Source organism: Achromobacter sp. 1011791174, from assembly GCF_059760925.1.
In genome coordinates this window covers 1-57,671 of sequence record NZ_JCBANH010000031.1, presented here as the reverse complement: position 1 = coordinate 57,671, position 57,671 = coordinate 1, and the positions used below count along the sequence as shown (strand labels likewise).

General features: G+C 69.0%; 47 protein-coding genes (1 of these 47 running past the window's edge). 33 read left to right on the top strand and 14 right to left on the bottom strand.

Annotated features, from left to right (window positions below; translation table 11 throughout):
• The 5 genes from AC6LJ5_RS13470 to AC6LJ5_RS13450 form a co-directional block, all read left to right on the top strand.
• Positions 1–160, top strand: partial view of a branched-chain amino acid ABC transporter substrate-binding protein gene (locus AC6LJ5_RS13470; protein WP_103274490.1) — the end only. The gene continues 956 nt to the left of window position 1, outside the view; only the last 160 of its 1,116 coding nucleotides appear in the window; the start codon falls outside the window, past its left edge; its stop codon occupies positions 158–160.
• Positions 161–352: 192 nt separating this feature from the next.
• Positions 353–1,279, top strand: a complete 927-nt coding sequence (gene livH, locus AC6LJ5_RS13465) for a high-affinity branched-chain amino acid ABC transporter permease LivH (RefSeq protein WP_103274489.1) — start codon at positions 353–355, stop codon at positions 1,277–1,279.
• Positions 1,279–2,514 carry a high-affinity branched-chain amino acid ABC transporter permease LivM gene (locus AC6LJ5_RS13460; protein WP_199770862.1) on the top strand — a complete coding sequence of 412 codons (1,236 nt, stop codon included), beginning with the start codon at positions 1,279–1,281 and terminating at the stop codon, positions 2,512–2,514. Before livH ends, AC6LJ5_RS13460 begins: the two co-directional genes overlap by 1 nt.
• Positions 2,511–3,278, top strand: a complete 768-nt coding sequence (gene livG, locus AC6LJ5_RS13455; RefSeq protein ID WP_103274487.1) for a high-affinity branched-chain amino acid ABC transporter ATP-binding protein LivG — start codon at positions 2,511–2,513, stop codon at positions 3,276–3,278. Before AC6LJ5_RS13460 ends, livG begins: the two co-directional genes overlap by 4 nt.
• Entirely contained in the window at positions 3,279–3,980 is a 702-nt protein-coding gene (locus AC6LJ5_RS13450) for an ABC transporter ATP-binding protein (protein WP_103274486.1), read from the top strand.
• Positions 3,981–4,060: 80 nt separating this feature from the next.
• Here the strand turns inward: AC6LJ5_RS13450 and cuyB are convergent, their stop codons facing one another.
• The gene (gene cuyB / locus AC6LJ5_RS13445; protein ID WP_498140723.1) at positions 4,061–4,804 is read right to left on the bottom strand and encodes a cysteate racemase; all 744 of its coding nucleotides are present in this window, start codon (positions 4,802–4,804) and stop codon (positions 4,061–4,063) included.
• A gap of 219 nt (positions 4,805–5,023) precedes the next feature.
• The gene (locus AC6LJ5_RS13440; protein ID WP_103274484.1) at positions 5,024–5,638 is read right to left on the bottom strand and encodes a glutathione S-transferase family protein; all 615 of its coding nucleotides are present in this window, start codon (positions 5,636–5,638) and stop codon (positions 5,024–5,026) included.
• A gap of 187 nt (positions 5,639–5,825) precedes the next feature.
• On the opposite strand from AC6LJ5_RS13440, the gene AC6LJ5_RS13435 reads away from it, so the two are divergent.
• Positions 5,826–6,995 carry a PQQ-dependent sugar dehydrogenase gene (locus AC6LJ5_RS13435; protein WP_103274483.1) on the top strand — a complete coding sequence of 390 codons (1,170 nt, stop codon included), beginning with the start codon at positions 5,826–5,828 and terminating at the stop codon, positions 6,993–6,995.
• Positions 6,996–6,999: 4 nt separating this feature from the next.
• Positions 7,000–7,638 (top strand): glutathione S-transferase family protein, encoded by a 639-nt coding sequence (locus tag AC6LJ5_RS13430; RefSeq protein WP_103274482.1) that lies wholly within the window; start codon positions 7,000–7,002, stop codon positions 7,636–7,638.
• 6 nt (positions 7,639–7,644) lie between these two features.
• On the opposite strand, the gene AC6LJ5_RS13425 is transcribed toward AC6LJ5_RS13430, so the two are convergent.
• From AC6LJ5_RS13425 to rocF, 4 genes are all read right to left on the bottom strand, one after another.
• A complete protein-coding gene (locus AC6LJ5_RS13425) occupies positions 7,645–8,547 on the bottom strand; it encodes a DMT family transporter (RefSeq protein WP_103274481.1) in 903 nt (300 codons plus the stop codon).
• Between the two features lie 99 nt (positions 8,548–8,646).
• Positions 8,647–9,024, bottom strand: a complete 378-nt coding sequence (locus AC6LJ5_RS13420; RefSeq protein ID WP_392409884.1) for a DUF423 domain-containing protein — start codon at positions 9,022–9,024, stop codon at positions 8,647–8,649.
• 148 nt (positions 9,025–9,172) lie between these two features.
• Complete coding sequence (locus AC6LJ5_RS13415; RefSeq protein WP_498140722.1) at positions 9,173–10,234, bottom strand: alcohol dehydrogenase; 1,062 nt, start codon at positions 10,232–10,234, stop codon at positions 9,173–9,175.
• Between the two features lie 49 nt (positions 10,235–10,283).
• Positions 10,284–11,237: an arginase gene (gene rocF / locus AC6LJ5_RS13410; protein ID WP_103274478.1), complete on the bottom strand. Its 954-nt coding sequence runs from the start codon at positions 11,235–11,237 to the stop codon at positions 10,284–10,286.
• 221 nt (positions 11,238–11,458) lie between these two features.
• On the opposite strand from rocF, the gene AC6LJ5_RS13405 reads away from it, so the two are divergent.
• Complete coding sequence (locus AC6LJ5_RS13405; protein WP_103276484.1) at positions 11,459–12,292, top strand: MetQ/NlpA family ABC transporter substrate-binding protein; 834 nt, start codon at positions 11,459–11,461, stop codon at positions 12,290–12,292.
• Between the two features lie 92 nt (positions 12,293–12,384).
• Here AC6LJ5_RS13405 and AC6LJ5_RS13400 read toward each other — a convergent pair whose 3' ends face one another.
• Positions 12,385–13,221, bottom strand: a complete 837-nt coding sequence (locus tag AC6LJ5_RS13400) for a universal stress protein (protein ID WP_392409882.1) — start codon at positions 13,219–13,221, stop codon at positions 12,385–12,387.
• Positions 13,222–13,327: 106 nt separating this feature from the next.
• Positions 13,328–15,442 carry an FUSC family protein gene (locus AC6LJ5_RS13395; protein ID WP_498140721.1) on the bottom strand — a complete coding sequence of 705 codons (2,115 nt, stop codon included), beginning with the start codon at positions 15,440–15,442 and terminating at the stop codon, positions 13,328–13,330.
• A 322-nt stretch (positions 15,443–15,764) separates the two neighbouring features.
• Between AC6LJ5_RS13395 and AC6LJ5_RS13390 the strand changes: the two genes are divergently transcribed.
• Positions 15,765–16,685: an EAL domain-containing protein gene (locus tag AC6LJ5_RS13390; RefSeq protein ID WP_103274475.1), complete on the top strand. Its 921-nt coding sequence runs from the start codon at positions 15,765–15,767 to the stop codon at positions 16,683–16,685.
• Positions 16,686–16,731: 46 nt separating this feature from the next.
• On the opposite strand, the gene AC6LJ5_RS13385 is transcribed toward AC6LJ5_RS13390, so the two are convergent.
• Together AC6LJ5_RS13385 and AC6LJ5_RS13380 are read right to left on the bottom strand one after the other, a co-directional pair.
• Complete coding sequence (locus tag AC6LJ5_RS13385) at positions 16,732–17,445, bottom strand: MgtC/SapB family protein (protein WP_103274474.1); 714 nt, start codon at positions 17,443–17,445, stop codon at positions 16,732–16,734.
• 236 nt (positions 17,446–17,681) lie between these two features.
• On the bottom strand, positions 17,682–18,035 hold the full coding sequence (locus AC6LJ5_RS13380) for a hypothetical protein (protein ID WP_233772439.1): 354 nt from the start codon (positions 18,033–18,035) through the stop codon (positions 17,682–17,684).
• 697 nt (positions 18,036–18,732) lie between these two features.
• Between AC6LJ5_RS13380 and AC6LJ5_RS13375 the strand changes: the two genes are divergently transcribed.
• A complete protein-coding gene (locus AC6LJ5_RS13375) occupies positions 18,733–20,295 on the top strand; it encodes a TerC family protein (protein WP_498140720.1) in 1,563 nt (520 codons plus the stop codon).
• A 7-nt stretch (positions 20,296–20,302) separates the two neighbouring features.
• Here the strand turns inward: AC6LJ5_RS13375 and AC6LJ5_RS13370 are convergent, their stop codons facing one another.
• The gene (locus tag AC6LJ5_RS13370; protein WP_498140724.1) at positions 20,303–21,598 is read right to left on the bottom strand and encodes an ATP-binding protein; all 1,296 of its coding nucleotides are present in this window, start codon (positions 21,596–21,598) and stop codon (positions 20,303–20,305) included.
• A gap of 320 nt (positions 21,599–21,918) precedes the next feature.
• Here AC6LJ5_RS13370 and chrA point away from each other — a divergent pair, with 320 nt between their 5' ends.
• Positions 21,919–23,184, top strand: coding sequence for a chromate efflux transporter (gene chrA / locus AC6LJ5_RS13365; RefSeq protein ID WP_498140719.1), 1,266 nt, complete (start codon positions 21,919–21,921; stop codon positions 23,182–23,184).
• Positions 23,185–23,199: 15 nt separating this feature from the next.
• Here the strand turns inward: chrA and AC6LJ5_RS13360 are convergent, their stop codons facing one another.
• Together AC6LJ5_RS13360 and AC6LJ5_RS13355 are read right to left on the bottom strand one after the other, a co-directional pair.
• Positions 23,200–24,009, bottom strand: coding sequence for an enoyl-CoA hydratase (locus AC6LJ5_RS13360; protein WP_498140718.1), 810 nt, complete (start codon positions 24,007–24,009; stop codon positions 23,200–23,202).
• A 44-nt stretch (positions 24,010–24,053) separates the two neighbouring features.
• Positions 24,054–25,256 (bottom strand): multidrug effflux MFS transporter, encoded by a 1,203-nt coding sequence (locus AC6LJ5_RS13355; RefSeq protein ID WP_498140717.1) that lies wholly within the window; start codon positions 25,254–25,256, stop codon positions 24,054–24,056.
• A gap of 132 nt (positions 25,257–25,388) precedes the next feature.
• On the opposite strand from AC6LJ5_RS13355, the gene AC6LJ5_RS13350 reads away from it, so the two are divergent.
• The gene (locus AC6LJ5_RS13350) at positions 25,389–25,697 is read left to right on the top strand and encodes an Rdx family protein (protein WP_498140716.1); all 309 of its coding nucleotides are present in this window, start codon (positions 25,389–25,391) and stop codon (positions 25,695–25,697) included.
• Between the two features lie 8 nt (positions 25,698–25,705).
• Here AC6LJ5_RS13350 and AC6LJ5_RS13345 read toward each other — a convergent pair whose 3' ends face one another.
• Positions 25,706–26,860 (bottom strand): MFS transporter, encoded by a 1,155-nt coding sequence (locus AC6LJ5_RS13345; protein WP_498140715.1) that lies wholly within the window; start codon positions 26,858–26,860, stop codon positions 25,706–25,708.
• 114 nt (positions 26,861–26,974) lie between these two features.
• Between AC6LJ5_RS13345 and AC6LJ5_RS13340 the strand changes: the two genes are divergently transcribed.
• The 21 genes from AC6LJ5_RS13340 to AC6LJ5_RS13240 all read left to right on the top strand — a co-directional run bounded on the left by AC6LJ5_RS13340 (position 26,975) and on the right by AC6LJ5_RS13240 (position 57,633).
• Positions 26,975–27,463 carry a MarR family winged helix-turn-helix transcriptional regulator gene (locus AC6LJ5_RS13340; RefSeq protein WP_103274468.1) on the top strand — a complete coding sequence of 163 codons (489 nt, stop codon included), beginning with the start codon at positions 26,975–26,977 and terminating at the stop codon, positions 27,461–27,463.
• Between the two features lie 214 nt (positions 27,464–27,677).
• Positions 27,678–28,139, top strand: coding sequence for a type II secretion system major pseudopilin GspG (gene gspG, locus AC6LJ5_RS13335; RefSeq protein ID WP_103274467.1), 462 nt, complete (start codon positions 27,678–27,680; stop codon positions 28,137–28,139).
• 22 nt (positions 28,140–28,161) lie between these two features.
• Complete coding sequence (gene gspK, locus AC6LJ5_RS13330) at positions 28,162–29,079, top strand: type II secretion system minor pseudopilin GspK (protein ID WP_498140714.1); 918 nt, start codon at positions 28,162–28,164, stop codon at positions 29,077–29,079.
• Complete coding sequence (gene gspL, locus AC6LJ5_RS13325) at positions 29,079–30,368, top strand: type II secretion system protein GspL (RefSeq protein WP_498140713.1); 1,290 nt, start codon at positions 29,079–29,081, stop codon at positions 30,366–30,368. The genes gspK and gspL overlap by 1 nt, the downstream gene beginning before the upstream one ends.
• Positions 30,365–30,997 carry a type II secretion system protein M gene (locus tag AC6LJ5_RS13320; RefSeq protein ID WP_392409871.1) on the top strand — a complete coding sequence of 211 codons (633 nt, stop codon included), beginning with the start codon at positions 30,365–30,367 and terminating at the stop codon, positions 30,995–30,997. The genes gspL and AC6LJ5_RS13320 overlap by 4 nt, the downstream gene beginning before the upstream one ends.
• Before the next feature lie 4 nt (positions 30,998–31,001).
• Positions 31,002–33,833 (top strand): type II secretion system secretin GspD, encoded by a 2,832-nt coding sequence (gspD, locus tag AC6LJ5_RS13315; RefSeq protein WP_498140712.1) that lies wholly within the window; start codon positions 31,002–31,004, stop codon positions 33,831–33,833.
• Complete coding sequence (gene gspE, locus AC6LJ5_RS13310) at positions 33,830–35,281, top strand: type II secretion system ATPase GspE (RefSeq protein WP_498140711.1); 1,452 nt, start codon at positions 33,830–33,832, stop codon at positions 35,279–35,281. The genes gspD and gspE overlap by 4 nt, the downstream gene beginning before the upstream one ends.
• A 10-nt stretch (positions 35,282–35,291) precedes the next feature.
• A complete protein-coding gene (gspF, locus tag AC6LJ5_RS13305; RefSeq protein WP_498140710.1) occupies positions 35,292–36,497 on the top strand; it encodes a type II secretion system inner membrane protein GspF in 1,206 nt (401 codons plus the stop codon).
• Between the two features lie 189 nt (positions 36,498–36,686).
• Complete coding sequence (locus AC6LJ5_RS13300) at positions 36,687–37,901, top strand: substrate-binding domain-containing protein (RefSeq protein ID WP_498140709.1); 1,215 nt, start codon at positions 36,687–36,689, stop codon at positions 37,899–37,901.
• Between the two features lie 358 nt (positions 37,902–38,259).
• Positions 38,260–50,535, top strand: a complete 12,276-nt coding sequence (locus AC6LJ5_RS13295) for a filamentous hemagglutinin family protein (RefSeq protein ID WP_498140708.1) — start codon at positions 38,260–38,262, stop codon at positions 50,533–50,535.
• Between the two features lie 188 nt (positions 50,536–50,723).
• Positions 50,724–51,431 carry a TonB C-terminal domain-containing protein gene (locus AC6LJ5_RS13290; protein ID WP_498140707.1) on the top strand — a complete coding sequence of 236 codons (708 nt, stop codon included), beginning with the start codon at positions 50,724–50,726 and terminating at the stop codon, positions 51,429–51,431.
• A 17-nt stretch (positions 51,432–51,448) separates the two neighbouring features.
• Complete coding sequence (locus tag AC6LJ5_RS13285) at positions 51,449–51,964, top strand: RNA polymerase sigma factor (RefSeq protein ID WP_103274459.1); 516 nt, start codon at positions 51,449–51,451, stop codon at positions 51,962–51,964.
• 111 nt (positions 51,965–52,075) lie between these two features.
• On the top strand, positions 52,076–53,062 hold the full coding sequence (locus tag AC6LJ5_RS13280; protein WP_498140706.1) for a FecR family protein: 987 nt from the start codon (positions 52,076–52,078) through the stop codon (positions 53,060–53,062).
• Between the two features lie 152 nt (positions 53,063–53,214).
• Positions 53,215–53,802 carry a transposase gene (locus tag AC6LJ5_RS13275; protein WP_498140705.1) on the top strand — a complete coding sequence of 196 codons (588 nt, stop codon included), beginning with the start codon at positions 53,215–53,217 and terminating at the stop codon, positions 53,800–53,802.
• An 88-nt stretch (positions 53,803–53,890) separates the two neighbouring features.
• Entirely contained in the window at positions 53,891–54,517 is a 627-nt protein-coding gene (locus AC6LJ5_RS13270; protein ID WP_498140704.1) for a transposase, read from the top strand.
• Positions 54,518–54,557: 40 nt separating this feature from the next.
• Positions 54,558–55,136, top strand: coding sequence for an RNA polymerase sigma factor (locus tag AC6LJ5_RS13265; protein ID WP_498140703.1), 579 nt, complete (start codon positions 54,558–54,560; stop codon positions 55,134–55,136).
• A gap of 142 nt (positions 55,137–55,278) precedes the next feature.
• Positions 55,279–55,770 (top strand): GspH/FimT family pseudopilin, encoded by a 492-nt coding sequence (locus AC6LJ5_RS13260; RefSeq protein WP_103274454.1) that lies wholly within the window; start codon positions 55,279–55,281, stop codon positions 55,768–55,770.
• On the top strand, positions 55,757–56,143 hold the full coding sequence (gene gspI / locus AC6LJ5_RS13255; RefSeq protein ID WP_103274453.1) for a type II secretion system minor pseudopilin GspI: 387 nt from the start codon (positions 55,757–55,759) through the stop codon (positions 56,141–56,143). Before AC6LJ5_RS13260 ends, gspI begins: the two co-directional genes overlap by 14 nt.
• 6 nt (positions 56,144–56,149) lie before the next feature.
• A complete protein-coding gene (locus AC6LJ5_RS13250) occupies positions 56,150–56,737 on the top strand; it encodes a PulJ/GspJ family protein (RefSeq protein WP_498140702.1) in 588 nt (195 codons plus the stop codon).
• Between the two features lie 70 nt (positions 56,738–56,807).
• Entirely contained in the window at positions 56,808–57,251 is a 444-nt protein-coding gene (locus AC6LJ5_RS13245; RefSeq protein ID WP_158658428.1) for a type II secretion system protein N, read from the top strand.
• A 232-nt stretch (positions 57,252–57,483) separates the two neighbouring features.
• Entirely contained in the window at positions 57,484–57,633 is a 150-nt protein-coding gene (locus AC6LJ5_RS13240; RefSeq protein WP_158658427.1) for a hypothetical protein, read from the top strand.
• Positions 57,634–57,671: the final 38 nt, after the last annotated feature.

Genomic DNA, 57,671 nt, shown 5'->3' with positions numbered 1-57,671 from the left:
CGCGGTGGGCGAAGATCCCGCCAAGGTGGCCGACTACATGCACAAGACCACCTTCAACACCGGCATCGGCAAGGTCGAGTACGACGCCAAGGGTGATTTGAAGAACTTCGAGTTCGCCGTCTACAAGTGGGACAAGAACGGAAAGAAGACCCAGCTGTAAACTCGCGATCCCGCCGGCGTGGTGCCGGCGTGTAGGGCCTGTCCTTGCCGTCATGCCGTAATCCGCGTAGCGAAGCGCCAAAAGCGCTGTGCGGCCGGCAGGCGCCGATGGCAGGCCCTTATAAAATACGCCCAGGTTTCCGGCTCCGGGTCTCACTACCGGAGCCGGAACTATTTGGAGCACAGAGAAATAATGTCTGACCTCATACCCCAACTTACCCAGCAATTCTTCAACGGATTGTCTCTGGGCGCGATCTACGCGTTGATCGCCATCGGCTACACAATGGTCTACGGCATCATCGGTATGATCAACTTCGCCCACGGCGAAATCTATATGATCGGCGCCTATGTCGGCCTGGTCACCTTGACGTCCATCGGCACCAACAGCGGCTTGCCCGTGCCGTTCATCATCGCCGCCATGCTGCTCGTGGCCATCGTGGTCACCGGCATCTACGGCTTTTCCGTCGAACGCGTGGCTTACCGGCCGGTGCGCAACAGCCCCAGGCTGGTCGCGCTGATCTCGGCCATCGGCATGTCGATCTTCCTGCAGAACTGGGTCGCGCTGGGCCAGGGCGCCCGCGACATGGCCGTGCCGTCGCTGGTTTCCGGCGCGGTGCAGTTCCACATGGGATCCGACTTCGATGTCACGGTGCCGTATTCGCGCATCATGATCATCGTGGTGACCGTGGTGCTGATGGTGGGCCTGACGCTGTTCATCAAGTACTCACGCATGGGCCGTGCCTCGCGCGCCTGCTCGCAGGACATGCACATGGCCAACCTGCTCGGCATCGACACCAACCGGGTGATCTCCTTCACGTTCGTGATGGGCGCGATCCTGGCGGCGGTGGGCGGCGTACTGATCGCCATCACCATCGGCAAGCTCAATCCCTTCATCGGCTTCCTCGCCGGCATCAAGGCCTTCACGGCGGCGGTGCTGGGCGGCATCGGCAGCATCCCCGGCGCTATGCTGGGCGGCGTGTTGCTGGGCCTGGCCGAGACCTTCGCGGCAGCCTACATCTCGTCGCAGTACAAGGACATCGTGGCGTTCTCGCTGCTGGTCCTGATCCTGCTGTTCCGTCCCACCGGGCTGTTGGGCAAACCTGAGGTGGAAAAAGTCTGATGTCGAACAACAATCTGAAAAACGCCACGATGGCGGCGGTGCTGACCGCCGTCATCGTCACCCCCGTCTTTGGCCTGCAGCTGATCCGCCAGGGCGCGCGCACCACGATGGAGTCCAACTGGTCGCTGGTGGCGCTTGCCGCCGCGGTCGTGTTCGTGTTCCAGCTGTTGCGCCCCTGGCTGGCCAAGCCGTTCCAGAAACTGAAGACGGGCCTGCCGACCCTGCCGTCGTCGCCGGCCAAGAGCAACAAGCTGCTGGTGCTGCTGATCCTGGCGGCCGCCGTGATCTGGCCGTTCTTTGCCGGCCGCAGCTCGGTCGACATCGCCACGCTGGTGCTGATCTACGTGATGCTGGGCCTGGGCCTGAACATCGTGGTGGGTTTCGCCGGGCTGCTGGACCTGGGTTTCGTCGGCTTCTATGCCGTCGGCGCCTATACCTACGCCTTGCTGTACCACTGGGGCGGCTGGAGCTTCTGGGAAGCGCTGCCGTTCTCGGGCGCGATGGCCGCGCTGTTCGGCTTCATCCTGGGCTTTCCGGTGCTGCGCCTGCGCGGCGACTACCTGGCCATCGTGACGCTGGGCTTCGGCGAGATGATCCGCCTGCTGCTGATCAACCTGAACACGCTGACCGGCGGTCCGGACGGCATCTCGGGCATTCCGAAGCCGTCGGTGTTCGGCCTGGAAATGACGCGTCGCGCCAGCACCGAGGGCGGCACCACGTTCCACGACTTCTTCGGCCTGACGTTCCAGAACCAGCACATGGTGATCTATCTGTACATGATGGCCCTGCTGCTGGCGCTGGTTACGCTGTTCGTGTCCACGCGCCTGATCCGCATGCCGGTCGGCCGCGCCTGGGAAGCCCTGCGCGAGGATGAGATCGCCTGCCGTTCGCTGGGCCTGAACCCCACCCGCATCAAGCTGTCCGCGTTCACGCTGGGCGCGACCTTCGCCGGCTTTGGCGGCGCGTTCTTCGCGGCCCGCCAGGGCATGGTGAATCCGGAGTCCTTCACCTTCATCGAATCGGCGCTGATCCTGGCCATCGTGGTGCTGGGCGGCATGGGTTCGCAGGTGGGCGTGATCCTGGCGGCGGTGCTGCTGACCGTGCTGCCCGAGCTGGCGCGCGAGTTCGCCGAGTACCGCATGCTGATGTTCGGCCTGGTGATGGTGTTGATGATGATGTGGCGTCCGCAGGGGTTGTTGCCCATGAAGCGTCCCCACGTGGAGCTGTCCAAATGAGCGAGGCGTTGCTTAAAGTATCCGGACTGACCATGCGGTTCGGCGGTCTGCTGGCCGTCGACAGCGTGGCCTTCGAAGTCAAATCCGACGAGGTATTCGCCATCATCGGCCCGAACGGGGCCGGCAAGACCACGGTGTTCAACTGCGTGGGCGGTTTTTACGCGCCCACCGCGGGCGAGATCCTGATGGACGGCAAGGCCATCACCGGCCTGCCCAGCCACAAGGTCGCGCGCCACGGGCTGGTGCGCACGTTCCAGAACGTGCGCCTGTTCAAGCAGCTGACCGTGTTGGAAAACCTGCTGGTCGCCCAGCACACCCAGGTCGAGGCGCGCCTGCTGCCGGGCCTGCTCAAGCTCAAGTCCTATCGCCAGTCGGAAGCCGATGCGCTGGCGCGCGCGGCGCAATGGCTGGACTTCATGGGCCTGCGCGAGTTCGCCAACCGCGAGGCCGGCAACCTGGCCTACGGCCACCAGCGCCGCCTGGAGATCGCGCGCTGCATGATCACCAAGCCGCGCCTGCTCATGCTGGACGAGCCGGCCGCCGGCCTGAACCCGCAGGAAAAGCGCGATCTGCAATCGCTCATCGACCAGCTGCGCCGCGAGTTCGGCGTGGCGGTGCTGCTCATCGAGCACGACATGAGCCTGATCATGGGCATCTCCGACCGCATCCTGGTCATGGAGCACGGCAAGCCCATCACTACCGGCACCCCCGAGCAGGTGCGCAACGACGAGCGCGTCATCAAGGCGTACCTGGGGGAGGAATAAATGCTGAAGCTGGAAAACATACACACCTACTACGGCGCCATCCAGGCGCTGAATGGCGTGTCGGTGGATGTCAACAAGGGCGAGATCGTCACCCTGATCGGCGCCAACGGCGCTGGCAAGACCACGCTGCTCATGACCGTCTGCGGCAATCCCAGGGCCAAGGAAGGCAAGATCACGTTCGAGGGCGAGGACATCACCCACAAGGACACGCACCACATCATGCGCAACGGCATCGCCATTTCTCCGGAAGGGCGGCGCGTGTTCAAGGACCTGACGGTCGCCGAGAACCTGATGATGGGCGGCTTCTTCGCCAAGCGCGACGAAATCCACGAGGGCATCGACCACGTCTACGGCCTGTTCCCCCGGCTGAAGGAGCGCGCCAGCCAGCGCGCCGGCCTGATGTCCGGCGGCGAGCAGCAGATGCTGGCCATCGGCCGCGCGCTGATGACCCGTCCGCGCCTGCTGCTGCTGGACGAGCCCACGCTGGGCCTGGCGCCGCTGGTGATCGCGCAGATCTTCGACATCATCCGCGAGATCCGCGAGCAGGGCGTGACGGTGTTCCTGGTCGAGCAGAACGCCAACAAGGCGCTGCAGGTGGCCGACCGTGGCTATGTGCTGGAGAACGGCCGCGTGGTGCTGCAGGACACGGGCGCCAATCTGCTGGTCAATGACGAGGTCCGCAAAGCCTACTTGGGCGGCTGACCAATTTCCCCCGCGAAGGGAGTGGGCGCACCGCGAGGTGCGCTTTTTTTTATCCGGGATGCGGGGGAAGGGAGGGCGGCTCAGGCCGCGATGCGGGCGTGCGGCGCGTCGGCCATGTAGCGGTCGATGGCGGCGCGCGCCAGCGCATCGATCGAATCGGTGAGCGTGATGCCCAGGCCGGGACGCAGTGCGTGCGGCACGGCCAGCGGCAGCTCGGTGCAGCCCAGGACCACGGCGTCGGCGCCGCGCGCCTTCAGGCGCGCGATGCACTCGGCAGCCGGCGAGTAGGCCTGTTCGAGCTGATTGCCTTTCACGGCGCGGATCGAGCCCATGCAATAGCGCTCGACCTCGTCCTCGTCGGGCACCAGGCATTCATAGCCCTGTGCCTCGAGATGGCGCTGGTACAGGCCCAGCTTGAGCGTGGCCGCGGTGCCCATCAGCCCGATGCGGCCCTTGGGCAGGCCGAGCCGGCGCAGGTCGTCGATGACCGCCTCGATGATGTGCAGCACCGGCAGCCGGGTGGCGGCCGTGATCTGGTCATACCAGAGGTGCGCGGTATTGCACGGGATGGCGATCAACTGCGCGCCCGCGCGTTCCAGGAAGCGCACGCCTTCGACCATGTAGGGCAGGGGATTCTCGCCGCCGGCCATGTAGGCGCTGGAGCGGTCGGGGATGCGGGGATCGTTGCGCAGCAGTGTGGGAATGTGCTGCTGGTCGACATCGGCGGGCGTGAGCGCCGCCAGGCGCAAGGCGAAAGCGGCGCCGGCCATGGGGCCCATGCCGCCCAATACACCCAGGTAACAACCCTGGGAAAAGCTATTCACTTTAAGACTCCGAAGCGGTGCTGCGCCGGGCTCGGAAAGCGGCCCGGCCTCTGGCATGCCGCGATGTTCCGCGAACCGGCAGGGCAAGGGCATCGCTGCCCGCACCTGACCGCTCGCTGAACGAGGGCGCCGCATGCCGCGGCGCCCAGGCGGCGCCAAGCCGCCATCATACGCCTGCCCGGCGCGGGCCCGCTGGCGGGCCTGCGTCGCGCGGCGGGCTTACTCCAGGCCTTCGGCCTTGCGAGCGGCCTTCACGCCGCTGTTTTCCTGCATGCGCTTGAAGAACGCGGCCAGATTGTCCAGGCCGGTCAGGTCGACCTGCTTGCCATGCGCCCAGGTCAGCACCACGTAGAGATAGGCATCGGCCACGCTGGGGTCGGCGCCCACCAGGTAGGACTTGCCGGCCAGCTGGGCATCGAGCTGCGCGAACAGCTTGGAGAGCAGCTTGGACGCGTTGGCGGCCAGTTCCTTCTGCGCGCCTTCCTCGGACAGGAAGCGCATCGGCGCGAAGACCAGCGAGAAGGTCTTGTGCAGGTCGGAGTTGATGAAGCCCAGCCAGCGGCGCACTTCGGCGCGGGAGCGCGCGCTGCCATCGCCCATCAGCTTGCTTTGCGGGGCCTGTTCGGCCAGGTATTCGAGGATGGCGACGTTCTGCGTCAGGGTCCAGTCGCCGTCGGCCAGCGCGGGAACCGCGCCCAGCGGATTGATCTTCAGGAATTCCGGACCCTTGAGCTCGTCGCGGCTGAGCTTGTGCGTTTCATAGGGCTTGCCCAGCCATTCCAGCACGATGTGGGAAGCGAGCGAGCATGCGCCAGGCATGTAGTACAGTTTCATTTGAAGGCGTCTCCTGTGGGGCAGGGCGGGAGGCGACCCGTCCTTGCCGCATATGGTACGCCACTCATGTGGCGACGATGCGTGATAGCCCCACGATATATACCGCCGCGTCCGCCGCCTCGCGCCGGGATCGTCCGACGGACGCCGCGCCATTCGCCATGCGCCCATGCCGTAGCCGGAGATGACCATGCCGCCTCGTGCCGCCGCAACGCTGTCCGTCTTCCTTTCCGGCGCCGTGCTTGCGGCCTGCGCCTGGTCCGCAACCGCGCGCGCCGAGCCGGTGTCGGCCGGCACCGGGATCCCGCCCGCCGCGCCGACCCAGGTCACGCCCGTGGCGGGCGGCCTGGAACATCCCTGGGCCATGGCCTTTCTGCCCGATGGCGGCATCCTCATCACCGAACGCCCCGGCAATCTGCGGCTGCTGCGCATTCCCGGCGGCCTGTCCGCGCCCTTGAAAGGCGTACCCAAGGTGGCCGCGCAGGGGCAGGGCGGCCTGCTCGACGTGGCCTTGTCGCCGGATTTCGCCAAGGACCGCCTGGTCTACCTGTCCTATGCCGAGGCCGGCGACGGCCGCGCCGGCACAGCCGTGGGGCGCGGCCGTCTGGCCGATGACGGGGCCCGCCTGGAGGATTTCCGCGTCCTGTTCCGGCAGGAGCCCAAGCTGTCCGAGGGGCTGCATTTCGGTTCCCGCCTGGTGCTGGACGGCAAAGGGCATCTTTACATCGCGCTGGGCGAGAACAACCAGCGCTCCACCGCGCAAGACCTGGGCAAGCTGCAGGGCAAGGTGGTGCGCATCCGGGCCGACGGCTCGGTGCCGCCGGACAATCCCTTTGTGGGCAAGGCCGGCGCGCGCCCCGAGATCTGGTCCTATGGCCACCGCAATCCGCAGGGCATGGCGTTGAACCCCTGGTCCGGCGAGCTGTGGGAAAGCGAGCATGGGCCGCGCGGCGGCGACGAGGTCAATCTGATCAAGCCGGGGCTGAACTACGGCTGGCCCCTGGCGACCTACGGCATCGACTATTCCGGCCAGCCCATCCCCGAGGCGCGTGGCCAGACGCTGCCGGGCATGGAGTCGCCGCTGTATTGGTGGCCGAAGTCGCCCGCCATCAGCGGCATGGCGTTCTACGACGCGCCCAGGTTTCCGGCCTGGCGTCATTCGCTCTTCATCGGCGCGCTGGCCGAACGCAACCTGATCCGGCTGACGTTGGACGGCGACAAGGTGGTGGCGCAGGAACGCCTGCTGGGCGAGCGCGGCAAGCGGATCCGGGACGTGCGGGTCGGACCGGACGGCCATGTGTATGTATTGACGGACGAATCGCCGGGCGAGCTGCTGCGCATCGCGCCGGCGGGGGGATGAAGCCATGAAGACCTACGAACTGATCGGATCGGCCGGCTGCGGTTCCGCCATCGTCGAGATGGCGCTGGCGCTGGCCAATGTGCCGTACACGCTGGAAGACGTGCCTTACCTGAAGCCGGGGCCGCAGCGCGACCGCCTGCTGCGCCTGAATCCGCTGGGCCAGGTGCCGACGCTGGTGACGCCGGACGGTGAGGTCATGACAGAAAGCGCGGCCATGATCCTGCATCTGCACGACGTGGCGCCGCAGGCCGGCCTGGCGCCGTTGCCCGACCAGCCCGAGCGCGCGCGCTTCCTGAACCTGCTGATCCGGTTGGTCGCGGCCATCTATCCTACCTTCACCTATGGCGACAATCCGCCGCAATGGACCACGGAAGGCGCGCCCGCCGACCTGCTGCGCGAGCGCGTGCACACGCGCCGCGCCGAACTGTGGCAGGAGCTGGAGCGGCAGGCCGGCGCGCCGCACATGCTGGGCGAGCGGTTTTCGGCGCTGGACCTGTACGTGGCCGTGATGACGCGCTGGCGTCCGGGGCCGGCCTGGTTTGAATCGGTCTGCCCGGCCTTGACGGCGGTGGCGCGCGAGGCGGGACGCAATCCGGCCGTGGCTCGCGCGCTGCGTCGCAACTTCCCTCCGCCAACCGAATAGCGCGCCTCAGCGCTTGCCGCGGCGCGGCTTCGAGCGAGCCTCGCGCAAGGCGATATAGATGCCGCTGCCGGCGATGAAGGCGGCGCCCAGATAGGCCAGCGCGTCGGGCGCCTCGCGCCAGAACACCCAGCCCAGCACGGTGGCCCAGATCAGGCCGGTGTAGTCGAACGGCGCCACCACGGAGGCCGGGGCGATGCGGAACGCCTGCGTGATGAGCGTCAGCCCCAGCGTGCTGAACAGCGCCACGCCAGCGAAATAGGGCAGGTCGCCGATGGCCGGCGCCTGCCAGACCCAGGGCAGGGTGAGGATGCTGCACAGGAACTGGCCGGCCACGATGTAGAAGGTGGTGGTGAGCATGCCTTCGCTGGGGCTGATGCCGCGCGCCGTGGTCATCATGACCGCGTACAGCATCGCAGTGGTCAGCGGCAGCAGCGTGGCGGCCTGGAATGCATCGGTGCCGGGCCGCACGATGATCAGCACGCCCGCGAAGCCCGCCAGCACCGCCAGCCAGCGGCGGCTGTCGACGCGCTCTTTCAGCACGAACACCGACAACGCCGTCACGAACAGCGGCGCGGCGAAGGCGATCGCCGTCGCCTCGGCCAATGGCAAGGAATTCAGGCCGAGGTAGAAACAACAGGCCGACACCACGTTGATCGCGCCGCGCGCCAGGTGCAGGCGCAGATGCCCGGTGCGCAAGACGCGGCGGCCGCCCAGCCACAGCGCCAGCGCCGTGACCACCGGCAGGGCGATCAGCGCCCGCAGGAACAGGATTTGCAGCGGGTGATAGCTGGCGCCCAGCCACTTGGCGTTGGCATCGCTGAGCGTAAGGAAGAAGATGCCGGCCATCACACAGGCGATGCCGGCGGCGGCGGAAGAGGGACGGGCGGTAGGCAGGGTGGCGGAGGACATGGGCGGGAGCAGCGGATCACGGCGATTCCTGGCGCCGTACGAAGGGAGGGCTTGGATGCAGGGCGCCAGCGCAAGGGCCGGCGCGAGCTGGCCGGGCGTTCAGCCCTGGCTGCGGTAGGCGGCCAGCGCAACCATGGCCCAGGAGGCCAGGAAGGCGACGCCGCCCAGCGGCGTGACCGCGCCCAGCCAGTGCGTGCCGGTCAGCGCGAGCAGATACAGGCTGCCGGAAAAAAGCACGATGCCGGCGAACATCACCAGACCGGCGGCCGACAACAGGGGCGAGCCATAGCGCGCGCCGAGCAGGGCGATCGCGAAAATGCCCAGCGCATGGATCAGATGGTACAGCACGCCCGTCTGCCAGACGGCGAGCAGCTCGGGGCTGACGATGCGCTTGAGCCCGTGCGCGCCGAAGGCGCCCGCGCCCACGGCCACCATGAGGTTCAATGCCGCGAGTATCGTGAGCTGCCGGTCTGTCATTGCTGGTCCTGGGTTCGAAGAGTCGTTTGGGCGGAGCCGCCGGTGCCTATGATATGGCATTCGGCGCCGGCGCTCTGCGCGCCGGCGATCGATCCGGCTTGCACCCCGCCGCCACGTCCGTTCGCCTGGCCGCGGCAGGCGCTGGCGCTCAAGCCGTCGTGAGCACCGCGCGGCCCACCACCTTGCCGGCCCGCAGCGAGGCCAGCACGCTGTCGGCCTGGTCCAACGCGTAGCGGTGCACCGGCATGGGCGGGACCTTGCCTGCGCGCACCAGTTCCATCAGCTCCTTCAATTCGGCCAGGTTGCCGACGTAGCTACCGATGATGGACAGCGCCTTCATGGGAATCAGCGCGATCGGCCACGTCGAGCCGCCGCCGAACAGGCCCACGATGATGAGCTTGCCGCCCTTGGTCAGGAAGTCGAAGGCCAGCGAAGTGGTGGCGGGCGCGCCCACCAGGTCGATGGCGGCCTGCGCCGGCTTGCCGCCGGCGGCCTTGATGATCTGCTGCGCCGCGTCCGGCGCCGCGCCGTCGATGGCCGCCAGCGCGCCTGCCTCCAACGCCGCCTGGCGCTTGGCGGGGTCGATGTCCACCACGATGGCGCCGGCGTCGCCCAGCGCCTTGATGAGCGTCAGGCACATCAGTCCCAGGCCGCCCGCGCCGAAGATCACCACGGGATGCTGGCGGTAGGTCTGCTCGCCGATCTTCTTCAGCGCGGCATAGGTGGTCAGGCCGGAGCAGGCGTAGGGAGCTATCTGCGCCGGGTCCAGGTTGCCGATGTCGATCAGGTAGCGGGAGTGCGGCACGAGCACGTGGTCGGCGTAGCCGCCGGCGCGGTGCACGCCCAGGCAGGCCGGGGCCATGCAGTGGTTCTCCTGGCCCGCCTGGCACGACGGGCAGTTGCCGCAGCCGATCCAGGGATAGACCAGGTAGTTGCCGCCGGGCCGCAGGCCGGTCGCGTCGGGGCCGGCCGACACCATCGCGCCGACGGTTTCGTGGCCCATGGTGAGCGGCAGCGTAACGCCGCGCTCCTTGAGCGACAGCGTGCGCCCCTGACCCAGGTCGTAGCCCCCTTCCCAGAGATGGATGTCGCTGTGGCAGACGCCGGCGGCACGGACCTTGAGCAGCACCTGCGCGCCTTGCGGCACGGGCGTGGGCTGGTCCATTTCCTGCAGCGGGGCGCGGAAATCGACCACGCAATAGCACTTCATGGCATGTCTCCTTTATGGCTTGCTTGTTGTCGACCGGAAGAGGGGAGCGTCAGGCGTCGCGCCGCATCAGCGTGGACTTGCCGAACAGGCTTTCGATCAGGTCCACCGCCAGTTCGGCGGTCTTGTTGCGCACGTCGAAAGCGGGATTCAGTTCGACCACGTCGAGCGAACGCATCAGCCCGGTGTCGGCGATCATCTCCATGCAGAGCTGGGCCTCGCGGTAGGTCGGTCCGCCAGGCACGGTGGTGCCCACGCCGGGCGCGATCTCGGGGTCCAGGAAATCCACATCGAAGCTGACATGCAGGTGCGTGTCCTGGTCCAGGCCCGCGAGCGCGGCCTGCATGGTGGCGCGCATGCCCATTTCGTCCAGGTAGCGCATGTCGAACACTTCCAGCCCGGCCTCGTGCACCAGCCGCTTTTCGCCAGGATCCACGCTGCGTATGCCGATCTGGCGCACCCAGGCGGCCTCGATGTCGGGATGATGGCCGGACAGGCCGGTGATCTCCGCCGGACCGTAGCCGCACAGGCAGGCTACCGGCATGCCATGGATATTGCCGGTGGGGGTAAGCGCATGGGTGTTGAAATCAGCGTGCGCGTCCAGCCACAGCACCCGCAGTTTCTTGCCGGTGTCGCGGCAATGGCGCGCCACCGCGCTGATCGAGCCGATGCCCAGGCAGTGGTCGCCGCCCAGCAGGATGGGCAGCTTGCCCTGGCGCAATTCGGCATGCACCGCGTCGTGGACCGCGCGGTTCCAGGCGGCCACTTCCGCCAGATGGCGGTAGCCGTCGACGGGAGGCTGCCAGGGATTGGCCGGGCCATACAGATTGCCGCGGTCCTCGACCTCGAAGCCCTGGGCCTCGATGACCGGACCCAGGCCGGCGACGCGCAGGGCTTCCGGTCCCATGGAGGCGCCGCGCGCGCCGGCGCCGATGTCGGTGGGCGCTCCGATCAGCGCGATGCCGCGCGGCAGGGAAGGGGTGGTCGGCTTGGCGGTTTTCTGCACGGGGCGGACTCCGGAAAGGAAAGACAGAATCAGGCGGCGGATGGAGCCGCCGCCGGCCCAGCGCCGGCCTGGCCGGCTTGGTGGACACATCTTAGCGCCGTCGCGCCCGCGCCCGCATTGCCATGGCGTGACAGAGGGCATTGCCATGGCGCGGCGGGCGTTTGGGGCACAATGGACCGAAAGCCGGCAGCGCTGGCGTCCATTTTTTCATATTCATGCCCATGATCCGCTTGTTCCCGCCCCTTCTTTCCTTCCTGCGGCCCCGTCTTGCGGCCGCGCTGGCGCTGGCCGCCATGGCTTGCGCGCTTCCTGCCGCGGCCCAGCAGAAGCCGCTGCGCATCGGCGTGGTTCCGGCCCTGGCCAACGAGGCGACCGAGAAAGCCATCGCGCTGGCCGCCCGGCAAGGGCTGGAGGTCAAGCTGGTGGAGTTCAATGACTGGGTGCTGCCCAATATCGCGGTGGCCGATGGCTCGGTGGATGCCAATTTCTTCCAGCACGAGCCGTTCCTGCAGGTGTTCAATGCGCGCCGAGGCGTGAAGCTGGTGCCGATCGCCTATGGCTACTCGACCATCATCGGTCTGTATTCCAAGAAGCTGAAGCGGGGCGAGCCGCTGCCCGAGGGCGCCACCGTCGCGGTGCCGAACGATCCGGTCAACACCGGCCGCGCCTTGCTGCTGCTGCAGTCCATGGGATTGATCGGCCTGAAGCCCGGCGTGGGCAACATGGCGGCGGTGGAAGACGTGACGCTCAATCCCAAGCGCCTGAAATTCGTGCCTGTCGAAGGCGCGCAATCGGCCCGCACCTTCGATGACGTGACGGCTTCGGTCACGTATCCCTCCTTCGCCAGGCAGGCCGGCCTGAGCGAGCAGGACTGCCTGGGTTTCGACAATAACAGCCCCGATTCCGTTCGCCGCTACGCGATCCGCTGGGTCACCACGCCCGAGCGCGCCAACGATCCGAGGCTGCTGAAATTCATCGCCATCTATCAGGAATCTCCCGAGGTCAAGGCCACGTTGCGGCGGCTGTATGGCGACCTGATCGTCTTTCCCTGGTAGCGCGGCGCGGCGGAGCATCCGAGCCCAAACCCACTCGCCGACAGCAAGAAAGCCCCTGCCTGGGCAGGGGCTCGGGCACGGCAGGCAGGCGCTCAGTGCGAGAACATGATCGGCACGGTCATGGTCTTCAGGATCGAGGCGGTCGCGCCGCCCATGGCCCATTCCCTGAGCTTGCTGTGACCGTAGGCGCCCATGACGATCAGGTCGGCGCTGTAGTCGGCCGCCGCGTTGAGGATGGTGCTGCCGACGCCCACGCCCTTGATGTCGCGGCGCACGTGCTCGGGCCGGGGCATGCCCTGGGCCTCGCAGTAGCTGGCCAGGTCGTCGAAGCTGGCCGATCCGGCGCCCCGCGTGGCCGCGCCTTCGTCCATCGTCAACACGACCAGGTGGTCCGCCATGCGCAGCACCGGCGCGGCATCCGCCAGCGCGCGGGCCGATTCACGGCTGCCGTCCCAGCAATACAGCACGCGCTCGCCGATCACCGGGAAATGGCCGCTGGAGGGCACGACCAGGACCGGCCGGCCGGCGGTCAGCAGGGTCTGCTCGACGAATTCGTTCTCGTGGGCAGCCTCGACATCGTCGCGGTTCAGCTGGCTGACGATGATCAGGTCGCTGACGCGTCCGTGCAGCGCCACGCTGGCGCTGGGCGAGGTGTCGTCGCTGCGGACCTGGGCGGGGATGTCCGCCTGCGAGGCCGCCGCCAGGAACGCATTCTGGACGCTGTCGCGGCCTTGTGCCTGCAAGTCCTTCATGACATTCAGCGCCCGGGACATCAGCACGGATTCGCCGTAGTAGTACTGCGGCGGAGCGGAGGTGGCGTAGATGCCGACCAGTTCCGCCTGGTGGCGTTTGGCCAGGCCGATGGCTGCCTGGGTGCGGCGCTTGCAGTCGAAACCCTGGTCCAGATGGACGGAAATGCGGCGGTACATAGAGCCTCCTGAGTGAACTTGCGTTGGCGCTATCGTTGCGCGTTCGCGCCGACCGGCGCTTGATGCACGTCAAGCCGGCCTCAGTTTGCCCCGTCCGGCGCAAGCTCTAGGCCTGTTGGAGCTTGTCGCGCAGCTGCTGGACCTGCCGCGCCTGGCGGGCGATGCGTTCCAGAGGGGGCGGCAGACCGGGTTGCGCCAGACCCACCGCCGACGGCACCGGCATGACCCGGCCGCCGGGTTCCGGTTCGCCGTCGCGCGGGTGCAGCGCCCGCGCCAGGGTTTCGCCGTAGTCGCGCAGCGCGGATGCCGCTTCGTTGTCGGCAGGCAGCCCGGGCTGGATTTCCAGCACGGTGCCGGCGGCGGTCACCCGGCGCATGGCATTGAGCAGGGCTTCCGCCGTGTCGACCTTGCTGTCGCGGTGCAAGGGGTTCTGCTGCAGCCGTTCCAGTGACGCCTGGGCATTGTCGGCCGCCAGGCAGGCCTGCCGGCGCAGCTCGACGATGCGTCGCGGCGACTCCGCCGCCTCGCCGCTCTTTTCCCGAACGAGCGCCAGCACATAGTCGGCATGTCGCTGCAGCGCGCGCGCCAGCGCACCGGCCAGCTCGCGGGGCGCCTTCTCGGGCCACAGCAGAAAGCCGATCAGCAGCGCCAGCACGGCGCCCAGCACGCTGTTGAAGGCGCGCAGCGCGGCCAGTTCCGGTTCGTGCAGGTCCGGCTGCTGGATATGGCTGACCAGCACGAACTGCGAGGTCAGGAAGAACGTGAACAGGGCGTAGTTCACCGTGCGCGCGGCGAACGTGCCGAGCGCGATCGGCAGCACGGCCAGCGCGACGGAAAGCGGCGTGCTCAGCAGCAGGCCCAGCAAAGAGGCGCCGATCGCGCCCGCGACGCTGCCCAGCACGCGTTCCACGGTACGCTGCCAGGTGGCGGCGAAATAGGGTTGCAGGATGAAGACCAGGGTCAGCGACATCCAGTAGCCGTGGTTGACGGCGAAGCTGCGCGACAGGGCGACGGCCAGCGTGGCGCCGATGCCCACGCGCAAGGCATGGCGCAGGGCGTCAGACTCCAGTCGCAGGTTCTGGCGCAGCGTGTTCCAGGCTTGCCGCGCCGGCGCGGCGGCCGAGCTGGATGCCGCGCCGGCCGGCAGCTCGGCGGCGTCGAACAGGGCCTGCCGGACGGACTGGGCGGACTGTTGCAGCCGGTCCAGCACCGGAATGACGCTGGCCAGCTCGGGCGCGTGCGCGAGCGCGGGGCCGCGAAGTTCGCGCAGATCGGCGCCGTAGCGTTCCAGCCGTTCGCGCAGGCGATCCGCCTGGCGCGCGTCGGCGGCATCGGAGGTGCCAGCGATGGCATTGCATACGCTGGCGTAGCGGTGCAAGGCGTGGCACAGGTGGGCGCCGGCATTGCGTCCCAGCCAGCGCGGCGCGTTCGATTCGAGCAGGTCGGCGGCGGCGACCATGGCGATGAAACTGTCCTCGGCCCGGTCGAGCAGGTAATACAGCTGCTGCGCGCGGGTGCGGCGCGAGGGACGCGCGCCTTGCACTTCGCCGATGCGGCTGCGGGCCGCCTCCAGCGCGGCCCGCAGGGCGGCCCGCTGCGACCGGGACACGGCGCTCCATGCCGGCGCGCCAGTCTCGGGGCGCAAGCCGGAATACATGCCGGCCAGCGCGTCGGCAAAATCGGCCAGTCCCCGGTAGCAATGGGCCACGGCCAGCGTGGCGTCCTTCCAGGGGCGGCGGCGCCACACCAGCGCCGTCATCAGAATCGCCCAGGATGCGCCCGCGACGAAGAACAGCGCGTAGCGCAGGCTCTCGACGACTGTGGGCGCGGGCAGCTCGGCCGCCACCACGAAGCCGGCCGACAGCAGCGTGCCGATGATGGCGGCCGCCGGTCCCAGCACGCGCAGCAGGCCGCCCAGGGTGCAGCACAGGAAGGTCAGCGGCAGCAGCAGCCACAGATGGGGCGCGCTCACGCTGGCCAGCAGGCAATACACACCGCCGGCCAGTCCAAGCGCCAGCATGGCGCCCGCGCGTTGTCGCAACGGGCCGCCGGGATCGCCGAAGCAGGCCCAGAATGCCGCGATGGCGCTCCAGCCCAGCCGGGGTTCATCGAGCAGCACGGCCAGGATCACCGGCGCCGCGCTGGTGGCGGCGGCCTGCAGGGCGTCCAGCCAGAGGATGCGGCGCACGGCGGCGCGCCAGGGAGCGGGGGAGGAAGTCAAGCTGCTGCTTCGTTCAGGAAAGGGGCCCGGCGGGCGCGAGGCGCTCACCCTACCATGCCGGGAAGGCCGCCAATGCATCTTCTGTGGCAGGTCATCGCCAATTTCGCGGCAACCTGCAGGTATGGTTACACATCTGTGACATTCGCGCCGCGCGGGCGCAAAATAATCTGGAGAAATCGGCGGAAATCGCCTAAAAAAACGTAAGCGTTACCACGCCGAATCGCCGGCCTGCGCAGTTCTGTGTCGGCGTTCATGTCCAGTGCGTCTCGGACCGCGCCCGGACAGCGCGGCCCAGAATCCGGGACGCTTCAGGAGCGCAGACATGACGCTGAATCAACAGGCAGCCTCCGGTCAGGTTGCGGATGACGTTGAAATTGCGGCCATGGTCGCCGGCAAGGACGGGCTCAGGGTATTGTTGCAGCCTCAGGTGGACCTGCTTACTGGCCGCATCGTATCGGCCGAGGCCCTGGCGCGTTGGCAGCACCCCCGCCTGGGCACGGTCATGCCCGCTGATTTCATTCCCTCGATCAACCGGCAGGGACTGGACAGGAAACTGTTCGAGCGCGTCAGCGTGCGCGTGATCGAGATGCTGCAGACCATGCGGCGCGCGGGGGTGGCCGTTCCCATTGCGATCAACGCGCCGGCCAGCACGCTGTCCGACGCCGGGGCGGTCGAAGCGCTGCTGCTGCGCATCCGCGCCGCCGAGCTGCCCGCCTCGCTGTTGCGGGTGGAGCTGACCGAGGATCAGCCCATCCGCGAGCTGGACGTGTTGCGGGCTTCGTTGCTGAAACTGGAAGAAGCCGGCTGCGAGGTCAGCCTGGATGATTTCGGCACCGGCCATGCCTCGCTCAAGCTGCTGTCGGCCATCCCGCTGTCCGAAGTGAAGATAGACCAGTACTTCGTCACCCGCATGCGGCGCAGCGCCGTGGCGTTCGAAGTGTTGCGCACGGCGGCCGAGCTGGCCACGCGGATGGGCTGGCGCGTCGTGGCCGAAGGCGTGGAGAACGTCGAGGATATCCCCGCGCTGCGCGCGGCGGGCTGCCGCTACGGGCAGGGCTACGCGCTGGGCCGGCCCATGTTGCTGGACGAGCTGATGATCCGGCTGCGCACGCAGTACGACGGAGGCGAACCGCTGGCCGCGTCGGCCGCCTATGCCTCGTCGTGGATCCAGGCCTATGGTGGCGGGGCGGCGAAGTCCGAGGCGGACCGCGTGCAGGCGAGCCAGCCTGTCGCCACACAATAGCGGGCGCCGTCCTGCGCTCCCGGTCAGGAGCGGAACGGCTTCGGCGTCAAACCGTCCGCGCCGCCCAGAACGCCGTGCGCACCGCCGGCGCGCTCGCGATCCGCGCGGCGACACGGTCCAGGTCTTCCTCGTCGACCGCGGCTTCGCTCAGGGCGGCCTCGATCTCGACCTCGTTCTCGCCAAACTGGTCGATCTTCAGTTCCGACAGCGGCAGCTGCTCGGCCTCCAGCACGTCTTCCAGGACGGTCATGGCTGCCTGGCGCTCGTCCACGTGCGCGATCACGTGGATGACGGTGGTGACTTCAGTGGTCTGCGCGTCGACCGGCTGGCGGTTGATATGGCTGACCAGGGGCCGCAGCAAGGTGTTCGCGGCCAGCACGAAGGCCGTGGCGGCCACCGCTTCGAGCAGCAGCGACGCGCCCGCGCAGGCGCCGATGGCGGCCGAGCCCCACAGCGTGGCTGCAGTGTTCAGCCCACGGATGCTGCCGCCTTCGCGCATGATGGCGCCCGCGCCCAGGAAGCCCACGCCCGACACCACGTAGGAAATCACGCGCGCGCCGCCGTCGGCGCCGCCGACGCGAAAGGCCATGTCGACGAAGATGGCCGCGCCCACCGCCACCAGCGCGTTGGTGCGCAGGCCCGCGGTGCGCTGGCGGAACTGGCGCTCGAAGCCGACGATGGAGCCCAGCACGAAGGCGCTGAGCAGGCTGACCAGCGTATTGGCCAGCGTGAGCAATTGGATGTTCTCGAAGTTTTTCATCTTGTTCTCTTGCAGCGTATTGTGAACAGGGCGCGACCCGCCCCTTGCGGTGGCCGCGCCCAGACTTGCCGAGCCCTTCAGACGGGCTGCCAGCTCGATACCAGGGCCAATACCAGCGCCACCAGCCAGATCAGCGCCAGGGCCAGCACCCGGGCGAGCAGCAGGTACTTGTACGGGTCTTTCATGACAGTCTCCTTTCCGTGTCCGCGATTCAGAAAACTACGGAATGGCGTTGCTCAGGCGGGCAGTACCGCGATGGCGGCGCCGGCGTCGTTTTCCCAATGCACGCGGCGCACGTCCGGGCTCTGGCCCAGCCGCAGCGCGACGGCGTTGAGCACGCCACGCAACTGCGGCGGGCAGAGCAGGGTGACGGTGGTGCTGGCGAGCTGATCCGATTCTTCGCGCGAGATGCGCACGTTCAGCACGCGCAGGTCCAGCGCCTGCAGCTCGTAGTACAGCTGCTTGCGCAGCGCGTTCAGCGTGGCGCTGACGCTGACGATGGTGAAGCGATAGGTGGGCGCTGCCGGGCGCACGGCGGCGGGAGCCGCGTCGGCGCGGACGGGGAGCGTGAAAAAGGGCTTGAAGCGCATGGTCGTCTCCTTGCGAGGGGAGGACGATGAGGAAGGTCCACATGCGCGCGCCAATCCGCCAGCGTGGCAAGGCGCATGGCGCCCGGCCGTGAAAAGGCTGGCGGATAGGGGGGAGGCGGTAAGGCCGGGTCCTGGCTGGACGCAGGACCCGTCAGAAGATTCTGCGGATCGGTTGCGTCAAGCGGCGCGAGCAGTCGTGCTATGACTACATCCGTCGTTGTCCACAGTGATCTCAATGGGGTTTGAAGAGCGCCCAGTATAGCCAGGGCCTAGGGTAAACACCAAGACATTATTCATGCCGCCTGCAAAATCATGCCGCACGTCAATCGCGGCGAATGACGGTTCTTGGATTTCAGGTAGTATTCAGTTTCCAGTAAGAATGAGAGCCCGGCGTGACGGGCGGACGCGAGGCCTTTGCAGGACGCCGCGCCGCCTTTTTCGCCAAGCATGAACGACGACCCTCCTCCTAGCAGGGCGCCTCGCTGTCCGGGGCGCCCGAGACCTTCCTCCGACACGGCCCGGCCGGCGCGCCTCGCGCGTCCTGTCAGAACGGCCACGCAGCAGCCTTCCTTCCTCGTCCATCCGGTCCGGGCCGGGCCCCGCGCCCGTCTTGTGCGCGCCCCCGCGTCCGCGCTACGGTTTTCGCCATGCCTTTTCCGGGCCCCTCGCGCCCGCCTGAACCCTATCTGGACCACTGATGATCTTTGACTGGATGTCCGACCCGACCGCCTGGCTTGGCCTGGCGACGCTGGTCATTCTTGAAATCGTGCTGGGCATCGACAACCTGGTGTTCATCGCCATCCTGGCCGACAAGCTGCCGCCGCATCAGCGCAACCGCGCGCGCATGATCGGCCTGACGCTGGCCATGGTCATGCGCCTGGGCCTGCTCGCCAGCATCGCCTGGGTGGTGACGCTGACCCAGCCTCTGTTCACCGTGCTGGGCGCCGAGATCTCAGGTCGCGACCTGATCCTGATACTGGGCGGCCTGTTCCTGCTGTTCAAGGGCACCATGGAACTGCACGAGCGCGTGGAAGGCGGCGCCGGCCACGACGCCGGGCAGAAGACGCAGCATGCCGTGTTCTGGCAGGTGATCCTGCAGATCGTGGTGCTGGACGCCGTATTCTCGCTGGACTCGGTGATCACGGCCGTGGGCATGGTGCAGGACTTGAGCATCATGATGATCGCCGTGGTCGTCGCCATGGCGGTGATGATGCTGGCCAGCCGCCCGCTGATGGGTTTCGTGGCGCGCCATCCCACCGTGGTGATCCTGTGCCTGGGCCTGCTGCTGATGATCGGCTTCAGCCTCGTGGCCGAAGGCCTGGGCTTCCATGTGCCCAAGGGCTATCTGTATGCCGCCATCGGCTTCTCGATCCTAATCGAGCTGTTCAACCAGTTGGCGCGCCGCAATCGCGCCCGAGGGGCGCATGCGCTGAGCCGTCGCCAGCGCACCGCGCAGGCAGTGCTGCGCCTGCTGCGCGCGGGCCGCGCCGGCCAGCCGACGCAGCAGGCCGACGAAGTGGCCGCGCTGGTCGATGGCGCCGGCGACGAGCCGGCCTTCGCGCCCGAGGAAAGCTCGATGATCGAACGCGTGCTGGCGGCCGGCGCGCGCGACGTGCGCTCGATCATGGTGCCGCGTGGCCGCATGGTGTGGCTGGATGTGGCCGACTCGCCGCAGACGGTGGTGCGCAAGTTCGCGTCGGGCCATTCGCGCCTGCCGCTGTGCGCTGGCGACGCGGCCAACGTGCTGGGCGTGCTGCACTTCAAGGACGTGCTGCCGCTGTTGTCCAATCCCGGCCCCATCGATCTGGTGGAACTGGCGCGCGAGCCGCTGTACGTACTGGAGACCACGCCGGTGCTGAAGGTGCTGGACGAGCTGCGCGCCTCGCGCGACCACATGCTGATCGTGGTGGACGAGCATGGCGACTGCGAAGGGCTGGTCACGCCGATGGATGTGTTGACGGCGGTGGGCGGCGAATTGCCCGAGCACCGCGAAGACCCGCGCGAGGCGGTGCCGCTGTCCGACGGCTCCTGGCTGCTCGAGGGCGGCCTGGCGGCCGACGAGGCGGCCCGGCTGCTGGATATGGATGCAGCCTTGGAGAATGCGCCGGACGCAACGCTGGCGGGTTGCCTGCTGCGCGTCGTCGGCCGCATCCCGGACGCCGGTGAAACGATCGCATGGGGCGGATGGACCTTCGAGGTGACGCGCCGCGACGGGCTGCGCATCGATCAGTTGCTGGCGCGCCGCGACGCCGCGCAGTAGGGCGTCTTCAGGCCGGCCAGCGCAGCACGAAGCGGGCGCCGCCCAGGGGACTGTCCTGCACCTCGATGGTGCCGCCGTGATTGGCGGCCACCCGTTGCACGATGGCCAGCCCCAGGCCGGCGCCGCCGGTGCCTCGGTCGCGGCTTTCGTCCAGGCGGATGAACGGTTCGAACACCCGCTCGCGGTCGGCTTGCGGGATGCCGCCGCCGTCGTCGTCGACGGTCAGCTCGAATTCCTCGGCGGCGTTGCGCGTCAGCCCGATTTCCACCCGGGAGTTGGCGTAGCGCACGGCGTTCTGCACCAGGTTCAGCAGCGCGCGGCTCATGTAGCGCGGGTGCAGCCGTACATGCGCCGGACAGCCGGGCCGCATGGCGCACTGCACGGAGCGGGCCCTGGCCTGATGGGCGACCTGGGCCAGGGCTTCGCCCATCCAGTCGGCGGTGTCCACGGTTTCCAGCTTCACGGTGTCTTCAGCGGGACGCTCCAGCCGGGCGTAAACCAGCAGTTCGGCCACCATCGCCTCCAGTTCGGCGATATCCGCGCGCATGTCGTGCAGGACGGCGCTGCGCTTGGGATCGATGCCGCCCTCGCTCAGCATGTCGACCTCGAACGAGAGCCGCGCCAGCGGCGTGCGCAGCTCGTGCGAGACGGCGTTGGTCAGGCTGCGCTGGTTGTCGACCAGCGCGGCGATGCGCTCGGCCATATGGTTGAAGCTCTCGCCGATGTGGCGGATGCCGGAGATGCGCGACAGGCGCACCCGGACATCCAGGTCGCCTTGCGCCATGCGCAGCGTGGCGTTGCGCACCACGTCCAGGTCGCGATGGATGGGCATGGCCCAGAACAGCAGCAGCACGCCGGCCAGGATCAGCACCAGCACGGTCCAGGCCGTCCAGGTCACCATCTTCTCGAGCGAGCGCTGTGAGGGCAAGGTCACTTCCAGCCACTGCGCCGGCTCGCCGGGCATGCGCGAAAGAAAGGTGTTGTAGTCGTCCCGCATGACGATGCCGTACTTGTCCACCATGTCCCGCTCGGCGCGGGTCAGGGCGGCCTGCGCCGGCGTCTTGATCTGCAGGCCCAGGCCATAGTGGGGCTTGATGTGGTCGCGCAGGTAGGCCTCGCGTTCGGCCGGCGGTTGCGGATCCAGTTCGGTGCGCAGGGCGTGCATCTGGCCGCGCAGCGTCTCGTAGACGAGATCGGCGGTGATCGGTTCCAGCAGGTAGCTGAAGCTGCGGCTGACGAACTGCGTCGCCAGGATATAGCCGATGGTTGCGACGATGAGGATGCGCAGCGCCAGCTTGAGCATGGATGCCCTGGCGGCCGCCTGCCTCGGGGCTTGGGCGGTGGTCTGTCGGGCGAGCCGGGATGCGCCGTGGGTGCTCATGATGCTGTTGTCTTGTGCCGGGGCGGGCATGGCGGACATGCCGCCACGGGCCAACGGGCGATCCTAGCCGCCGGCTTGATCACAGATCTGCGGTTTTTGTTCGTAATTTGTGAAGATTCATGCACCTGGACTAGGGCGGGATGGCGGAACTCTCGATTGAATCGGAGCCTCGCCCCGGGCTATAAGCTAAATACCGGGGCGGACAGCTGTGGTTCCGCCCGGTCAGATGAAACACACCCACCATGCCGCAACCGCCGTCGCACGACGAACACGTCGCCAGCCAGTCCGCCGTCTATGAACAGACGGCGGTGGGGCGAGGTTCCTGTATCGAGGTATTCCTGGTGTTCCTGCGGCTGGGCCTGACTTCCTTCGGCGGCCCGGTGGCGCATCTGGGCTACTTCCGCACCGAATTCGTCGACCGCCGCCGCTGGCTGGACGACTACACCTATTCGGATCTGGTCGCGCTGTGCCAGTTCCTGCCGGGACCGGCCAGCAGCCAGGTGGGCATGGCGATAGGCCTGAAGCGCGCGGGCTGGACGGGCATGCTGGCCGCCTGGCTGGCGTTCACGCTGCCCTCGGCCATGGCGCTGATGCTGTTCGCCCTGGGGCTGGCGCATTTCGGCTGGTTGTCGGGTTCCGCCGCGATCCATGGCCTGAAGGTGGCGGCGGTGGCGGTCATCGCGCAAGCGGTGTGGGGCATGGGCCGCACGCTCTGTCCGGACCGGATCCGGGCCGGCATGGCCTGCGTGGCCGCGCTGATCACCCTGGCCTTGCCCTCGGCGCCGGGGCAGCTGGCCGCCATCGCCCTGGGCGCGGTGGTGGGCGCGGCCGTGCTGCAACTGCCGCCTCGCCCCTTGCTCGGACAGCCGTCGCAAAGCGTGCGGCGCGGCGCGGGATGGGTGCTGCTGGGACTGTTCGCGGCCCTGTTGATCAGCTTGCCGGTCCTGGCCGAGTACGCCGCCACGCCCCTGGCCGCGCAACTCGCAGGCTTCTACCGGGCGGGCGCGCTGGTTTTCGGTGGCGGGCATGTGGTGTTGCCCATGCTGGAATCCACGGCGGTGGCCGGCGGCATGGTGTCGCAACCGGATTTCCTGGCGGGCTATGGCGCGGCGCAGGCCATGCCGGGGCCCTTGTTCTCCTTTGCCGCGTTTTTGGGCGTGGCTGCGCAACACCCCGCCGGCGGCTGGATGGGCTGGATCAGCGGTTTCAGCATGCTGGCGATGATCTTCCTGCCGGGCGCCTTGCTGCTGGCCGGCGCGATGCCGTTCTGGGACGGGCTGCGCCGGCGGCCGGGCGTGCGCAACATGCTGGCCGGCGTGAACGCCGCCGTGGTCGGCGTGCTGCTGTCGGCCCTGTACGACCCGGTATGGACGTCCGCCATCCGTGGACCGGCGGACTTCGGGCTGGCCCTGTTGCTGTTCGGCCTGCTGGTGTATGCGCGCTGGTCGCCGGTATGGGTGGTGATGACGGCGGCGGCGGGCGGCTGGGCGCTGGGCTGGCTGGCCTGATCCGCCCGGGGCCGTTCAGGCCAGGCCGCGCCAGCGCGGCGCGCGCTTTTGCAGGAAGGCGTCGATGCCTTCGGCGGCGTCCTCTTCCATCATGTTGCGGGCCATGACGTCGCCAGCGTAGTCGTAGGCGTCGGCCAGCGCCATCTGCCGCTGCTTGTAGAACATGCGCTTGCCATGGCGGATGGCGGCCGGACTCTTGGACAGGATCTCGGCGGCGAGTTCAGCCACGCGCGCATCCAGTTGGTCTGCGGGCACCGCGTCGTTGACCAGACCCCAGTCAGCGGCCGTGGCCGCGTCGATGAATCGTCCGGTGACCAGCATGTCGAAGGCGCGCTTGGCCGATACGTTGCGGCTGAGGGCCACCGCCGGCGTGGCGCAGAACAGACCGACGTTGATGCCCGACACGGCGAAACGGGCGTCATCGGCGCAGATCGCCAGGTCGCAGCTGGCCACCAGCTGGCAGCCGGCGGCGGTGGCGATGCCGCGCACCTTGGCGATGACCGGCACGGGCAGGGCTTGCAGGCCCTGCATCACCGCGCCGCACTTGCGGAACAACTCACGGTAGTAGTCCAGTGACGGCTGGCTCCGCATTTCACGCAGGTCATGCCCGGCGCTGAAGGCGCGGCCGCTGGCTTCCAGCACCACGCAGCGCAGGCTCGCGTCGCCGGCCAGCGCATTGATCTGCGCCTGCAACGCGGCCAGCAGCGCTTCGGACAGCGAGTTGAACTGTCCCGGCCGGTTCAGGCGCAGCGTGACGATGCCCTGACTGTCGGTGCGCAGCAGCAACGGTTCGAGGGCCGGGCTGGCGGAAGATTGCGTGCTCATGTCATCTCCTGTCGTTGTGGCCTCAGGATACCAGCGCGGCAGTCTCAGCCGTGGCGGGACACGGACCGCGCGATCCAGCCGGAAGCGCAGAGCAGCGGTCCGGCCAGCAGCGCGCCGATCAGCGCCATGGCCAGCTGCGGGCTCATGCCCTGGCCCAGCAGCAGCGTCGCGATCAGGGCGGAGCCGCTCATCTGGAACTGGCCGAACACCGCGGCGGCGGTGCCCGCGCGGTCGGGATAGGGTTCCAGCGCCAGGCTCAGGGCGGAGCCCAGCGCCAGCGAGAACCCGACCGTCAGCACCGCCACCGGCAACATGAAGGCCCAGGCGGACAAAGGCAGCCAAAGCCAGGCCGCCAGATGCATGGCCGCCGCCAGCAGCAGTGCAATCAGGCCGGCGCGCAGCATGACCATACGGCCAAAGCGCGCGATGAATCGGGGTGCGAGGAAGAATGCGACGATGTTGAGCACGGCATTGCCGCCGAACCAGGCGCCGAAACCCAGCTCGGAATAGCCCAGGCGCTGGACCAGCACCACGGGCGCGGCCGACACGAAGACCAGGATCATCGCCATGCCGGCCATGCCGAATACGGCGAAATACACGAAGCGGCCGCTCGTCGCGATGGGCAGGTACTGGCGCCAGCCCGCCACGCGGGCGGCGGGTCCGGCGGCTGGCGGCTGGGTCTCGCCGAAGCGCCGCGCCAGCAGCAGCGCGAGCGTCAGCGCGAACAGCGCCATGAAAACGAAGGTGCTGCGCCAGCCGGCCAGCACCGCCAGCGCGCCGCCCAGCATGGGCGCCAGCGCCGGGACCGAACACAGCGCGCCGTTCAGGTAGCTGTAGATGCGCGCGCCTTCGGCCGGGGCGTAGCGATCGCGCACGGCGGCGAAAGCCACCAGCGAAGCGGCGCAGGCGCCGATGCCCTGGATCACGCGCGCGGCATAGAACCACTCCACCGTGCCCGCGCAGGCGCCCAGCGCCGAGCCGGCGACGTAGGCCGCGACCCCGGCCAGCGCCACCGGCCGGCGACCGTGGCGGTCGGCCAGCGGTCCGATCAGCAATTGGCTCAGGCCGACCGCGAAGATGAACAGCGTGACGCTGGTCTGCATGGCGGCCATCGTGACGCCGAAATCCTGCGCCATGCCGGGCAGGGAAGGCAGGTAGATGTCGATGCCCATTGGCGTGAGCGTGACCAGGGCCATCAGCAGGCCGATCAGCCAAGCCTGGCCGCGGGTAGTGGATACAGGGGTCATTGCAGGGTCCAGGCCGCAAAGGGGCTAGGGAAAAACCCTCGATTATCCCTCAAGCCCGGATCGGGCGCTGGCGACATGCCGGGCGGGTTGCGATGCCATCGCCGGCCAGGCGCTCAAGTTAGAATCGCCGGCATGAGCGACATCAACGGCCCCCGCATCGTCATCGTCTATTGCACCCAGTGCCAATGGCTGCTGCGCGCCGCCTGGATGGCTCAGGAGTTGCTGTCCACGTTCTCCACCGATCTGGGCGAGGTCGCGCTACAGCCGGGCACGGGCGGCGTGTTCCAGGTCAGCTGCGACGGAGAACTGCTCTGGGATCGCAAGCGCGACGGCGGCTTTCCGGACGCCAAGACGCTCAAGCAGCGCGTGCGCGACCTGATCGATCCCTCGCGCCCGCTGGGCCACGTGGACGGTCATCGCAAGGGCCCGGCCGAAGACTGAGGGCCGCGTCAGCGCCGGCCCGCCTGCGGCCGGAACCGCAGGGCCATCCCGAACAGGATCGCGCAGATCGCCATCATCACTCCCCATGCCGGGCGCAGGTCCGACACATGCTGCCGGATCAGCCCGGCCGCGTAGGGAAACGTCGCCGCGATCAAATACCCCACGCCCTGCACGAAGGCCGCCAGCCGGCCGGCCTGCGCGGGCGTGGCCGCGTGGTCCATGGTCACGATCAGCGACAACGGAAAGAGGGCGCCGATGCCCAGGCCCGCCAGCACGGAGGCCGGCCAGGCAAAGGCCAGCGGCGCGATGGCCAGGCCCGCCAGGCCGACCAGCAGCGAACCGATCGCCAGATACAGCGCCGGGCGGCGGTCGGGCAGGCGGCCGATCAGCGCGGACACCAGCAGGCCGGCCGCGATTTCCGCGACCGTGACGGCGCCCAGCAGGCTGCCGGCCGCGACCGGCGTCCAGCCCAGCGCGGTGTAGTAGGGCGGCAGCCAGGCCAGCACCAGCGTATAGGCGCCCGTGCCCAGGCCGAAGAAAATGGCCAGCAGCCAGGCGCGGCGCCCGTGCGCGCCGTCGGCGCCTGCGGCATGCGCGACGGCCTCGGCGCGGCCGGCGGCGCGCGCCCAGCAGGCCAGCGCGACCAGGGCGGGCAAGGCCCAGGCCGCCAGCGACAGGGACAGCGACTGTTGGCGCGCCATCAGCGGCGTGGCGACGCTGGCGATGGCCGCGCCGCCCATGATGGCGGTCGAATAGAGCCCCATCACGCCGCTGCTGGCAGCCGCGAGGCGTGCCTTGATGTAGCCCGGCAGCAGGGCCTGCGCGATGGCGATGCCCAGGCCGGCCGCGACGCCGGTGGCCAACAGCGCGCCGGTATGATCCGCCGCCAGCCGGGCGCCGGCGGCGATGGCGATCACGGCCAGCCCCAGCAGCACGCCCAGGCGCTCGCCCAGCAGGCGGCGCAGCGGGGCCGCGCTCAGCGCGCCTATGCCCATGACGAAGACGGGCAGGGCGGTCATCAGGCCCGCCGCGCCGTCGGACATGCCGGTCGCCGCCTGCAAGGCATCCAGCAGGGGCGGCACCGAGGCCAGCACGGGGCGCAGATTCAGGCCCACCAGGATGATGGCGGCCACCTGCCACCGTTGCGCTACGGAAAGATTCACTGCTGCTCCCTGTGATCGGCCCACGTTTGAACGGCCGCGTTGCTAAAATATCTCGACGTCAAGATATTTGGAATTTATCTTGACGTCAAGATAACTGGAGATGCCGTCATGGTTATGGATAGGGCGGGCCGCGCGGTGGCCCAATGGAATCGCGAGCTGCCGGGCCTGGACGTGTCCAGCATGCTGGTGCTGGGCCGCCTCGCCGAATGCGCGCTGGTCATCACTCGCGACCGGATCAACCCCTTGTTCGCGGAATTCGGCCTGCAACCGGGTGAATTCGATGTGCTGGCCACGCTCAGGCGCAGCGGCGCGGCGCAGGGCCTGACCCCGACCGCACTGTACGAGGACATGATGATCTCGTCGGGCAGCATGACCAACCGCATCGACCGCCTGGAAAGCGCGGGCCTGGTGGAGCGCGTGCCCAATCCCGGCGATGGTCGCGCGACGCTGGTGCGGTTGACCCGCGCCGGCTTGAAACTGATCGATCGGGCGGTGGTCGCGCACGTGCGCAACCAGGCCGAGGTCCTGTCGCCGCTGGACGCGACCGAGCAGCGCCAGCTCGCGGACCTGCTGGGCAAGCTGCTGGGCGCCTACGCCGGCTAGTGACGGATCGCGCGCGGGCGTATGCGCGGGACAGCACGCCAGGATCCACCTCGCTGGCGCTTGCGGCGTTCCGGCCGTAGCTTTCAATCCTCCGCACAATGCGTCAAATGCGTGAAATCCGGGCTTGCCAATATCTCCGGACCTGAACGGCGCCCGACTGACCCGGACGCGCGCCGGTTCTCGGGCCCAACGGCAGCCTCGGAGTCCCCGCGCGATGAAAGCAAGCCGGCACCAGACGGATACGCATTGCCCGCCCGGCCATCGGCAGCGTGGTTTCACGCTGATCGAGATCATGGTGGTGATCGTGATCATGGGCATCCTGGCGGCGCTGGTGGTGCCGCGTCTGCTGGACCGCCCTGATCAGGCGCGCGCGGTCGCCGCGCGCCAGGACATCAGCGCGCTGATGCAGGCGCTCAAGCTCTATCGGCTGGACACCGGCAGCTATCCCAGCACCGAGCAAGGATTGCGCGCGCTGGTGGAGCGGCCCGCTACGGGGCCGGGCGCCAACAGCGCCTGGCGCGCCTATCTGGACCGCCTGCCCAACGATCCCTGGGGCCATCCCTATCAGTACCTGAATCCCGGCGCGCACGGCGAAATCGATGTGTTTTCCTACGGCGCCGACGGCAAGCCGGACGGGGAAGCAGGCAATGCCGACATCGGTTCCTGGCAGCTCTGAGCGCCGCGTCCGGCAGCAAGGCATGGCCGTCATCAGCGCCTTGCTGGTGGTGGCGGCGGTGACCATGATCACCGCCTCGCTGCTGCAACGCCAGGACGCCTTCCTGCGCGGGGTGCAGGCCGCGCAGAACCGCGCCCAGGCCCAGGCGCTGCTGCGCGGCGGCCTGAACCTGGCCCTGCGTCTGATCAAGGAGGATGGCGAGCGCAACGCCACCACGCGCGGCGACGCGCCCTGGGCCGCGCCCATCACCGATGCGCGGCTCGCGGCCACGGCCGGCGGCCAGCCGGTGTTCCTGGGCCGCCTGGAAGACGAGCAGGGCAAGCTCAACCTGCGCAATCTGGTCTTCGAGGGCAAGCTGTATCAGGACGGCGTCGAGGAGCTGGCCCGCCTGTGCCAATCGCTGGGGCTGCGGCCGGAGGTCGCGGACGCCCTGGCGCAGCGCATGCTGGCGTCATTGCCGCCGCCGCATAAAGCTGGCGACGGCGCGGCTTCGGCCCGGCCGGGTGAAGCCGGGCGGCCCGGCCTGGCGCCATTTCCGCGCAGCCTGGATGAGCTTGCCGGCGCGCCGGGCGTGGACGCCGGTGTCGTCGCGCGCCTGCGGCCCTATGTCACGGTATTGCCGCGTGTCACCCTGGTCAACGTGAACACCGCCCGGGCCGAAGTGATCGCCGCCCGCGTGCCTGATCTGTCGCTGGAGCAGGCGAAGGCGCTGGTCGCCCAGCGCGATGCCGGCATGTGGTTCGCCACCGAAGGCGATTTCGCCAACCGGTTGAACCTGCCCGGGCAACAGGGCAATCCCGCGCGCGTGGCCGTGCAGAGCAACTGGTTCCGGCTCGCTGGCGCCGCGCGGCTGGGGTCGGCGCTGGTGCCGTTCCAGGCGCTGCTGGCGCGCGGCGCGAAGCCGTGGCCCGAGGTGCTTTGGTCGAGAGAAGGCGCCTGATGCCGGAGATCCGCGTCCTGTTGCCGGCCTTGCGCCTGCTCTCTGCCGACACGCCGCTGCCCTATGCGCTGCGCGAGGGCAAGATCTGGCTGCGATCGGCCACGCCGCGCAGCCTTGCCGAGCTGGCGGGCTTGCACCGGGGGGCGCGCGTGACCGCCTTCGTGCAGCCCGGGGACATGGCGCTGGCCGCCGCGCCCTTGCCGCCGCTGACGCCCGCGCGCCTGAAGGTGGCGGCGGCGGGCGCGGTGGAACTGCTGGCCCTGGGCGACGCCGACGCGCTGCTGGTGGCCCATGGCGCGCGCGCCGCGGACGGGAATGTCTGCCTGGCCTGGATCGCCCGCGAACAGGCGGAACGGGCGCAGGCGCTGATGGAAGGTTGCGGCCTGACGGCAGCGGCTCTTGCGCCGCTGCCGCTATGGCTGCCGCGCACACCCGACGGCTGGACCTTGATGCAGGGAGACGATTGGGTAGCGCTGCGCGCCGGCTCCGATCACGTGGAGATCCATGCGATCGCGCGCGCGGACGTGCCTTCCGGGGATGTTTCCCGCGCGGATACAGGCGCCATGGACTCCGTGGGCGGGCATGCCGCCGGCGCTGACAAGCCGGGCGTGGGCGCGTCGGGAGCCTACATCCCCGGTGTGCAGGCCCTTTTGCGCGCGCTGGAGACCGCCAGACCGGCGCGGATCGTCTGGATCGGCGGGATTCCGCCCTGGTGGCCCCATGACATGCCCGCTGAACAGGGCCGCGAGATCGAGGCTGGCGCCGATGTCGCACCAGGCTGGAATGTAGCGCTGGCCCGCCGCGCGAGCGCCGTGGCCGGATCGTGGCGCGGCGCCATCAAATGGGCCGCCATCGCCGCCACGGTGTGGATCGGCGGCCTGCAGTTGCAGGCCTGGCGCCTTGAACACGGCGTCGCCGAACTGCGCGCGCACGTGCATGACCGTGTGCAACAGGCGTTCCCCGCCCTGGCCCGCGTGACCGATCCCTTGCGCCAGGTCCGCCAGCAGTTGCAAGGCGGTCCCGGGCAATCGGAGTTCGCGTTCCTGTTGGGCGCGGCCACGCAGCATCTGGCCTTCGCCACCGGCGAAGTGGCCGGCTTGCGCTATGCGGACGGCGCGTTGGATGTGGAGATGGCGCCCGGCGCGCGCCGTGACCCGGCGCCGGAAGGGGGCACGCCGGACTGGATCAAGGCGGCGGCCAAGGACGGCGTATCCGTCGAGCCGCAAGCCGGCGGCTGGCGCCTGCGCCGCGCGCCGCCACAGGGCGCGGCACCCGCGAGCCGCTCATGAGCTTCGCGTTCCGGCCCCTGGCGGCGGCGCCGTTCGCGGCAGGGCGCAAGCGCATCGCGGACTGGCGCGCGCGCGCCGGGAATTATTGGCTCGGACTGGCGCCGCGCGAGCGCCGCATGCTGGCCGGCTGCGCCCTGCTGGCGCTGGCCGCGCTGTGCTGGCTGGCGCTGATCGAGCCTGCGCTGGCCAGGGCCGAGCGCGCGCGCGCCGAACTGACGCGCCTGCGCGGTTTGAGCATCGAGCTGGAAACATTGCTGGCCAGCGCGCCTCGCGAGCAAGCCGTGCGCGGCCCGGCGACGGAAGCGTCGCTGCGCCTTGGCCTGGAGCAGACCGGTTTGCAGGCCGACGTGACGGCGCCCGGCCCGGATGGCCGCTGGCGCCTGAGCCTGGAGGACGCGCGGGCCGAACCCTTGCTGCGCTGGCTGCTGACGCAGCCTGGGCGTCTGTCGCTGCGGCCGGACCGGATCGACTTGCGTCGCATCGATGCGCCCGCCGCCGCCGGGTCCAGGCCGGCCGTCACGGTGCTGGAAGTACCGGGCAAGGGCGCCGTGTCGCCAACCGGGATGTCGCTTCTGGATCAGTACCGCGCATCGATCGAGTTGTCCCCCGCCACCCGGAACGAGAGGTAACACAGTGACGCAGTATCGCTTGCCGCAAGCCGCCCGCACGACGGCCCGGCGCAAGGTCGTGAGCATGGCCGTCCTGGCCGCGCTTGCCGGTTGCTCGACGCCGGACGGCGGCCGACGCGCCGACGCGCCGCAGACGGGGCTGGATGGCTTGCCACCGCTGGCCATGACGCTGGCGCCCACCGCGCAGGCCAGGGCGACGCCGGCGCCCGAGGCCGCGCGGGCGCAGCCCTTGCGCACCGCGCAGGCATCGCGCGCCGTGGGCGGCGACAAGCGCGCCGCGCCGCTGTCGGCGCAGGCCGACGCCGGGCAGAAGACCAGCGATACCCCGGCGGCCAACGTCCCGCCGGGCAAACCCGCCGCCGCGCAGGACGGTGTGCTGCTGAACTTCGTCGACGCCGACATTCCCGCCGTGCTGCGCGTGCTGGCCAAGTTCACCGGCAAGCAGTTCCTGGTCGACCCGCGCGTCAAGGGCACGCTGACGCTGGTGTCGCAGGGGCCGGTCGCGCCCGACGCCGCCTACGGCATGCTGCTGGGCGCGCTGCGCATGCAGGGATACGCGGCGGTCGACGTGGCCGGCGGCACCAGGGTGATGCCGGAAGCCGACGCCAAGCTGCAGGGCGGGCCGGTGCAAAGCGCCGACGCGCCGGCGGGCGGCGGCGTGGTCACGCGGACCTTCCGCCTGAGCTACGAGAACGCGACCGCGCTGGTGCCGGTGCTGCGCCCCATGATCGCGCCCAGCAACAGCATCACGGCCTATCCGGCCAACAACACGCTGGTCATCACCGACTACGCCGACAACCTGGACCGCATCGGCCGCATCATCGCCAGCATCGACAATCCCTCGTCGCTGGTCACCGAAGTCGTCAAGGTGCGGCAGGGCATCGCCGTGGACATCGCAGGCATGGCCTCGGAATTGCTGGACGCCCAGCGCAACGAGGATCCGAGCCAGCGCGTCGTCGTGGTGGCCGACCCGCGCGCCAACAGCGTCATCGTGCGCTCTGGCAGCCCCGGCCGCGCCAAGCTGGCGCGCGACCTGATCCGCCAGCTGGACAGCTCGCAGACGGACCCGGACAACCTGCACGTGGTCTACCTGCGCAACGCCCAGGCCACGCATCTGGCCCGCGTGCTGCGCGGCGTCCTGACCGGAGAGAGCGACGGCGGCGGCGCGGGGGGCGAGGCCGCCGCGCGCGCCGCGCTGGGGCCGGGCGGGGCCTTCGGCGGTGGCCTGGGCAACAGCTCGGGCAATGCCAACGGCCAGCAGACGAATACCACTGGCGCCAGCGGCTCCGGCTCTGGCCAGAACAGCGGCACGGGCAGCGCCGCCCGCGGCGGCTACAACGGCCGGGGCACGGACGCGCTCGGACCCGGCGCCACCGGCCGCAAGGGGCAGGACGGCTCCGCATTCTCGGCCAATGGCGTCACGGTGAACGCCGACGCCACCACCAACACGCTGATCATCTCGGCGCCCGAGCCCATGTACCGCAGCCTGCGCAAGGTGATCGACCTGCTGGACCAGCGCCGCGCCCAGGTGCTGGTGGAAAGCCTGATCGTGGAGATCACGGAAAACGACGGCGCGGAGCTGGGCATTCAGTGGCTGGCCGGCGGCGGCCGCGTGTTCGGCGGCGCGAACTTCGGCAAGGACACCTTCACGCCTGGCGGGAAGAATTCCATCCAGGCCTTGCCCAAGGGCGGCCTGAGCATCGGTGTGATCTCGGGCACCATCAACATCCCCGGCGTTGGCGAGGTCGCCAACCTGGGCGTGCTGGCGCGCGCGATGCAGACCAAGGGAGGCAGCAACGTGCTGTCCACGCCGAACCTGCTGACCCTGGACAACGAGCCGGCCTCCATCATGGTGGGCAAGACCGTGCCCTTCGTCAGCGGCCAGTACATCACGCCCGGCAGCACCAACAGCAATCCCTTCCAGACCATCCAGCGCGAGGACATCGGCCTGAAGCTCAACATCCGGCCGCAGATATCCGAGGGCGGCACGGTCAAGCTGGACATCTACCAGGAAGTCAGCAGCATCGACAGGACGGCCGATGTCGCGGCCGGGCTGGTCACCAACAAGCGCGCCATGGACACCAGCGTGCTGTTGGACGACGGCCAGATCATGGTGCTGGGCGGCCTGCTGGAAGACAGCGTCACGAACAGCCGGGACCAGGTGCCGGTGCTGGGCTCCATCCCGGTACTGGGCAGTCTGTTCCGCTATGACACGCGCGGGCGCAGCAAGACCAACCTGATGGTGTTCCTGCGCCCCTACGTGGTTCGCGATTCGGCTGGCGGCATGGGGCTGACCCAGAGCCGCTACAACTACATGCGGCGCGTGCAGAGCCAGGTGCAGCCGGCGGACCATCCGCTGCTGCCCGACATGCGGGCGCCGGTGCTGCCGCCGGCCGGCGTGCCGGTGGCGGGGCAGCCCTATGACTTCCGCGCCGGTTCGCTGGAGCAGACCCTGCGCCGGGAGCCGCCCGCCACGCAGGGCACGACCGAACCGAGGCAACTGGCCGCCGTCAAGAGCCCGGCCGATGAGCGCACCGAGGTGCGCACGCGCCTGCCGGCCGGCCTGACCGTCGCCAGCGATCCCGCCGCGCTCTACGGTCAGCCGGATACCAGCAACACCGTGCTGCAGTTCGCCGACGTGGCCACGGAAGCCGAGGCGACGGCGGTCTCCCGGCGCGTGCAGGTCAGCGGCCTGAAGGCCTACACCCTGTCCGGACCGGGCGGGCAGAGTTACGTGGTGCGCGCCAGCGTGCCGCGCGACCAGCGCTCGGTGGACACCGCGTTGCAGCTGCTGCGCGAGCTGGGCTACCAGCCCGAGATGGTGCTGGGCCTATGAGCGCGCCCGCCGGCGAAGCCACGCCAGGCGCCGGGACGCGCCTGCCCTATGCCTGGGCGCGCGCGCAGCGGGCCTTGCTGCGCCGCGCGGGCGACGGCGACGAGCTGGTCGTCAGCCCGCTGACGCCTTCCTGGGCCATCACCGAAGTGCGCCGCCGCCATGGCCCGGTGCCGCTGCGCCAGACCGCCGACGCCGAACTGGAGTCCCTGCTGACGGCGGCCTACGCCGACGCCGGCGATGCCGCCGCCGTGGTCGGCGCGGCCGAGAACGAGGTCGACCTGGACCGGCTGATGCACGAGATGCCGGAAGTCACGGACCTGCTCGACGCCCAGGACGACGCGCCCGTCATCCGCATGATCAACGCCTTGTTCACCCAGGCCGCGCGCGACGGCGCCAGCGACATCCACATCGAGCCGTTCGAGACGCATTCGGTGGTGCGCTACCGCGTCGACGGCGGCCTGCGCGACGTGGTCAGCCCGCGCAAGGCGCTGCACTCGGCGCTGATCTCGCGCATCAAGATCATGGCCCACCTGGACATCGCCGAAAAGCGCCTGCCGCAGGACGGCCGCATCGCGTTGCGCGTGGGCGGCCGGCCCATCGACATCCGCGTGTCCACCGTGCCGACCGGGCACGGCGAGCGCGCCGTGCTGCGCCTGCTGGACAAGGAGGCAGGGCGCCTCAAGCTTGAACGCCTGGGCATGGCGCCCGGCGTGCTGGCGGAACTGGACCGCCTGGTGCACCAGCCGCACGGCATCGTGCTCGTGACCGGCCCGACCGGCAGCGGCAAGACCACCACGCTGTACGCCGCGCTGGGCCAGATCGACGCCGCCACCAGCAACGTGCTGACCGTCGAGGATCCGGTGGAATACGACCTGCCGGGCATCAGCCAGATCCAGGTCAACGCCAAGATCGACATGAGCTTCGCCGTGGCGCTGCGCGCCATCCTGCGGCAAGACCCCGACGTCATCATGATCGGCGAGATCCGCGACCTGGAGACCGCCCAGATCGCGGTGCAGGCTTCGCTCACCGGCCACCTGGTGCTGGCCACGCTGCATACCAACGACTCGGTCTCGGCGCTGACCCGCCTGACCGACATGGGCGTCGAGCCCTTCCTGCTGGCCTCGTCGCTGCTGGGCGTGCTGGCCCAGCGCCTGGTGCGCCGACTGTGCCCGGATTGCAAGCGGCCCGCGCCCGAGGGTGGCCATTTCCTGCCGGTGGGCTGTCCGGCCTGCAACCACACCGGCTATCGCGGCCGCACCGGCATCCACGAGCTGTACGTCATCGACGACGAGCAGCGCCGCCTGATCCACGAAGGCGCGGGTGAACAGCAGCTGCGCGTGGCCGCGCAACGCTCCGGCATGAAGCTGATGCGCGAGGATGGCGAGCGCTGGGTCCGCGACGGCCAGACCGCGCCCGAAGAAATCATCCGCGTGACGCGGGACGGGTAGGAGAGAGATCATGGCGAATTTCCGTTTCGAGGCCGCCGACGCACATGGCGCCATCCAGCGCGGCACGCTGGTGGCCGACTCGGCGCGCTCAGCGCGCGCCCAGCTGCGCGCGCAGGGCCTGACCGCGCTGGAACTGCGCGAGGCCGCCGCCAGGCGCAGCCAGATCGAGCTGTTCGGCCCCAGGCTGTCCGACAGCGACCTGGCCTGGGCCACCCGCCAGCTCGCCAGCCTGCTGGCCGCCGGCCTGCCGCTGGAAGCCGCGCTGACCGCCACCGTCGAACAGGCCGAGAAGAAGCACATCACCGATACCTTCACCGCAGTGCGCGCCGATGTACGCGGCGGCCAGCGCTTTTCCGATACGCTGTCCGCGCGCCCGCGCGACTTTCCGCCCATCTATCGCGCGCTGATCAAGGCCGGCGAGGACTCCGGCGACCTGGCGCGCATCATGGAACGGCTGGCCGACTATATCGAGGAACGCAACGCGCTGCGCTCCAAGGTGCTGACCGCTTTCATCTATCCGGCCATCGTCGGCTGCGTCTCGATCTGCATCGTCATCTTCCTGCTGGCCTACGTGGTGCCGCAGGTGGTCAGCGCCTTCTCGCAGGCGCGGCAGGAGCTGCCCTTCATCACCCAGGCGATGCTGGCCGCCAGCGAATACGTGCGCCAATGGGGCGCGCTGAACGCGCTGGTCCTGGTCCTGCTGTTCGGCCTGTGGCGCTGGACCCAGCGCGCCGAGGCCGCCCGGCTGGCCTGGCACGCGCGCGTGCTGCGACTGCCGATGATCGGGCGCTTCGCGCTGGGCGTGAACACCGCGCGCTTCGCGTCCACGCTGGCCATCCTCTCAGACGCCGGCGTGCCGCTGCTGCGCGGCCTGGAAGCGGCGCGCCAGACGCTGGGCAACGAATGCCTGCGCCGCGCCGTGCTCGACGCCACCTCGCGCATCGAAGGCGGCTCGGGGCTGGGCGCGGCGCTGCGCCAGCAGAAGGTGTTTCCGCCGCTGCTGTGCCATCTGGTGTCCAGCGGCGAGAAGACCGGCACCCTGTCGCGCATGCTGGACCGGGCGGCGCAGACGCTGTCGTCGGATATCGAGCGGCGGGCGATGGCGATGACGGCCTTGCTTGAGCCGATCATGATCCTGACCATGGGCGCGGTGGTGCTGGTGATCGTGCTGGCGGTGATGCTGCCGATCATGGAGATCAATCAGATGGTGGGGTGAGGGCGGGCTTATCCCCACATTCTTACCCGACTCCACACCTTTTTTCCCGGCCCTGTCACCTCGCTTGCGCATCATGACTTCAACGCGTCAGGCAGGCTTTTCTCTCCGTAGCCGCAGGGTGCGTTCTTGGGTTCATCCGTTCTTTTCTCCACTGGCAGTTCTCTCCGAAACGAGTGCAAGGAGCAAGACATGTTCAACCGCAATTCCCTGGTCGCCGTTCTGTCGGCGGCCGGCCTGATGGCCCTGTCGGGCGCCGCGCTGGCGCAGCAGGTCGTGGTTTCCGGCGGCGCCACGCTGCCCGAGAAGCTGTACAACGACGAAATCACCAACTTCCCCGAAGCGAGCTTCAAGCCTTACAAGGGCGTGGGCAGCGGCGCGGGCAAGACCGCTTTCCTGACGAACAACGCCACCGGCTTCGGCAGCTCGGGTGTGGTGCACTGGATCGGCAGCGATTCCATCCTGACGCAAACGCAGATCAACGACTACCTGACGACCGGCCTGGGCAAGATCGGCAACCCGGTGGGCCACGGTCCGCTGATCCAGATTCCCTCGGTCGCCACCCCGGTGACGGTTTCCTACAAGGGTCCGACGGGCGTCATCACGCTGAACAAGGCCCAGGTCTGCGGCATCTTCTCGGGCAAGTTCACCAAGTGGAGCCAGGTCGGCGTGACCGTCCCCGCCAATCTGAACGACTTCAAGGTCGTGTACCGCAGCGACAGCAGCGGCACCACCGAACTGCTGACCCGCCATCTGCAAGCCGTGTGCGGCGCCGATTCGAACGTGGCCTTCTCGGGCAAGAGCACCTTCGCCCAGGAATTCCCGTCGAACACCCCGCCCGCCACCTTCCTGCCGGCCAACGGCAGCGGCGGCGTGGCGACCGTGATCGGCGGCCAGACTTCCGCCATCACCTACCTCAGCCCCGATCCGGCCTACACCGGCACGCTGAAGCAGGCCAATCTGCGCAACTCGAATGACAATGTCGTCTACAGCCCGACCGCCGACGACGTCAACCTGGCGCTGCAGAACTCGGGTTCCGGCGGCCTGCCGGGCTCGGCTCCCACCGTCACGAATCCGGCCGCGGCTGGCTGGAACGACGTGAACAACGCCGGCAACCCGTTCAACTGGATCCGTGCGTCGGTCAACCCGACCAAGGGTTATCCGATCGCCGGCCCCACCAACCTGGTGCTGAGCCAGTGCTACACCAGCGCCGCTGTCGCCAACGACGTCAAGGACTTCCTGACGAAGCACTACGACGCCGGCAACCTGCTGCCGGGCGATCATCTGCTGGTCGCGCTGAGCCAGGATACGCGCGACGCGATCCTCAACACCTTCGTGACGGGCGATGCCAAGAACCTGAACATCGGCAACACGACGGTTTGCGGCAGCTACGCTGGCCGCGGCTAATGGGGCGAGGGCTCCAGCAGCTGTAGGCAGGTCGAGATAGCAGCAGTGTGGACGGCGCATTCCGCGAGTATCGCGGGGTGCGCCGTCTTTTTTCATGGACCTTGCAGGGGCGTTCCGGGCGAACGCGGCTCCGCAACTTGTTACGGCACTCCACACCTTTTTTCCCGGCGCTGTCATCTGAATTACACATCATGCGAGTAGCTGTAGCGGTCAGCGCGGCGTCAGCATGCGCGCGGCCGGTATGAATGGGACAAGGCAAGGCCGCCCGACGGGCGGCGGCATTTCACACTAGAGATACGGCATGAATCGACGCGTGGGCTTGACGGCAGGGCGAAAGGGAAAAAACCAGGGGCAGGGCGTGGCGAAGTTCCGGCTTGCGCCGGTCGTGCACGCGATGGCGCTGGCCATGACGGCCGGATCGGCGGCGGCGGCGGGACCGGCCTTCAGCCCCGGCTGGTTCGCCGACAAGCGCGCCACCCAGGCGCAGGCGGCGGCCACGGGCCGGCTGCCGGGCGGCGGCATTGCCGGAATACCGAACGCGCAACGAGAGCAACAACGCTCGCAGGAGCAGCTGCAACGGTCGCTGGTCAACCTGAACCGCACAGCCGCCATGATCGCGGCCCAGCAATCTGCCCAGGGCGCCGCGCGCCAGGCCGCGCTCAACGGTGCGTCGGCGGTACCTGACGGAATGGCGGAAGGCGGACTGAAGGTGGACCGCAATCCGCTGACGGCGGGTTGGGAGAACGCCAAGGCGCTGACCGACAAGTCGCAGGCTCAGGTGAATGGCCGGACCGTCGTCACGGTGGAACAGACCGGCGAGCGCGCCATCCTGAACTGGGAGACCTTCAACGTCGGCCGCCAGACTACGGTGGCCTTCAAACAGGAGGCGTCCTGGGCGGTGTTGAATCGGGTGAACGATCCCAAGGCCCGACCCAGCCAGATCCAGGGGCAGATCGACGCGGCTGGCACGGTCATGGTCGTGAATCGGAACGGCATCGTGTTCAGCGGCACCAGCCAGGTCAATACCCGCAACCTGGTCGCCGCCGCGGTGGGCATGAGCGATGCGCAGTTCAGGCAGGGCATCTACAGCGCGAAGGTGGACAGCGGGGTCCAGGAGCGGATGACGCCGGCCTTCGGCAACGATCTGGCCGGCGCCGGCGACGCCGCGACGTTCAGCAAGGCGACGGGCGACGTGCGCGTGGAAGCAGGCGCGCGCATACAGACGGGCAAGCCCGAGTCGGTCACCCAGGGCGGCGGCTACGTGCTGCTCCTGGGGCGGGAGACGCACAATGCCGGTCAGATCACGACGCCGGGCGGCCAGACGCTGCTGGCCGCCGGAGACAGCTTCATCATCCGCAAGGGCCTGGCGTCCGACGCCAACAGCATATCGACGACCCGTGGCAACGAAGTATCCGCGCGCCGCAGGGCCGACAGTGAAGCAGGGCTGGTGGCGAATACGGGATTGATCCAGGCTCCGACCGGAGACGTGACGCTGACGGGCCATGACGTGCGCCAGCTGGGCGTCGCGGTATCCAGCACCACGGTAACGACGCGCGGCACGGTGCATCTGCTCAACTCGGCCAGCGATACCGGCGGCAAGATCGTGCTGGGCCGCGATTCGGCCACGGCAATTCTGCTTGAGGCAGACGGCGGGCGCGCGCTGGATGCCCAGCGCGATGCCTTGCTGCTTCCGGCAAGCGCGGCAGACGGCTATCGCGCGGCGGGACAGGCGTTCGATCATCTTAGCTCCGTGCCGGACCGGCGCGACCAGTCGCGCATCGAGGTGACCAGCGGCGGAACGGTGCAGGTGGAAGGCGGCGCGATGGCCCTGGCGACCGGCGGCCAGATCGCGGTGTCCGCCGCGCGGCGCACCCTGCTGGAAAACGGCGCGGTCCTGGACGTGGCCGGCGCTGTCGGCGTCAAGCTCGCCATGGAGTCGAACAACGTCAAAGTCAATATCCAGGGCAACGAACAGCGCGACGCGCCGGTCAGCCGGGACGGCAAGACACTGAACAACACCGATGTCTGGGTGGACAGGCGCACGCTGATCCAGATCGCCAAGGGCGTCAACGGCTACGAGCGGGAGCGCTGGTATACGCCGGGAGGCCTGCTGGAAGTGGGCGGCTATCTGGGCACCACCGAGCATGGCGTCGGCGAATGGGCGGCGGTGGGCGGCATCGTCACCGTGGCGGGCGGCGAGCTGGTGAGTCGCGCCGGCTCCCAGATCAACATCTCCGGCGGCACGCTGGACGTGCAGAGCGGCTATCTCAGGCAAAGCTGGCTGCGCGGCGAGGACGGCCGGCTGTACGAAATATCGCGTGCGCCGGGAGATCTGCTGTACAAGGGCTTGTACAAGGGCTTCGAGGATGTCCATGCGCGTTGGGGCGACAAGGGCACGCGCTATTTCCACAACCCGCTGATCGGGCCGCGTCAGCGCTACGAAGAAGGCTATACCGCCGGCCGCGACGCTGGTCAGCTGGTCGTATCGACGAAAACCGCCGTTCTCGATGGCGACATCATCGGCGAGGCGTTTCAAGGCGTCTATCAAACGCAGGCCAGACAGAACATCGACGCCGGCGTGCGCCAGCAAACGGGCTACCGGCAATCGCAGTTGGCCCGGTCACTGGCAGGCCAGCTGGTCATCGGCGGATACCAGGCCAAGAGCTTCGAACAGAACGGCAAGGTGCGCTGGGGCTACGATCTGTATGCCACGACGGGAAATATCTCTATCCAGGACGGACAGCCATCCGGCGCGCCGGCAGTCAACCTGGACGATCCCTTGCCAGCGCTTGGAAACGGCCGCATTTCCCTGGACGCCGGCAGGCTGAACGGCATCGGTCTGGGGCAGATCACCGCCGTCGCGTCGGAATCCGTATCGGTGAAAAGCCGCCTGCGCGTGGCGAATGGCGGCCAGATAGAGCTGTATGCGCCTGACGTGTCGATTGCGTCGGACCTGAGCGCGCGTAGCGGTCGCATCGCGGCGGGCAATGTGTACGAAGGCATCGATCGGGATGCCATGATTCCAGCGTTCGCCAACGCGTCGGCCCGCCTGATCGTTGCGCCGGGCGTACTGCTCGACGTCAGCGGCGCGTGGGTCAACGCAAGGCGCGATCCCGCGACAGCCGGCGACCTGGCATATCGCAACGGCGGACAGATCGTATTGCGTGGCACCGAGGACGTGCGGGTCGGGAAAGGCAGCGTGCTGAATGCGGATTCGGGCGCCGCAATCGCCGCATCCGGCAAATTGATCGGCGGCCGGGGCGGCGACGTCAGAGTGGAGTTGGCTCTTTCCCCGGATGGCAGCGCGCCCGCGCCCGGTCGCGTCGGCGTCACGTTCGATGGCACGGCCCATGCCTATGGCGTGACGGGTGGCGGCACCTTCAGGCTGTCCAGCGACAAGGTGCGGATCGGCGGTGCGGGCGCGGCGCAGCCTGGCGTCATCGTATTGTCCGAAAGTCTGTTCGCGCAGGGATTCTCGCGCTATGAGATCAACGGCAATGCCGGCCTGGAGATCGCCGATGGCGCCATGGTCCGCCCCGTCATGCCGGTTTATCGTCCGCGTTCAGTCAACCCTGACGCCGGTGCTTCCAGCGTGGCCGACGCGCTGGAACTGTGGACGCCTCCCGTGTTCCAGGAGGATCCGCTCGCGGGACGCATGTCCCAGCGCCTGGGCGCCAGCCTGTCCCTGAGCGCCTTCGCGCCGTACCAGCCCAAGCCCGAAGGCGGCCTGCGCATCGGCGCGGGCGCGCTGGTCGAGGTGGATCCCGGCCAGGTGATCCAGTTGCAGTCGCGCGGCATGTTGCGCATCAGCGGAACCCTGCGCGCGCCGGGCGGCCGTATCGAGGCGGCGCGAGGGGCGGACCCGGTTGTCGGCATCCAGCTGCAGAAGGGCGGACTGTCAAATTCGATCTGGCTGGACGGGCAGGCGCGGCTGGATGTCGCGGGCATCTCGGCGACCGGGATAGACACGGCGGGACGCCAATACGGTTTGCAGCGGGACGGCGGACGCATCGCGCTGGACGGCGAATTCGTCGTGATCCGCCCCGGGGCGGTGCTGGACGCGTCGGGAACGCGCATGGATGTCGATGTCCCGATGCCGGGCGCGGCGGCCGTTCACACGCGCATCGGAGGCAAGGGCGGAGAAATCGCGCTGTCCGCGACGGCAGGGCTCTATCTCGACGGCGACATGCGGGCCGCGGGCGGCACGCCGGATGCGCCGGGCGGCAAGCTCTCGCTTCGCTTGGAAACGCCACTCTATGACGCAGGTACGCCAGATGAAATGATCCGCCCCAGGGAGCTGGTGGTCGCCCAAGCCGGCGGGGCCAGCCTGCTGCCCGTCGGCGCGCGGCCGGATTCGGTCACGCTGAGCTATGGCCAGGGCCGCATCGGCGTCGATCAGATCCTGGCCGGCGGCTTCGACGAAGTGTCGCTGATGGCGCGGGACCTCGTCACTTTCGATGGCAATGTGGATCTGGGCTTGCGCCGGGCCATCAACCTGTATGAAGGCGCGCTCGGCAATACGCGGGCCGGCGCCACGGTTCGCCTCGCCGCGCCCTACGTGCTGCTGAGCGGACGCACCAGTCTGCTTCCCCCGTCGACTCCGCCTCTGCCGGTATTCGCCTCGTTGGAAGAATGGCGGGCGTCAGGGCAAGGAGACGCCGCGCGGCTCGGCGTTGAAGCAGACCATATCGACATCCGCGATTTCGTCCGCACGGGCATCCAGGGCGCGGTCACGCTCAATGGCGGCATGACACAAACCGTGGACCGCCGTGGCTACGGCCTGGTCGAACTACGCAGCCGGGGCGATCTGCGTTTTCTGTCCTCGACGGCGGCCACCCCGGCTTCGCTGCCATTCGGCGGCTTTCCCTCGGCCGGCGCCATGCTCGCCAGCGGCGACCTGTTGTTGGCGGCGCAGCGCATCTATCCCGCGACGGGTTCCGCCGGCCTCGCGGTGGCCGGCGTCAGGGATGCGAATACCTTTGACCCGGAGCGCGCATTGCGGGTGCAACGCGTGGACGGGTCCCTGTCCGCCGTCACGCCGCTGTCGGCGTTCGGCAGGCTGGCGCTCATGGCGCCGACGGTGGAGCAGGGCGGCGTCCTGTATGCGCCGCTGGGCGCGATACAACTGGGCTCGACCGGCGCCAACATCAATCGCAGCGTGCGGCTGCTGCCGGGCAGCCTGACGTCCGTCAGCGCCAGGGGCGCGACGATACCCTATGGCGGCACGGTCGACGGATTGAGCTACCTGTACAACGGCGCGACCGTCGAGCTTGGCTCGGTAGGGGGCAAGAACGGCATCGGCAACATGGAACACGGCGTGGTGCTTACGGGCCGCTCGTTCAGCGTGGATCCGGGCGCGGTGATCGATGTTTCCGGCGGCGGCACGCTGGCCGGCGCGGCATTCGTCAGCGGACGAGGCGGCTCCACGGATCCCATGTACCACCCGCTGCCCCGGTTCGACCCGCCATCGGGCCAATTCGAACTGCCGACGCTGGACGCCCGCCCGGTCTATGCCATCTTGCCAGGGTTGCCCGACCGGTATGCGCCGCTGGCGCCGAGGGATGCCTCCGCCGGCTACGCGGGATCCCGGCCATTGCCCGGAGAAACCATCACCATCGGCGCGGGCGTGCCCGGTCTGGCGGCGGGCACCTATACGCTGCTCCCCGCGTACTACGCGCTCCTGCCCGGCGCTTTCCGCGTCGAGGTTGGGGCGAATGCGCAGCCGTTCGCGCCTGTCGGCCTGCGCGGCGGATCCTGGACGGTGACGGCGACGCGCGGGCTGGCCGGCACGGGCACCGGCGACGGCTGGCCCCGTCAGGCGCTGATCACGCCGGGCGACGTGTTGCGCCGGCACGCGCAATACAACGAGATGGACTACCAGGCCTACGTCTTGGCGGACGCGACGCGCAAGGGGCTGCCGCGTGCGTGGTCGCCTCAGGATGTCTCTGCGCTCGAACTGCGATTCCTCTCGGACGCGGACAGCGCAGGCGCGACGGCGTTCCGATTCGAAGGCGCGATGCGCGCCAACCGAGGCGCGCAGGGCTATGGCGGCCAGGTAATCGTGCGTGCGGACCAGCCGCTGGAAATCGTGAAGGACGGCGCCACGCCCGGATTCCTGGGCGCCTCGGTCCGAGCGGCCGATATCAACGCCTTGGGCGCCGATCGCATTTCCATCGGAGGCTCGACCGCTCAATCCTCGATCAGCCCGGACCGGTTGAGATTCGACGTGCGCGGCGACGATATTTACCTGCGCAGCGGAGCGCTGCTGCGAGCTCCCGAAGTCCTGCTGATGACATCGGACACCAAATCGATCGTGGTGGAGCGCGGAGCCATCATCAATACGCTGGGCATGGGCGCCGCTCCCTACGACTCGCGCAACGGCTATCGCTACGGCCAATCCGACAGCAGCGTGAATGTGCTGGCGGTGTCCAACGGCTGGCTGGATTTCGCCAATGGCGTCAGCAGTCAGGATGCGGGGATCGAACTGGGCGCGGACTGCGCCGTCGCGGCTTGCGCGGCGCCCGCACGTCTCTATTCGGACGGCACGATCGCCATCGGCACCAGCAACCTGATCGTCCACGATGCGCTGCGCTACGGCACGCGCAATCTGGTGCTGGCGGCGAACAGCCTGAACGTGGGCAACGAGGCGGCGCTGGCCGACGCTGCCGCGCGCGGCGTGCTGCCGCCGGGGTTGCGACTGTCGCAGACCCTGTTGAGCCGCCTGTTGATCGGCGATCGGGAAATGGGCGCGCCGGCGTTGGAGCGCGTCATTTTCTCAATGAAGAACTCGGTCAATTTCTTCGGTTCGGTGAATCTGAGCACGCTGGATCCCACCACCGGAAAATCCAGCCTGCAGCAACTGGTGTTCAATACGCCTGCCATGTATGGACTGGGCGCGGCCGGCGATGTCGCGAGCGTGAGCACCGACACGCTGGTTTGGAACGGCGTGGCGGATGCGCCCGCGGGGGACATCGTTGCCGGCGGGGCCGGCACCGGACTCGGTCGTCTGGATCTGCGCGCCCGCCGCATCATGCTGGGCGATGCCAACGGAACGCCGTTGACGCCGCATCTGAACATGAAACGCCTCGCGCTGGGTTTCTCCCAGGTGACCATGGACGCGACGGAACGCATTTCCGCGAACGGTGAAGGCAGTGTGGGCGTCTATCAGTCTCGCGGAGATTACTCGAACGGCGCGTTTTCCTATTCGGGCGGCGACCTGGTGCTGCGCACGCCGCTGCTGACAGGCGAAGCCGCGTCCGTGTCCCGCATCACGGCCGGCGGCGCGCTGCGCCTGTCGGGTGCGGGACAGGCGGTCGGCGCCGCGGCCATCGGCGGATCGTTGTACCTGGTCGCGGACAGCGTCACGCTGGACAGCGCCATCGCCTTGCCCAGCGGCAAATTGAGCGTGCGGGCCGAACGGGACATCACGCTGGGCGACGGCGCGCGCATCGACATGGCCGGGCGCGGCACGACGCTGTTCGACCAGACCCGTTACAGCTGGGGCGGCGATGTCGAGCTGGAAAGCAAGTCGGGCAACATCATTCAGTCGGCCGGATCGGTCGTGGACGTTTCCGCCGCCTATAACCACGCAGGCAGCCTGCGCGCGTCGGCCATGGGCGCGACGGCTGGCCTGATCGCGCTGCGAGGCCAACTGCTGGGCAGCGCCAGCGGCGAATACGATGCCGGCGGCACCTATGTGCCCTTCGAAAACGGCGGCATCCAGCTGAAAGGGCAATCCATCGAGGATTTCGGCGGTCTGAATCGCCGCCTCACCCAGACCGGCGTCACCGGATCCCGCAGTTTCCAGACCAGGATCGGGGACCTGACGGTCGGCGACGAAGTCCGCGCCCGGCACGTCGTCATCGCCGCCGACGGCGGCAGCCTGCGCATCAATGGCAAGATCGACGCCAGCGGCGCACAGGTGGGCAGCATCCGGCTCGCGGCCATGAACGATCTGGTGCTCAACGGGCTGCTTGATGCACACGGAACGCTGCTGCGCGTCGACAGCGCCGGCGCCATCATCGACAGCCCGAACCGCGCCGTGATCGATCTGACGTCGCGCAAGGGACGGCTGATCCTGGCGGCGGGCGCGGAAATGGACCTTCGCGCCGGCACCGCGGCACCCGCGGGGACAGGCCCTGGCAGGAACGACGGCCGCGCCCGCGGCACCGTCGATTTGAACGCCTCCCGCATCGGCGCCAACGATGTCGCCTTGGACGTGCTGGGCGCGCCCCGCATCGCGGGCGCGATGCGCGTGGCGGTCAATGCGTTCGACTACGCCACCTACATCGATGCGCCGGCCGCCGGCGTGCCCGATGTCAACGGCAGGCGACCCCAGCAGATCACCCAGGCCTATCTCGATCGTATCCACCTGGACAATACGACATACATGAACGGGGCGTTGAACAACGCCGCGCTGTCCGGCCGGCTTGCCGCCCTGGGACCGTACCGTCTACGTCCCGGCGTGGAAATCAGCAGCGCGACGGCCGACGGCGACCTGACGATCAGCGGGGACCTGGACCTGTCCGGCTATCGCTATGGTCCGGGCGCGGATCCGTCCAACCCGGCCCGGCGCGGCATGGGCGAGCCCGGCGTCCTGTTGATACGGGCCAAGGGCAATCTCAATGTCTACGGCAGCATCAACGACGGTTTCGCACCGCCCTTGAGCACGGATGAAGACAGCCGCGCATGGAGGCTGGTGGGGCGGCTGGCGACGAACAATCCGAACGGCGTGGATCTGTGGCAGCAGAGCATCATCGTGCCCAAGAGCATCACCCTGCGAGGCGCCGCGGCTGGCGTCACCACGACGTTTCCCAATGTCGAGGGAGAATCGCTGAACTTCGACGCGCCGCTGCGCTCCAGCGTCATCAAGGCCCGCGTGCGCATGCCGACCGAGGTCCAACTCGAGAGTTATTTCAACCTGCGCGCTGGCACGGTGCTGGGCGGCGCGGTCACCACGCCCGACGGCACGGTCTACGCCGCGGGTACCATCGTCGCCGCCAACCTGCTGCTGGAGCCGGGAACCACGCTGGCCGCCGGCTTCATGGCTGACCAGAGCATTACGGTGGCGCCTTTCACCCTGCCCAAGGGCACGTCGCTGGGCATCTTCGACATGCAGCCTGCGCTGTCGAGCAACCTGACCCTGGCGCCGGGTTCCTATCTGCCATCGGGCTCGACGCTGCGCTTTGCCGGCAGCAGCGTGCCCCTGCGCGATCTGGACGCCAATGGCAAGCAGGGCCGCATCTGGGCCGTCGCGCCCATGTTGCCCGCCGGTACCGAGTCGTGGAGCCTTCGGCTGGCCGGCGGCGCGGATCTGGCGTCGGCCGACACGCGCGCCTTGCTGCCGTCCATGCAGCTGGCCGGAGGCGGCCAGGTCCGGCTGGCGGATCTGCATTATCAGCAGGACCTGTCGGGAGGACGGCTGGGCGAATCGCCCATTTTCAGCGTCATCCGAACCGGGAAGGGCGACCTGGACATCCTGTCCGGCGGCGACTTCCGCCAGACCTCGTTCTACGGCATCTATACGGCAGGCACGCAGTCCGGCCCCGTGCGGGATCAAAATGGCAACCCCGTCCTCAATGCCCTGGGGCAGGACGCCTACAACCTGAAGCGGGCCAGCGATCCGGACCAGTCCCTGGCGAATGGCCGCGAGTCCGTCCTGGGCGCGGGGTCGGCCCGCTACGAACCGCTGGTGACGGGCGGTCAGTACGCCGCCTGGTACCCGGAGCAGGGCGGCAACGTCTATATCGGCGTGCAGGGCAATATGCGTGCCGCCACCCGGGGCATCGCCAGCGGGCCGGAGCTGTCCGACAAGCGCGGATCGGGCTGGATGAGCGGAGGCTACACGGGTACCTGGCTGTGGCGGCAGGGCGGCGAAGACCTGGGGCAGCGCACCGCGTGGTGGATCAATTTCGGCACGTATGTGCCGACCGCGTTCTATTCTTCCATTCGCCAGCCGGGCGTCACGATAGAAGGCTTCACCGGCATTGGCGCGCTGGGCGGCGGCAATGTGGATGTCGCGGTGGGCGGCGATGCGGGGATCCAGAGAAAGCCCGGCAGCACATCCTCCTTCCGTTTCCCTTATAGCGACGGCCTGGTGCTGGCGGTGGGAAGCACGGGACGGATCACGCCGGACGGCGCCCGCGTCACGACGGGCGGGGGAGACCTCAGCCTGAAGGTGAACGGCGCGTTGAATCCCGTGGCGACATCCAGCTACGATGCCGCCGGCGCCGTCAATGGCGGGGTCACGAGCGACATGAACGGCGTGCTGACGAACCTGCGCGGCGCTCTGGACGTGTCTGCACGTAGCATCGGGCGTGTGGATCCCATGCGGATGGTGCCCGATCCGTCGGATTCGCGGCCCATGAATACGGATTCACCGACGCTGGGCCTGCCTTCGGGGGGCATAGTCATTGTGCCGGGAGACGCCACGGCGCGCCTGTCAACGAACAGCGATCTGGTGCTGGGCGGCGTTGGCGACGCCGGCCGCAACCGGCCTCTTGGCGGTACGCGCCTCATCAGCGGCGGCACGGAAATCGGCGGCGGCGCGCAGAGCTGGTTCAGCTTGTGGACCGATCGCACGAGCATCGACCTTCATGCCGCCGGCGGATCGCTGACGCCGATCTCGACTCAGCATGTCGACGGCACCAACGTATTTCCATTGATGTTCAACAGCGGGTTGATGGGCGAGAGTTTTCTCTATCCGTCCCGCTTCAGTGCGGTCGCATCGGCCGGCAGCATCTACTACGCTCCCCGGAAGGATACGGCCGGCGCGGCGTGGACCTTCGCGCCGGGTCCCAACGGCCGGGTGGAACTGTTCGCCGCCCGTTCGCTCAACGCCGGCGGCATGCCGACAGAAATGTCGGGCGCGGCCCCCGCCGTCATGCCGACGCCGGAGCGGCCCGCCTATCTCGTCGAATGGAATGTCGGCGGGTCGGCCATCCGGAAGACCAACGCCATCGCGCCTCCCGGCGCCTTGTTCGCTTTCGGGCTCGACACGGCGGCAGGACGGGCGCCGCAGTCCGACGCCGGCATCGCCCGCTACTACGCGGGCATGGACATCGTTGGCCTGCAGACAGGCAGCCTGGTGACGTCCATCGATGGCAATCAGTATCGCGCCGCCCGTCCGGCTTGGATCCAGGCTGGCCGCGACATCGTCAACCTCAAGGGCCTGATTCTCAACCAGCGACCCAACGACGTTTCCCGGATCGCCGCCGGCCGCGACATTATCTACGCCAATGTCGATATTGCCGGGCCGGGCTGGCTGGAGATCATTGCCGGCCGCAACCTGACACAGGAAGACAGGGGCCGCCTGGGCAGCGTCGGCCTGATCGACGGCAAGCCCGCCACCGGCAAGGGCGGCGCCGGCATCGTCGTCAGCGTCGGCGGCGAGGGCGACTACACCGCCTTCGCCCGGCGCTATCTCGACCCCGCCAATCGCGCCGACCCCGGCCAGACCCTGGCCAGCCAGCCAGGCAAGGCCATCAAGACCTACGAGCGCGAACTGGCCGACTGGCTGCGCGCGTTCCAAGGCTACGACGGCCCGACCGACCAGGCGCGCGCCTACTTCGACGCGTTGCCGCCGGAGCAGCAGCGCATCTTCCTGCGCCAGGTCTACTACGCCGAGCTGACCCAGGGCGGGCGCGAGTACAACGACGCGGCGGGGCCGCGCCCCGGCAGCTACGTGCGCGGCCGGCAGGCCATCGCCTCGCTGTTCCCCGAAGTCGACGCACAGGGCCGCCCGATCCGCTACCAGGGCGACATCACCCTGTTCGGCGGCTCCGGCATCCAGACGCTGTTCGGCGGTCCGATCCACCTGCTGGCGCCGGGCGGCAAGATGATCTTCGGCGTGGAAGGGATGGCGCCGCCGTCAACCGCCGGCGTGGTGACGCAGGGCGCGGGCGACATCCAGATGTACGCCAAGGGCAGCATCCTGCTGGGGCAGAGCCGGGTCATGACCACGTTCGGCGGCCACATCATGGGCTGGTCGGCGGAAGGCGACATCAACAGCGGCCGAGGCGCCAAGAGCACGGTGGTCTACACGCCGCAGCGCCGGCTGTACGACGCCGTGGGCAACGTCAGTCTGTCGCCGACGGTGCCCAGCACCGGCGCCGGCATCAGCACGCTGAATCCGATCCCGGAAGTGCCCAAGGGCGACGTCGACCTGGTCGCGCCGCTGGGCACGGTGGATCCGGGCGAGGCCGGCATCCGCGTGTCGGGCAACATCAACATCGCCGCGCTGCACGTGGTCAATGCCGCCAACATCCAGGTCCAGGGCGAATCCAAGGGCATCCCGGCGACGGCGACGGTGAACACCGGCGCGCTGACCTCGGCCAGCTCGGCCGCGTCGTTGGCCACGCAAAGCGCGCAGGAGATGACGCGGCAACAGCAGGCATCCGCGCGCCAGAACCTGCCGTCCATCATCTCGGTGCAGATCCTGGGCTACGGCAACGAGCCGGCGTCCGGAGCGACCGGGGAGGGCGCGGCGCCCGCCGGACAGCCGCCACGGCGCGACGGCAGCGCCAGCGGCTACGACCCGCGCAGCGTCTTCCAGATGCTGGGCAACGGCGACATCCCGGAAGCGCAGCGGGCAAGGCTCACGGACGCCGAACGGCGCAGGCTGTCGGGAGGCTGAAGCGGGCGCCGTTCCTGTCACGCGGCAGTCATACGCCATTACTACATTGCCTGTTCACCGATCGCCACCGCGTCCGGCCGGCTTCCGGCCCGCCGGACGCGGCATGGGCGGGGCGCTTGCGCGGCAGGCGCGTGGCGCTCCGTCCTTGGGGGCAGCAAGCGCACCGCGTGCGTGCGGCGTGGGGGGGTATGTTTTTTTGGCGTTCGAAGGCGGCCCGCTGCACGCGCACGCTTTGGCGCGCGCGCCGCTGGCCGGCGCTGCTGTTGCTGGCGGCCTGTTGCTGGCGCGCGCAGGCCGCGGAGGCGCCGCCCGAGCCTCGGCCCATTTTCGCCTTCGACATTCCCGCCCAGCCGCTGCAGGCCGCGCTGGAACAGTACAGCAATGTGACGGGTGGATCGGTGGTGTATCGCGCAGCGTTGACCGTGGGGCGGCGTTCGGCCGCCGTGAAAGGAATCCATACGCCGGAGGCTGCCTTGCGCATGCTGATCGAAGGTTCTGGCCTGGTCGCCGAGTACACCGCGACGAACGCCGTGGTGCTGCAGCCCGAGCCGGCCGCGCCGGCCGTCGCGCGGCGGCCGGCAAATCCCACCGGGTCGTTCTATCGCAGCTACTACGGCCTGATCCAGGCCGGCGTGCGCGATGCGCTCTGCGGCCTGCCGGCGCTGGCCGTGGGCAGTTTCCGGGCGGCGGTGAGCTTTGGCGTGTCGGAGCAGGGACGGGTGCGGGACGCCCATCTGCTGGATTCCAGCGGCGACGCGGACCGCGACGAGGCGATCACGCAGGCGCTGAACGGCATCGCCCTGGGCAAGGCGCCGCCCGAGGGCCTGGCGCAGCCTTTCGTGATGCTGATCGTGCCGCAGTCGGCCGACCACGACCGCGCCTGCGTCATCCGCTGAGCGCCTGACCCGGATCCATGATGCCTTCCAGCCTGGCCGTACTGCGCGATTTCATGCTGCAGCGCTACGACGATCTCAAGGCGCGCCTGACGCGGCGCCTGGGCTGCGCCGACATGGCCAGCGACGCCTTGCAGGACACCTGGCTGCGGCTGGAGGGCAAGGACGAACTGGGGCCGGTCGACAGCCCGGGCGCGTACCTGCTGCGGATGGCGGTCAATGTGGCGGTGGACCAGCAGCGCGCCGAAAACCGCCGGCTCACCTCCAGCGAGGCCGAGGCCTTGCTCGCCTTGCCCGACCCCGCGCCCGGTCCGGCGCAGACGGCGCAAGGCCGCGAGGAACTGGACACGCTGGTGCGGGTCATGGGCGAGCTGTCCGAGCGTCAGCGCGGGGTGCTGTTGGCCGTGCGGCTGGAAGGACTGCCGCAGGCCGAGGTGGCGACGCGCATGGGTGTGTCGTTGCGCACCGTGGAGCGCGAATTGCGCAGCGCGCATGAGCACTGTGCGACGCGCGTCCGTAATTTATTGTCACCATAAAAAATGCATCCCCAAGGCGGATTCCGGCTGCGAGAACCGTCATAGGGGTAGCAAGGGGAATAACGGCGCGCCGCCGCTCCATGCCGGCATCGCCGTACAGAGAGAATCGTCATGAAGAGTGCATCCCGCGACGCCCGACGCAGACAGGCGGACATCGAGCGCCAGGCCCGTGCCTGGATAAGGCTGCTGGCCTCCGGCCAGGCCACGCTGCATGACGCCGAGGCCTTGAAGCTGTGGTGCGCGGCCAGCGAGGCGCATGCCGCCGCCTTCGCGCTGGAACGGCGGTTCTGGAACCAGGTGGGACCCGCCGCGCAACAGTTGCAGCGGCAGACGGCGCGGGCGTCCCACGAGCGCCCGGCTGCCCGCGCCTGGGGCCGCCGCGCGTTCCTGGGCACGGCGCTGGGCGGCACGGCCGCCGCCGCCATCGCCGCGGTGGTGGCGCCGCCGTTCGGCCTGTGGCGCTCGTTCGATGAGTGGGACGCAGACTACCGCACCGACACCGGCGGGCGCCGCCAGTTCGGCCTGGACCGGCAGGTGCAGGTCGACATGAACACGCAGACCAGCATCGCCCTGCGGCCGGATGTGGCGGGCGCGCTGGGCATGGAGCTGATCACGGGCGAAGCGGCCTTCGAGGCGCTGGCGCCCGACCGCAAGGTCACGGTGCTGGCCGGCGCCGGCAAGGCCAGCGCCAGCCAGGCGAAGTTCGAGCTGCGTCGCACCGGCAGCAGCGTCTGCCTGACCTGCGTCAGCGGCGAGGTCGCGCTGTCGCACGCGGGCGGCGAGCTGGTCCTGGCGCCGCGCCAGCAGGTCAGCTACGACCGCGAGCAGGTGGGCGCGATCCAGACGATAGACCCCGATGAGACCTCGGCCTGGCGGCAGGGCGCGCTGGTGTTCCGCCAGACGCCGCTGCCGGCCGTGGTGGCCGAGATCAACCGCTACCGGCGCGGCCACGTGGTGCTGCTGGACGGCAAGCGCGGCGCCAGCGCCATGAGCGGCCGCTTCGAGATCCGCGACATGGAGAAGGTGCTGGTGCAGATCGAGCGCGCCTTTGGCCTGACCGCCACGCGGCTGCCCGGCAACGTCGTCCTGCTCAGCTGAGCGGGCCCCCCGCGCGCCGGCTCATGGGCCAGCCGCGCGGACCTGCCTGCGCCGTGTCGGTTTTGCGCCGCGAAACTCGTCCTACCCATGCAGACCCGGTAGCAGAGCGCCAGGCAGGCGCGGGCCGCGGCTGCGCGATGGAGATAGCAGCAGTGTCGCGCAAACCGAACATAGGCATACGAGAGCTGAAGGAAAACCTGTCGGCCGTGGTGGATTCCGCCTGGGAGCATCCCGTGTCGGTGCACCGCTATGGCTCGCCCTGGGTCTGGATCGTCTCGCACGAAGTCTGGACCCGCAATACGCGCCGCATCGACTTCAATCCGGCCGGCCATCCGCTGGCCGCCGTGCGCCAGCATCTGGACATGGCGATGCGCGAGCGCCAGCCGCGCCTGCATGCGGCGGCGCTGCGGGCCATGCTGCGCATCGAGGCGCAGCCGCTGCTGCGGGCGCTGGCGGTGCAGCTGCTGTACGGACTGGAAACCGAGGCCGCGCTGCATGAGCAGATCTCCTGCAACCTGCTGTTCCGCTGGTTCGTCGGCCTGTCCCTGGACCAGCAGATCTGGACGCCGCAGGAATTTGGATATTCGCTGGAGCGCGTGCTGGCCAGCGCCGAGCTTGTGGCCATCCTGGAGGAACTGCTGCTCGGCGCGCCGGTGGCGCCGATCGCGCAGGCTAACGGCATTCCGCTGAACCAGGCTTTGTTGAGGGAGTGGCGGGCCCGCAGCGTGCGGGGCGGTTGAGATGGGTTTGGCGGGTTTTTCTTCTAGGAATCGTCTTAGAGAAAGACCGCAATGCCGGCCCCTGCCGGACCCCTGCAAGGAGATCGCCGTGTCAGCCATCGTCACCGTGGGTATGTTGGAACTGGACCGCAAGCTGTCCAAAGTGCTGGATAGCGCCCGCCGCGTTCCGGTGTCGGTGTCGCGCTATGGCTCGCCCTGGGTGTGGGTGGTGTCGCACGAGGCCTGGATGGGGCAGGTCCAGCTCACCCGCTTCGTGCCGCCCAGGCATCCCCTGGTGGGCCTGCGCGAGCACGTGGACGACGTGCTGCGCGGCCATGCCGCCATGCTGGAGCGGGCCGTCGCGCAGCTGGCGCTGCGCACCGATGCGGCGGTGCTGTGCCGCGCCTTCATCCTGCAACTGCTGTATCCGGTGGGCAGCCGCCGCTACTTCCTGGAGCAGATCGCCTACAACCTGCTGTTCCGTTGGTTCGCCGGCCTGACGCAGGGGCTGGGCGCCGACGAGGAGGCCGACCTGGACCGGGAGCTGGACCTGATCGGCCGGCGCCCGGAGATCGTGCAGGTGCTGCACCAGGCGCTGGACGACGGCTTGCTGACGCCGCCGAGCTGGGCAGTGCGCAAGCGGGTAGCCAGGAGTCCGGCCGGCACCGGACAGCGCCCGCTTGCGCGAGGCGTTGCGGGCTACGCGGCGAACGCGGGCCTGGCCGGCGCGCGTTGACGCCGTGGCATCGCGCTCCCGTCCGACGGACAGCATCGGCATGACGGTCACGCCCGCCCGCCGCCCACCCGCGTCCGGCGATGTCCGGGCCTGTCTGAGCGATTTCCTGGTCGCCAATTACGCGCGGCTGATCGGCCGCCTGCGCGCCCGCCTGGGCTGCGAAGACCTGGCTTCCGACAGCCTGCACGACGCCTGGCTGCGCCTGGCGGATGGGCCGGCGCCGGAGCCGGGTGGCGCGGCGGGCGTCGTCAACCCCGGCGCCTACCTGTTCCGCATGGCCTGCAACATCGCCATCGACCGCCTGCGCGCCGAGCAGTTGCGGCGCGCGGGCGGTCCCGAGCTCGAACCGGACGAGGTCGAGGACGGCGCGCCCGGCCCGCAGCAGATCGCGCAGGCGCGTTCCTCATTGCGCGACTTCCTTCGGGAAGTGGACACGCTGCCCAGGCAGCAGCGCGCCGTGTACATCGACGTGCGCATCGAAGGGCTGCCGCAAAGCGCGGCGGCCTCGCGCTACGGCCTGTCGTCGCGCATCGTGCGGCGACACCTGCGCGATGCAGGCCGGCACATGGCGGGGTATGCGCACAGGCTGGCCTGTCCGACGCCGCCACGCGCGCAGTGAAACGGCCGCGCGCGCAGGCGAATCTGTCGCCGCGGACGCAAATCCTTCATATGGGGTCGCTACGATTTTCGTCACCCGCCCGCCGCGCGCAGCCGGCGTGGCCGCCCCGTCACCGTCCAGCCCCCGTTCGAGTCCATCCGCCATGCCCAGGAATCCTCCGCGCGACACAGCAGGCCAGCAGGGATTCACGCTGGTCGAGGTCATGGTGGTGCTGGTCATCGTCGGCATCGCCACGGCGGCCCTGGGCCTGTCCATCCGTTCCGATCCGGCCCGCAGGCTGCGCGACGACGCTCAGCAGCTGGCGCTGCGCATGCAGACCGCGCAGCAGGAAGCGCGCGCCGACGGCCGGCCCATCGCCTGGCAGGCGGATCTGTCCGGCTACCGTTACACGCGCGGCACCTGGGCGCTGGACGACGCCGCGCCGACGCTGGACATGACGCGGCTGGACGCCTTCGAACGCGACGCCACGCTGCGCCCGCAGCGCTGGCAATCGGGCGAGGTGCGCGTGACGCCCGCCAGGCCGGTGACGCTGGATGGCGAATGGTTCGGCGAGCCCTGGCAGCTGAAACTCTCCAACGGCGCGGCCGAAGTGGTCTTGCGGCGCACCGGCGGCGGACGCTATGTGGTCCAGTAGCGCGGGGGCCGGCGGGCAGCGGGGATTCACGCTGCTGGAAATCCTGATCGCGCTGGCCATCGTCAGCGTGGCGCTGGCAGCCGTGATGCGCACGACCGGCATGCTCACCACCAACAATGGCGTGCTGCGCGACCGCGCGCTGGCGCTCATGTCGGCGCAGAACCGGCTGGTTGAGCTGCAGCTGGCGCCGCCCGTGGCCACGGTGAGCCGGGATCGCGCGCCCTGTCCGCAGGGCGGATTGGCGCTGGTATGCGAAACGCGCCTGACCGACGTGGTGCGAGGATCCCGCCTGGCGACCGTGGAAGTGTTCCGCGACCGGCAGGCGGGCCCCCGGCTGGCCACGCTCAGCGCGGCGCTGGACAATCAGAGATAGAGAGCCATGGACCGGCGCCGGCAGAGTGGTTTCTCGCTGATCGAGGTGATCGTGGCCATCATGATCATGGCCATCATCAGCCTGCTGTCATGGCGGGCGATCGACAGCGTCTCGCTGACCAGCCGCAAGCTGGACGCGCGCAGCGACGAGATCACGGCGTTGCAGCGCGTGTTCGACCAGTTCGAGCGCGACGTCGCGTTGCGGGCCAGCCCCATGCAGGCCGCCGGCCAGGACTTCGGCGGCGTAGCGATCCGGCTGCGCGCCGCGCAGTCCGACCTGCGCAGCGTGGAGCTGATGCGCAGCGTGGCCGGGCCGGCGGCGGGCTGGCAGCGCGTGCTGTGGGAGCGCGATGGCCGCAAGCTGTTGCGCGCGGCCGGTCCCTCTGGGGATCGCTATCCGCTGGCGCCGCCAGGTCCGGGCGAAACCGTGCTGGACGAGGTGCAGGAGTTCAACGTCCGCGCCTGGGTGCCAGGCAGGGGGTGGGGCGCGTTTCCAACCGGCGACGCGCCCGCCGCGACCGGGCTGGAATTGATCATCGCGCGCGGCCCGCCGGGCGAGCTGCAACGCTATCGCCGCGTGTACGCGCTGCACTAATGCGGCAGATCAATGCAACCGCAATTTTCGCGCGCGCCACCTGGCCACGCGGCCCAGGAGTCATATGCCCATGCGTGAAATCAGAATGCCTTCCTTGTCCGCCGCCCGCGCCGCCAGTCTGTGCCTGATGGCCGCCGCGCTCGCGGGCCTGGCGTGGTGGGGGTGGGCGCTGATGGAGCCCTTGCCCCAGGCCGCCACGCCCGCCGCCCGCGCCGGGGTGCCGCCAAGCGGCGCGGAACAGGCCGCCGCGTGGCTGGCGCCCGGCGCCGCGCGGCTGGATGTGAGGGTTGCGGGCGCGCTGTCCGGCGCCGGCCGTGGCGCGGCGGTGCTCTCGGTCAACGGCGGCCCGCCGCAGGCCTATGCGATCGGCGATGCGCTGACCGGCACGGCGCGTCTGGCGGACATCGAGGCGCAGGCGCTGATCGTGGAGCAATCGGGCGAGCGCATCCGCCTGCCCATGCCCGCACTGCAGGACAGCGCCAGCGGCGGACTAACGGCGGCGGCGCGCCAATAAAGCCATTCAGTCGCCAAGATGCTTGCTTTTTATGGCAATAATGCTTTAAAATACGCTATGTTGCATTCATTTGGCGTTGCGCGCTGTTCGTGCGCAAGTCATGTTGATCGCAGCTCATCTCCATGGCGCGGCCGTCCGATGCTCCCCCCGCAGCAGCACGCATCCGGCCCGCCCGACACCCTGCGCATTGTGTCTTGGCGGGAAGGCCACTGCCTTGAATAGGAGAGCATTCATGTTTCGCAAGCTCGGCGACAAATGGCAATTCGAAGTCGCACCGCTCAACTGGAAGGCGCCCGACACGGGCCAGCACACAGAGGCCGCTCCGGCTTCGGCTGAAACCCAGGGCTCGGAACGTTCCGACGGCCAGCGCGACGCCAACTAAACCCGCCTCCTGGCCCATCACGGCCGCCGCCGGTTCTC

Excerpts from the sequence above, each read along its gene's own strand:
- livG (WP_103274487.1), top strand. The coding sequence starts at position 2,511 with ATGAGCGAGGCGTTGCTTAAAGTATCCGGACTGACCATGCGGTTCGGC.
- AC6LJ5_RS13285 (WP_103274459.1), top strand. The coding sequence starts at position 51,449 with ATGATGCCTTCCAGCCTGGCCGTACTGCGCGATTTCATGCTGCAGCGC.
- chrA (WP_498140719.1), top strand. The coding sequence starts at position 21,919 with ATGCCGCAACCGCCGTCGCACGACGAACACGTCGCCAGCCAGTCCGCC.
- gspI (WP_103274453.1), top strand. The coding sequence starts at position 55,757 with ATGTGGTCCAGTAGCGCGGGGGCCGGCGGGCAGCGGGGATTCACGCTG.
- AC6LJ5_RS13265 (WP_498140703.1), top strand. The coding sequence starts at position 54,558 with ATGACGGTCACGCCCGCCCGCCGCCCACCCGCGTCCGGCGATGTCCGG.
- AC6LJ5_RS13400 (WP_392409882.1), bottom strand. The coding sequence starts at position 13,221 with ATGTACCGCCGCATTTCCGTCCATCTGGACCAGGGTTTCGACTGCAAG.
- AC6LJ5_RS13420 (WP_392409884.1), bottom strand. The coding sequence starts at position 9,024 with ATGACAGACCGGCAGCTCACGATACTCGCGGCATTGAACCTCATGGTG.
- AC6LJ5_RS13450 (WP_103274486.1), top strand. The coding sequence starts at position 3,279 with ATGCTGAAGCTGGAAAACATACACACCTACTACGGCGCCATCCAGGCG.
- gspE (WP_498140711.1), top strand. The coding sequence starts at position 33,830 with ATGAGCGCGCCCGCCGGCGAAGCCACGCCAGGCGCCGGGACGCGCCTG.
- AC6LJ5_RS13250 (WP_498140702.1), top strand. The coding sequence starts at position 56,150 with ATGGACCGGCGCCGGCAGAGTGGTTTCTCGCTGATCGAGGTGATCGTG.
- AC6LJ5_RS13390 (WP_103274475.1), top strand. The coding sequence starts at position 15,765 with ATGACGCTGAATCAACAGGCAGCCTCCGGTCAGGTTGCGGATGACGTT.
- AC6LJ5_RS13415 (WP_498140722.1), bottom strand. The coding sequence starts at position 10,234 with ATGAAGTGCTATTGCGTGGTCGATTTCCGCGCCCCGCTGCAGGAAATG.
- AC6LJ5_RS13350 (WP_498140716.1), top strand. The coding sequence starts at position 25,389 with ATGAGCGACATCAACGGCCCCCGCATCGTCATCGTCTATTGCACCCAG.
- gspL (WP_498140713.1), top strand. The coding sequence starts at position 29,079 with ATGCCGGAGATCCGCGTCCTGTTGCCGGCCTTGCGCCTGCTCTCTGCC.
- gspG (WP_103274467.1), top strand. The coding sequence starts at position 27,678 with ATGAAAGCAAGCCGGCACCAGACGGATACGCATTGCCCGCCCGGCCAT.
- AC6LJ5_RS13360 (WP_498140718.1), bottom strand. The coding sequence starts at position 24,009 with ATGAGCACGCAATCTTCCGCCAGCCCGGCCCTCGAACCGTTGCTGCTG.
- AC6LJ5_RS13435 (WP_103274483.1), top strand. The coding sequence starts at position 5,826 with ATGCCGCCTCGTGCCGCCGCAACGCTGTCCGTCTTCCTTTCCGGCGCC.
- gspF (WP_498140710.1), top strand. The coding sequence starts at position 35,292 with ATGGCGAATTTCCGTTTCGAGGCCGCCGACGCACATGGCGCCATCCAG.
- AC6LJ5_RS13385 (WP_103274474.1), bottom strand. The coding sequence starts at position 17,445 with ATGAAAAACTTCGAGAACATCCAATTGCTCACGCTGGCCAATACGCTG.
- AC6LJ5_RS13380 (WP_233772439.1), bottom strand. The coding sequence starts at position 18,035 with ATGCGCTTCAAGCCCTTTTTCACGCTCCCCGTCCGCGCCGACGCGGCT.
- AC6LJ5_RS13460 (WP_199770862.1), top strand. The coding sequence starts at position 1,279 with ATGTCGAACAACAATCTGAAAAACGCCACGATGGCGGCGGTGCTGACC.
- livH (WP_103274489.1), top strand. The coding sequence starts at position 353 with ATGTCTGACCTCATACCCCAACTTACCCAGCAATTCTTCAACGGATTG.
- AC6LJ5_RS13240 (WP_158658427.1), top strand. The coding sequence starts at position 57,484 with ATGTTTCGCAAGCTCGGCGACAAATGGCAATTCGAAGTCGCACCGCTC.
- AC6LJ5_RS13340 (WP_103274468.1), top strand. The coding sequence starts at position 26,975 with ATGGATAGGGCGGGCCGCGCGGTGGCCCAATGGAATCGCGAGCTGCCG.
- AC6LJ5_RS13440 (WP_103274484.1), bottom strand. The coding sequence starts at position 5,638 with ATGAAACTGTACTACATGCCTGGCGCATGCTCGCTCGCTTCCCACATC.
- AC6LJ5_RS13245 (WP_158658428.1), top strand. The coding sequence starts at position 56,808 with ATGCGTGAAATCAGAATGCCTTCCTTGTCCGCCGCCCGCGCCGCCAGT.
- AC6LJ5_RS13430 (WP_103274482.1), top strand. The coding sequence starts at position 7,000 with ATGAAGACCTACGAACTGATCGGATCGGCCGGCTGCGGTTCCGCCATC.
- AC6LJ5_RS13290 (WP_498140707.1), top strand. The coding sequence starts at position 50,724 with ATGTTTTTTTGGCGTTCGAAGGCGGCCCGCTGCACGCGCACGCTTTGG.
- gspK (WP_498140714.1), top strand. The coding sequence starts at position 28,162 with ATGGCCGTCATCAGCGCCTTGCTGGTGGTGGCGGCGGTGACCATGATC.
- AC6LJ5_RS13370 (WP_498140724.1), bottom strand. The coding sequence starts at position 21,598 with ATGCTCAAGCTGGCGCTGCGCATCCTCATCGTCGCAACCATCGGCTAT.
- AC6LJ5_RS13320 (WP_392409871.1), top strand. The coding sequence starts at position 30,365 with ATGAGCTTCGCGTTCCGGCCCCTGGCGGCGGCGCCGTTCGCGGCAGGG.
- AC6LJ5_RS13280 (WP_498140706.1), top strand. The coding sequence starts at position 52,076 with ATGAAGAGTGCATCCCGCGACGCCCGACGCAGACAGGCGGACATCGAG.
- AC6LJ5_RS13300 (WP_498140709.1), top strand. The coding sequence starts at position 36,687 with ATGTTCAACCGCAATTCCCTGGTCGCCGTTCTGTCGGCGGCCGGCCTG.
- AC6LJ5_RS13375 (WP_498140720.1), top strand. The coding sequence starts at position 18,733 with ATGATCTTTGACTGGATGTCCGACCCGACCGCCTGGCTTGGCCTGGCG.
- AC6LJ5_RS13425 (WP_103274481.1), bottom strand. The coding sequence starts at position 8,547 with ATGTCCTCCGCCACCCTGCCTACCGCCCGTCCCTCTTCCGCCGCCGCC.
- AC6LJ5_RS13260 (WP_103274454.1), top strand. The coding sequence starts at position 55,279 with ATGCCCAGGAATCCTCCGCGCGACACAGCAGGCCAGCAGGGATTCACG.
- AC6LJ5_RS13355 (WP_498140717.1), bottom strand. The coding sequence starts at position 25,256 with ATGACCCCTGTATCCACTACCCGCGGCCAGGCTTGGCTGATCGGCCTG.
- AC6LJ5_RS13405 (WP_103276484.1), top strand. The coding sequence starts at position 11,459 with ATGATCCGCTTGTTCCCGCCCCTTCTTTCCTTCCTGCGGCCCCGTCTT.